Raw genomic sequence first — 57671 nt, forward strand, 5'->3', positions numbered from 1 at the left:
GTCAGAAGGAACTGTTACCTGGACTTCCGGAGCGGCTATTGCACCTGGAACAGAAGTAATCATAAAAGGTTTGACTGCCTCAACGTACAATCCCGTTACCGCTGTATCTACTCCTAATGGTTCTATGGCCTTGACTGAAGGTACAATGGTAAACGGATTAAGTTTATCAACTGTAGGGGATCAAATTATTGCTTTTCAAGGTGCAGCTTCTCCAACCGGAGCAGTTACTTTTATAAGCGGACTGCATTATTACAACTGTCCTGAAGGTACTACACAAAATGCTTGGGATGCAGCCGCATGTGCTAACGGATCTAATGGCTCAAAACTCCCTACAGGTCTTGCAGGCGGTACAAGTGCATTTTTTACGGGCCCTGGTGGTTCAGGAAGCCCTGAAGTTGGAAAATTTAATGGAAGCGGAAATCTTAGCACTGCTGCCAATATTAGAACAGCTGTAATGAATCCTGCAAACTGGACTACATCAGCGACTCCTCTTACAATGCCTTCTGGTGCTCCATTTCTAGGTTCACCGCCAATTGTAACAACTACTGCTGCGTTAAACATTAAATCTGTTTCTGCTACATTTGGAGGTAATGTAACTGACACAGGTGGTGATGCCAACGTAGAAAGAGGAATAGTCTGGGCTACTACACCAAACCCAACTACAGCAAATACAAAAGTTCAAATTGGAACCGGTGCCGGGCCTTTCAGCGGACTTGTAACAGGGCTTACTCCGGCATCAACTATTTATTATAAAGCTTATGCTAAAAATAATACAGGCACCACTTATGGAGCTGAATTAAATATTACTACTGGAGCTGCATTAACCGCTCCGGCAACAATCGCTAGTACAAATGTAAGTTGTAACGGTGGAAATACTGGTACAGCTACAATTGCTGTAAGCGGTGGTACACTTCCTTATAATTATTCTTGGTCTCCATCTGGAGGAACAAATGCAACCGCAGTTAATCTTACGGTTGGTGTGTATACTGTAACCGTTACTGATGGTGAAGGAACACAAATAACCAGATCTGCCACTATAACACAGCCACCTATTTTAAATGCAGTACCTGCTACTACAAATGTAGCCTGTAATGGGGGGGCTAATGGTGTAGCTGCAATATCAGCATCCGGAGGAGCTGGAGGTTATACCTATTTATGGAACACCGGCGCTACAACAGCTGCCATAACAGGACTTGTAGCCGGGACATATAGTGTAACTGTTACAGATGCAAATTCTTGCACCAAAATTGTAAATAATATTTCAATAACACAGCCACCTGCTTTAGGCGGAACATCTTCTACAACACCAGTTTCGTGTTTTGGAGGAGCTAATGGTACTGCTACGGTAACTCCGTCAGGAGGAACTGGAAGTTATACCTATGCATGGTCACCTTCTGGAGGAACTGCTGCAACAGCAACAGGACTTACTGCTGGAACTTACAGTGTTACCATTACCGATGCTAACTCTTGTGTCAAAACTATAAATAACATAGTAGTAGGCAGTCCAACTGCTGCTTTAACAGCAACACCAGCTGCACAAACAAATAATTTATGTAATGGTGGTACATCAGGATCTGCAACTGTTGCAGTTACAGGAGGAACCGGAACTTACACCTATTTATGGAGTCCTTCTGGAGGAACTGCTGCAACAGCAACAGGACTTACTGCTGGAACTTACAGCGTGACTATTACAGATTCAAATGCTTGTACCTTTGTTCTAAGCGGTATTACGGTTAGCCAGCCGCCAGCCGCACTTAATGGTACAATTGCTATAACAAACGTAGCATGTAACGGAGGAACTAATGGTGCTGCTTCTGTAACTCCATCAGGAGGAACCGGAACATATAGTTATTTATGGAATACTGGTGCTACAACAGCTACAATAACAGGTCTAACGGCTGGTGTTTATAGTGTGACTATTACTGATAGTAATTCATGCGCTAAAATCATAAATAATATCAACGTAACACAGCCGCCTGTGTTAAATGCGGTACCTGCTTTCACAAACGTATCATGTAATGGAGGGGCTAATGGTGTTGCTTCTGTAACTGCATCAGGAGGAGCTGGAGGATATAGTTATTTATGGAATACTGGCGCTACAACAGCTACAATAACAGGCCTGACAGCTGGTACTTACAGCGTGACTGTTACAGATGCAAATTCTTGCACCAAAATTGTAAATAATATTCAAGTAACACAGCCGCCTGTATTAAATGCAATACCTGCCGTTACAAACGTTTCATGCAATGGAGGGTCAAATGGTGTTGCTACTGTAACTGCATCAGGAGGAGCCGGAGGTTATACATACTTATGGAATACCGGTGCTACAACAGCTACTATAACAGGTCGTCCAGCAGGTACTTACAGCGTTACTGTTACTGATGCAAATTCTTGCACCAAAATTTTAAATAATATTACAATAACACAGCCTCCTGTTTTAGATGGAACAACATCTACAACACCGGTTTCATGTTTTGGAGGATCTAATGGTACTGCTTCTGTAACTGCATCAGGAGGAGCTGGAACTTACACCTATGCATGGTCACCTTCTGGAGGAACTGCTGCAACAGCAACAGGACTTTCAGCTGGAACATATACTGTTACGGTTAAAGATGCTAATTTATGTCAGACTACACAAAGTTTTACTATTACGCAGCCAACAGTATTAAATGCCACAGCAGCTGCCCAAACAAATATTGCATGTAATGGCGCTGCAACCGGATCTGCTACTGTTTCAGCTACAGGAGGAACCGGAAGTTATACCTATTCCTGGGCACCTTCTGGAGGAACTGGGGCAACTGCAGCAGGATTAACTGCTGGAACTTACACGGTAACAGTTACAGATGCTAACTTATGTTCTGATACTCAAAGTTTCACCATAACGCAGCCTTCCGTTTTATCTGCAACTACAGCATCAACTGGTGTTAGTTGCTTTAACGGAGCAAATGGTAGCGCAAGCGTAAGCGTATCCGGAGGAACTCCACTTTATACTTATTCATGGGCACCTTCTGGAGGAACAGCATCTTTTGCTACGGGACTTTCTGCAGGAAATTATACTTGTACAATTACAGATGCTAATGGATGTACACTGGTTAAAAATATAACAATTGCAACTCCTGCTGCATTATCCGGAACAATTTCAAAAACTGATGTTTCTTGTAATGGAGGTACTAATGGTTCTGCAACCGTAACCGCTTCAGGAGGAACTGGATCATATAGTTATTCTTGGGCACCTACCGGAGGAACCGCAGCAACAGCATCTGGATTAGCTGCCGGAACATATACAGTTACAATTACAGACGCTAATACATGTTCTACTACTGCTAGTGTAACAATAAGCCAGCCAAATGCTTTATCGGCTGTTACATCACAAACTAATGTTCTTTGTAATGGAAGTGCAACGGGTACAGCAACAGTAACAGCTTCCGGAGGAACACCAAACTATACCTACTTATGGTCTCCTTCTGGAGGAACAGCTGCTACAGCTAGTGGTCTTACTGTTGGAAACTACAGCTGTTTAATTACAGATAATAACGGATGTACCATAACTAAAACTTTTACTATTACACAGCCACCGGTTTTATCTGCTACAACAAGCCAGATCAATGCGACTTGCGTAAGTCCTGGTCAGGCAGGGGTAACTGCTAGCGGCGGTACTACTCCATATACTTACTTATGGTCAAATGGTGCTACAACCGCAATTGCAACGGGTTTAACTGCAGGAAATTATAGCGCAGTAATTACAGATGCTAACGGATGTACTATAACTAAAAACTTCTTTATTACCACCACCAATACTTTAGTTGCGACTACCTCTCAAACTAATGTTTTATGTAATGGATCAAATACAGGATCTGCATCTGTAATTCCTAGCGGCGGTCCAGGTCCATTTACTTATGTATGGGCTCCTTTCGGAGGAAGTGGTGATACAGCAAATAATTTAACTGCTGGAAATTATTCAGTAACTATTACATCAGCTAACGGATGTTCTATTGTAAAAAACTTTACAATAACAGAACCTACTCCGATAAATATTACACCATCGCAAACTAATTTATTATGCAATGGTGCCGTAACCGGAACTGCAAGTGTTGTCGTAACTGGAGGAACTGGAGCTTATACATACTCTTGGTCACCTTCTGGTGGAACTGCAGCAACTGCAACAGGATTAGCTGCCGGAACATATACTGTTACAGTAAAAGATGCTACCTTATGTACTAAAACGCAAAGTTTTACTATTACACAACCAGCAGCACTTACAACAGCTACCTCTCAAACAAATGTTTCTTGTAATGGAGGAACAAACGGATCTGCAACAGTAAATGTAACTGGCGGAACTGGAACTTACACGTATTCATGGGCTCCATCTGGAGGAACTGCTGCTACTGCAACAGGACTAGCCGCAGGAACCTATACAGTAACAATTAGAGATGCAAACTTATGTACAACTACTGCTGCTGTTACCATTACAGAACCAGCAGTTCTTGCTGCAACAACAATTAAAACTGATGTTTCTTGTAATGGTGCAAATGACGGAACGGCAACAGTAACTCCAACTGGAGGAACTGGAAGCTATACTTATTCTTGGTCACCTTCTGGTGGAACTGCAGCAACTGCAACAGGATTAAGTCCAAATACATATACAGTTACCATTACAGATGCAAACTCATGTACTCTGACACAAACTGTAATTATAGGAACAACTCCAGATGTAACTGCACCAGTACCAACTGTCGCTGTTCTTCCTGAAATTTCAAACTATTGTTCAGTTCAGGCATCAGAAATTGCAATTCCAACTGCAACAGATAATTGTGCAGGAACTTTAAATGCAACAACAACAGATCCTTTAACTTATAACACTGTAGGTACTTATACCATTACATGGAAATATGATGACGGAAACGGAAATACAATTACACAGCCGCAAACGGTAAAAGTACTTGCATCGCCTCTTAACGCAGTAACTTTTGCAAGTGCTCAGGCTACTTATGATGGAAATGCTCATCCTTTACAGGTTGCAAACCTTCCAGCCGGAGCAAGTGTAACGTATTCTGCAAACAACGCATCAGTTAATGCCGGAACTTATACCGTAACTGCTACAATAACACCGGCAGCTATTTCGCCTAACTGTTCCCCAATAGTTCTTACAGCGAATTTGGTTATTAATAAAGCACCACAGCAAATTACATTCAATGCGCTTCCGGTTAAAACATTAGGAGCAAATAACACATTTAATTTAACTGCAACAGCAAGTTCTGGTCTGCCAGTTGATTATATCTTTACTTATGTTTCAACTTTAGCTCCTGCTAATGTTTCTCCAACTGGTGTTGTAAATATGCTAAGATCTGGTGAAGTTAACATTACGGCTCGTCAAGCTGGAAATGCAAATTATCTTCCTGCGGTAAATGTTTCACAATTATTAGTGATTCTAAACAACAACATCGATGTTAAGCAAATTACTTTAGGAACAAAAGTGTTTGAAAATCCAGGAAAAACAATCAACTATGTAATGTCATGTTCTGAAAATAACCCAACGGTTTCTTTTGTAAACGAATCAAATGCAGTTATTACTCCATCTGCTAACTTTACAATACAAACTCCTAAACCAGGAATTTACAATCAAAATGTAACAGTTACATCTGAAGATGGAAGTCTGTCAGCGGTATATGCTATTACAGTTGAAAAACCTTTCGGTTTCTTCGATATCGTTCGTCAAAAGTTTAATAACGTTCTTATTGTAAACAACAATCCGCTAACAAACGGCGGTTATGAATTTACATCGTACCAATGGTTCAAAAACGGACAATTAGTAGGAACAGGACAATACTACTCTGCTGGTGAAAGTGTAAATTCAACTTTAGATCCTGCTGCTGATTACAGTGTGAAAATGACGACCAAAGATGGTAAAGTATTACAAACCTGCTCAGGTAAAATTACGCTTAGCAACTCATTTCAGGCTAAACTTTATCCTAACCCAATTCAAACAGGAAAAACAATCACTGTAGAAGCTGATTATCCTCAGGAAGAGTTAGATCAAATGCAAATTAGTCTTTACTCTGTTACGGGTCAATTAATTAAAACTGTTCAATCTTCTTCAGTACTAACTGAAATACAATTACCGCAATCAACTGAAAGTAATATCCTTATGGTTGTTCTTGAAAGTCCAAACGTAAAAAAATCTTTCAAAGTAATTGTAAAATAGATAAACCTGCCGGCACTATGCAAATAGTGCCGGTATAATAAAATTTAAGATGAAAAAATATATAACATCACTCGCAGTCATAACGGCTTTTTTTGCAGCTTTTAATGGTTATGGCCAGGATAAAAAACACGAATTTTCTATTTCACTGGGCGGTCCGTTTTCCTTTATAAAATCAACTGGCGGTGAATATGTTCCTGGAAATGGAGTTAACGCCGGCCTTCGCTATTCTTATTATCTAAACGATGGATTAAGCTTAGGAATTGGCGTAGAATACCAGACCTACAATTCCGATTCAAAATTTGGTTATCTGGCAGGACAATACAACGCTGTCGATGCTGAAAACGAAGCTTTTCAGTTTCGGTACAAAGTCACTAATTTAAGAGAAGAACAAAACCTGGGCTACATTAATATTCCAATTAATATTCAGTTCGAAACTCACGGCACATCAAAACTTTATGTTGCTGCCGGAGCTAAAATAGGTTTTGCATCAAGCGGAACTTATCAGTCAAGTATGTCAAACAGCACAACAAGCGGTTACTATCCACAATACAATGTAGAATTATTCAGTCCTGCATTTGCCGGCTTTGCTAATGTTGACAATCTAAAAGCGCCTGAGCGTGATTTAGATACCAAAGTATCGTATTCAGCCACTTTTGAGACTGGTTTAAAACAAGTTATCGGAAACAGAAACTCCATTTATATTGGAGCATATATCGACTACGGCTTAAATAACATTCAAAAGAAAAACGAAAACAGCAATCTGGTTCAATACAGCCCTGAAGTACCTGTTCAATTAAGATACAACAGTGTATTCGATACCGGAATTGCATCAAACATGAGATTGGTTTCTTATGGTTTAAAACTAAGATTCGCGATTCGCTGATTTTATAAAATTCTTGTCCGGAAAAAGCTATTCAATTAATTTTGAGTAGCTTTTTTTTATACAAAATTTTAAAAAATAAAATATTCCTTAAGTTATGCCGTGTTTGTGTCTGCTTATTACTCCAGCCGCTTCTACATCTCCCAAATAAGATATAGTTTCATTTTAAAATCTATAAAGTTCTCAAAACCTAACATTTATCATATTTATATTTTAGTTGATTTCTTTACTTTGAACACTAAAATTTGAGTTTTTTTATAGTAGTAACTGCTGACAAAATGCATATTGATACTGACTTACTTTATACTTGGGGCGCTGTTGCCAAAAAGGTTCCCAAACATACTGTCATCTTTTACGAAAATGATCCTCCTCTTTCCTATTACCAAATTCTTGAAGGCACTGTAAAAATGAGCTACACTAATGAAGATGGTAAAGATCTTACTATTGGAGTTTTTAAAGAAGGAAACAGTTTTGGCGAACCGCCTTTATTTATTGAACAGCCCTACCCTGCCTCTGCAGTTGCACAAACAGATTGTATTTTATTAAAGCTCTCAAAAACGAATTTTTTTTCTTTTCTGGAAGAAAATCCCGAAATGCAGACAGGATTATTAAAATTATTTGCAAACAAAATCTATAATAAAATTGTATTTTCTAAAAACATAATTAATCATAAACCTGAACATCGCATTCAATACTTTTTAGATAATTTAAAAAGACAGCACAATTTCAAGCCTTCTCAAAAAATGAAAATTCCCTATACCAGACAAGAAATTGCAGATTTCACAGGTTTACGTGTTGAAACCGTTATCAGGACAGTTTCGCAAATGAATAAAAACAAAAAAATTGAAATTATCGATCATAAATTATTCTATTAGAAGATTCTTTAATATAGTGGTTATGATTCTAATCATACTTCTTCAAAAAAGTATTTTCTTTCTTTGTACGGAAGGTTAAAAAATTAATTAGGCTTAACAGCATTCAAAATTAAAACGGGAACTTTACGAGTTCCCGTTTATTATGTAATAACTTTATTCATCATTGCTTTCGAAATATTCTTTGCCCGAATTTTAACTTCATTTGCTTTTTCACCTTCAAATAAGTCATCGACTGTTTTTTTCCACAATTTGGTCCAATGCAAAAAATGAGTTTCAGTTAAAGTACTCTTCTCATTCAGTAATCGATGTTTCATCATCGGGTTTCCATCAAAATTTCCGGTATGAAAAAGAATATTATCCCAAAAATCATACATAATTGGAAGATGTTTTTCCCAATTTACAATGGCAACATCGGTAAATAAATAACCAATAGAGCCATCTGTTTTAATTTTATTATAAAAAGCATCAACCAATATTTTAATATCCTCCTTATTTCTAATATCTGTTCTCATCTGCCGGTTTTAATTTCTCTATTTCAAATAATAGAAAACTTTACATCAAAATTCTAAAACCTGCAGTTTATAAACTATGATTATAATCATAAAAAACAGAAAAATTAAGAAACTTTCCCTTCTATTAACCGCCATAACCAAACGGTAAGAAAATAAAAATAAAACGATATGACTGGAATCATAATTTGAGAAAATTGATGATGATAAATTTACCCTATCGAAATTATGCTTAACAGTATTAGAATATTGTTTCTGATACAAAACCACTAAACTTTATCTGCACTAAAATATGCTGGAAACGGCATATTTTATGCAGAAATAATAAAATTAAAAATGGACAAAAATTCTCTGATAAAGGAAATAATACGATTAAAGCAAGAAAAAAATGCGGTTATTCTGGCTCATTATTATCAAGATGAGGAAATTCAGGATATTGCAGATTTTATTGGAGACAGTCTTGAATTATCAAAAAAGGCGCAGCAAACCAATGCTTCTATTATTCTTTTTGCCGGAGTCCATTTTATGGCAGAAACAGCCAAAATACTAAATCCGGATAAAAAGGTAATAATACCTGATTTTAATGCAGGATGTTCTCTTGCAGACGGATGTGATCCTGCCGATTTTAAAATTTTTAAAGCAAAACACCCCGGGCATATTGTGGTAACTTACATAAACTGCTCTGCTGAAATAAAAGCAATGAGCGATTTGGTTTGTACCTCATCAAATGCAAAAAAAATAATTGCTTCTATACCTGCAGATAAGGAAATTATATTTGCACCGGATAAAAATTTAGGACATTATTTACAAAAAGAAACAAAGCGTAAACTAGTGCTTTGGGATGGATCATGTGTGGTTCACGAAGCCTTTTCGCTAGAAAAACTAATTGACCTTTACAAGAAAAATCCAACTGCCAAAATTGCGGCACATCCGGAATCTGAGAGCCATATTTTAAAAATTGCCCATTACATTGGTTCAACCTCCGGAATTATCAACTTTATTAAAACGGATCCTGCCGCTGTTTTCATAGTGGCTACAGAAGCTGGTATTTTGCATGAACTCTCAAAAGCGGCACCTGAAAAAACGCTGATTCCCGCTCCTTCTACCGAAGATAATACTTGTGCCTGCAGTGAATGCGCATTTATGAAAATCAATACACTCGAAAAATTATATTGGTGTCTTAAATATGAAAGTCCCGAAATTATAGTAGATGAACAGCTGAGAATTAAAGCCTTAAAACCTATAAAAAGAATGCTTGAACTGTCTTAAAATTGAACCTCAAAACCCTTATAAAATGCTCAAAACTGATATACTCATAATAGGTTCCGGTATTTCCGGATTATTTTTTGCCATGAAAACTGCCAAAAAACGTCCGGATTTATCTATTGTAATTATGACCAAGAAAACTGCACCAAACACTAATACACAACTCGCACAAGGTGGTATTGCAGTTGTTACAAATCATATAAAGGATAGTTTTGAGCAGCATATAAAAGACACTTTAAAATCAGGCGGCGGACACTGCGACCAGGCTATTGTAAAAATGGTTATTGAGCAGGCACCGGAAAGGCTCGAAGAACTTCTGAAGATTGGAACCTCTTTTGATAAAAACCAGGAAGGACAATGGGATTTAGGTCTTGAAGGAGGTCATTCACAGCATCGTATTCTGCATCATAAAGACAGTTCAGGCCTTGAAATAGAAAAGAAGCTTTTGAAAATAATCGAACAATTACCCAATATTCAATTATTCGAAAATTATCAGGTTATCGATCTCAATACAGAAACCAAACAAGAGCAGACAACTTCCTGCGGTGCCTTTTTTTATGATAAAAACACGGACCAGATAAAATATATCAGGACTCGTTGTATAGTGCTGAGTACAGGCGGATGCGGCCAATTGTTCGAAAATACAACCAATCCGGAAATTGCAACCGGAGACGGAATTGCAATGGCGGCGCGTGCAGGAGCCGAAATCGAAGATATGCAGTATATTCAATTTCATCCTACAGCCTTATTTAGAGGAGAAAAAAATCCTTTGTTTTTAATTTCAGAAGCGGTTCGCGGATTTGGAGCTCATATTGTTAATGAAGAAGGAAAAAGATTTTTGTTTAAATACGATTCGCGGGGCGAGTTAGCAACAAGAGATATTGTTTCGCACGCTATTTATCGGGAAATGCATGAAAGCAGAAAAAAACATGTTTATCTAGACTGCAGGCATTTAGATCCTTCGGCTTTTTATCAAAAGTTTCCCTCTATTGCAAAACACTGCAATGAAATAGAATTGTTTCCGGAAAAAGATTTAATCCCCATAGTACCTGCGGCTCATTATCAATGCGGCGGTATTAAGGTAGACAGAAACGGTCTCACTACAGTTAAAAATTTATATGCTATTGGTGAGTGCGCCAGAACCGGATTACACGGGAAAAATCGTCTGGCTTCTAACTCTTTACTCGAAGCTTTGGTATTTGCTCATCAGGCTTCAGAAAACATTAACAGCACAATAGATTCATTTGAGTTTTCATCAAAAATACTTGTTCCCAAATTCACGGGTACAGAAAATAAAAAAGACCATGTAACATTTTTAGTCTTAAAAAAAGAAATACAGGCACTCCTGACCAATTTCTACCTGAGTGAAGAACGCGATACTGATTTTGCTTTTCAAAAAATAAAATTGATAAAAAATGCTGCCGAAACACTTGCGGCTAAACAGCAAATTACAATTCCGTTTATAGAATTTTCTAATATGCTTACCGTGGCCCTAATAATTATTAAACACTGCAAAAAAAGAAAAACACCTTTTATAATGTCTTTAAATTAAAACATGATAATCAAAGCTAATGACTATGGAAATAACAAGTAAATCTACAATTGGGGAAATTGTTGCCAATGATTTTAGAACAGCTGCTGTTTTTTCGAAATACAGCATAGATTTTTGCTGCAAAGGACATCGCACAATAGCAGAAGTCTGCAAAAAAAGAGATATCACAGAAAATATCCTTATGCAACAGCTTCAAATTGCAAAGGAGAGCCCGGCAAACCAGTCTTTTGATTATAAATCATGGCCGGTGGATTTATTGACAGATTATATTGAAAAAACACATCACAGATATGTAGAAGAAAAAACACCGGTTTTACTTCAGTTTTTAAATAAAGTATGCCGTGTTCATGGCGAGATACATCCTGAACTGCATGAAATTAATACCATCTTTAATGCATCAGCATCTGATCTTGCTGCTCATATGAAAAAAGAAGAAACGGAACTTTTTCCTTTCATTCGAGAAATGAAAAAGGCAAAAGACAAAGGTTTATCATTTCAAACACCTGTTTTCGGAAGTATTGAAAATCAAGTTCTTTTAATGAAAGAAGATCATTTGGGAGAAGGACAGCGCTTTAAAAAAATTGCTGCGCTAACCAATGATTATACTCCTCCTGCAGGAGCCTGCAACACATACAAAGTTACTTTTTCGATGCTGCAGGAATTTGAAAGCAACTTGTATAAACACATTCATATGGAAAACAATATTTTATTCCCAAAAGCAATTAAACTAGAAAAAAACTTTAAGAGAGTTTTTTAAATACAAATAAAACATGGAAAAATATGTAATCAAAAGAAACGGAGATTACAGACCCTTTGAGTCTTTTAAAATTAAGGACGCAATTGAAAAAGCTTTTCAAAGCGTTAGTCAGCCCGTCGACAAAAAAATCTTTAAACTTGTTAGTACTGCATTAGAATCTAAGTATTCATGGTCAGTAGAAGAAATACAGGATATTATTGAAAGAACTTTGTTTGAGAATGGTTATTTCTTAACCATGCGCTCGTTTATAATTTATCGTCATACGCGTAAACTGCAGAGAGAACACATAAATGGTCTTAATGATGATACAACCTATGTAAACAGCACGCAAACAATAGAAGAATACATCAATCAGTCTGACTGGCGAATCAATGCAAATGCTAATACTTCGTACTCAAATGCCGGATTGGTTAATAATACCTCGGGCAAAATAATTGCAAATTACTGGCTCGATAAAATTTATAACAAAGAAGAAGGTTTTGCCCATCGAAACGGGGATATTCATATTCACGATCTGGACTGCTTAACGGGATACTGTGCCGGGTGGAGTCTGCGTGTGCTGTTAAACGAAGGCTTTAATGGTGTTCGGGGCCGTGTAGAAAGTAAAGCTCCTTCTCATTTTAGAGAAGCACTAGGGCAAATGGCAAATTTCCTGGGAATTCTTCAAAGCGAATGGGCAGGTGCTCAGGCATTCAGTTCTTTTGATACTTATCTCGCTCCTTATGTTTTTAAGGATCAGCTTTCTTACGATCAGATTTTAAAAGCTGTTCGAAGTTTTGTGTATAACTTAAATGTTCCTGCACGCTGGGGACAATCACCTTTTACCAATATAACGCTAGACTGGATTGTTCCGGATGATCTTAAAGAACAAATACCAACCAGAAACAATGACCATTTGTTTCTTAATGTAGAAAATAAAGAATTAGCCGCTAAAGCAAAAGAAAGAGGAATTGAAAAATTAACAAACTTAAAATATGCTGATTTTCAGCAGGAAATGAACCTCATTAACAAGGCTTATTATACCGTAATGACCGAAGGCGATGCAAACGGACAGCCTTTTACCTTCCCTATTCCAACTGTAAATATTACAGAAGATTTTGACTGGGAAGGAGAAAATGTCGATTTGTTATTTGAAAACACGGCTAAAATAGGATCCTCGTATTTTCAAAACTTCATTGGAAGCCAGTATCTTCTTGATGAAAAAGGAAATAAAATTGAGAATCCGGATGCTTATAAACCAAACGCCGTTCGAAGTATGTGCTGCAGGTTACAGCTTGATCTTCGTGAATTATTAAAACGAGGAAATGGGCTTTTTGGAAGCGCAGAAATGACGGGGAGCATTGGCGTTGTAACTATTAATATGGCCAGATTAGGATTCTTGCATAAAGGAAATATTATAGATTTATTTAAACATCTCGATGAACTTCTTTTAATTGCGAAATCAACTTTAGAGAAGAAAAGAATTTTTATACAGGAAATGTACGACCGCGGACTTTATCCGTATACCAAACGCTATCTGGATCATTTTAGAAACCATTTTTCGACTATAGGCGTAAACGGAATGAATGAAATGATACTTAATTTTACGAATGGAAAACAAGACATTACGGCCAATTCAGGGATTCATTTTGCATCGGAAATTCTAGATCACATCCGATTAAGAATGAAAGAATTTCAGGAAGAAACCGGAAATCTATATAATCTTGAAGCCACCCCTGCAGAAGGAACAACTTATCGTTTTGCAAAAGAAGATAAAAAACGTTTTCCTGAAATTCTTCAGGCAGGCTGTGACCAAAACATCTATTATACCAATAGTTCTCAAATACCTGTTGACCATACCGAGGATCCTTTTGAAGCTCTGCTGCTGCAGGATGAATTACAATGCAAATATACAGGAGGCACAGTGCTTCACCTTTATATGAGAGAAAAAATAAGCAGCCCTAAAGCCTGTAAAAACTTTGTAAAAAAAGTATTAACCAGCTTTAAACTGCCTTATATTACCGTAACTCCGGTTTTCAGCGTCTGCCCTATTCACGGTTATCTTAATGGAGAACATGAATATTGTCCGAAATGCGATGAAATTTTATTAAATGAAAACAATAAAAAAATGATGATATATGAAAACACAAACACATGAAATCCTAAAGAAACAGGAATCGAAAAGAAGTAAATGCTTAGTGTATACAAGAGTAATGGGTTATCACAGACCAGTAGAAAGTTTTAATATTGGAAAAAAAGGCGAACACCAGCAGCGAAATCATTTTAAAGAAATCAGGATCGAATAAAGCAGTTTACAGCATCACTCCATTTACTTTATTAGATTATCCCGATAAAACAGCCTGCATAATTTGGTTTGCAGGCTGTAATATGCGGTGTTTATATTGTTATAATCCGGATATTGTTTTAGGAAAAGGAAAAATTGATTTTGAAACGGTTCTTACTTTTCTAAAATCCAGAAAAGGATTATTGGATGGTGTAGTTTTAAGCGGAGGCGAATGCAGCATCCATAAAAATATCCTTGATTTTATAAAACAAATAAAACTCTTGGGATTTAATGTAAAAATAGACACAAACGGTTCCAGTCCCCGGGTGCTGAAAAAAATGATACATGAGAAACTGATTGACTATGCTGCTTTAGATTTTAAAAGTCTCCCGGCGGCTTTTAAAACTATTACGCAATCTAACCTATTTGCTGAATTTGAAGAAAGTCTTACACTTTTAATGAATTCCTCCATTCCATTTGAAGTTCGGACTACGCTTCATTCAGCACTTATAAACAGATCAGAATTAGCAGCAATGAGAAATTATCTCGAAGCTCAAAACTATGAAGGAAATTATTATATACAACATTTCGTAAATAATGTGCCAACCATAGGTAATTTAGAATATTCAGAAAAATCATTAAGATTTGAAAATTTTTCGACCTCAAAAATAAATGTTATTTTTAGGGAACAATTATAATCTCTATTTGAGATCATCGCAATTAAAAAGTTGGTATTATGGCACTTCATCACTTCATTTTGATAGTTCATCTAATTGCGGCAACAATTTGGGTGGGTGGTCATTTAACACTCTGCATCATTTTTCTTCCCGAAGCTTTAAGAAAAAAAGATCCTTCCATTATTCTAAAATTTGAGAGACAGTTCGAACCGCTTGGCATGTCGGCACTGCTTACACTTGCTGTATCCGGAATTTGGATGGCTTATGATTTTGGAATTACGCTTGGCACTTGGTTTAGCTTTTCCGGCGGTTTTGAAAAAGTCGTTTCTATTAAGTTACTGCTGCTCTTTTTAACCATTATTTGCGCCCTGATTGCTCAATTTCGAATTATTCCAAATCTCAATCAATATAACCTTAACAAAATGGCTGTATTAATTATCACAGTTACCTTAATTGGAGTTACGATGCTTATTTTAGGGTCAACTTTTAGATATGGAGGGCTGTAGGCAAAAAAAAACCGTAAAATCTTTACGGTTTATAAGTCATACTATCTGTTCTTTTTTTGCTGTCCCGGCGCATAAGCTTTTGCACTTTTACTTCCTGACATTTTTTTTGCCTGCCCAGGAGGAATTTTTCCTGATCGCGAAGACGATGAAGAGGAACTGTGGACACTGCATCCTGTAATACTCAAAATAAGTACAACGCAGGTTAGAGTTTTAATAAATTTAGTCAATTTCATATTTTAGTTATTTTTGAGTCAAAAATACGTGTTTAAAAAGAACTGCAGGCATTTTTACTCACATAAAAAAAACCTGCAGTAAAAAACACTGCAGGTTTACTATCTTAAGTTCTAAAACTTACTTTTTAACCGTATCAGTTTTAATAGTTCTAACTGTATCGGTTGCTGTCGTATCGATATCCGGACCAACAGTATCAATTATTGCTTCGGTCGAATCAGTGTAAGTTTGAGAGTCAGTAGTGTTCGTATCGTTCTTCTTACACGAAAATGCCAGTCCCGTTAACAGAATCAGCATTGCAATTTTGGTTTTTAATAGCGTTTTCATAATTATATTTTTTTCTGTTTGTATTAATATTAATATTTCAAATTTAAACTACTGGTTATCAATATCATTACATAATTATAAGTATCATTTATAAAAATCAAAGAAATTACTCAAAAACCTGATTAACAATGCAAAAACTATAAATTCAAAAGTTAATTATGTAAGCCGCTTCGATATCGTTTTATGAAATTTGTACAAACATTTTTCAAAATGAAAACTTTTCTTCGCAATAACGGTTTGAGTATCTGCTTTCTGGTACTTTTTTTCGGATCCTTAATAGGCCAGATTTTCTTAGGTTTTGAGGAACATAATAAAGAGCTTGTAGACGAAGGAGGAAAAATCATAACTCTTAGTTCTTATCTTGTATCCGGACATTTTATTGAATCTACTTTTGAAAACTGGGAAAGCGAATTTCTTCAGATGGGGCTCTTTGTTGTACTCACCATTTTCTTAAAACAGAAAGGATCTTCAGAATCAAAAAAACTGAATGAAAAAGAAGAAGTCGACCGGGAGCCCGATCCTAATCGAAAAAACGCTCCTCTTGCCGTTAAAAAAGGAGGTTTTATTCTCGCTTTGTACAAACATTCACTTACAATTGCATTGCTGCTGTTATTTTTGATTTCACTGGTAATGCATTTCTACGGAAGTTTAAAAGACGAAAATGAAAAACTGCTTTTAGAAGGAAAACCACTAGAAACGATTTCATCCTATTTAGTAAATTCAAGATTTTGGTTTGAATCTTTTCAAAATTGGCAGAGTGAATTTTTATCGGTTTTTGCTATTGTAATATTGTCGGTTTATCTCCGCCAAATCGGTTCATCACAATCCAAACCGGTAGATGCACCACATTTTCAAACCGGTGATTAATGATTAGAAAGCATCAAATTAATAATTAAAAAAGATTTTATTCCTCATACATCTCCATCCATAATCTAGTTTCTTCCAGATCGAGTTCTTTTTCTATTTTACGGAAAATTTCTTCATTCACAGAACCTTTTTTGTGCATACTTTCGAGTTTAGCACGTTCTACATTTAAAAGATCTATTTGAATTTTGGTAAAATCATTAAAAATTTCATTCCCTAATAACTTTCCGTTTCCAAAAAAATTAGCCGGAAGTTCTGTTTTTTGTAAACGATTAAACTTTACTTCATATTTACTTTTAATGTTATGCAGTAATTCATCATCCAGTAATGAAAAGTTATCTTCGATATGCGTTATGGTTTCTGAAACGATTTTATTTCGAACATCATACTCTTCAGCTAAAATAGAATAACGTTCGATTTTCAGTTTTTTAATTATCCACGGAAGTGTAAGCCCCTGAATAACTAAAGTAGAAAGTATAACGCAAAAAACCAGATAAATGATAAGATTTCTAAGCGGAAATTCTTCGGTTTTATTAAGCATAAGCGGTAATGCCAAAGCTGCGGCCATAGAAACTACACCCCGCATACCCGACCAGCCAAAGATGATCATATTGCGATAATCAAATTCTTCTTTTAAGCGAATGTTTTTACTGATTATTCTTGGCAGTACTGCAGCAGGAATAACCCATAGAAAACGCACTGCAATTACCACAATACTAATTACAGCTCCCCAGATAAACAAAGATGTTCCGGAATAATTGCTGATTCCTTCTATGATTTGTCTCAGTTGCAATCCGATTAAAATAAAGATCAAACCATTTAAAATATTCGTTAAAACACTCCAGATTGTTCCGGTCATAATACGGCTTTCATGAGTAAAAATAGTTCCTGATCGTGCTGATAAATACAATCCGGTTGCTACAACAGCCAAAACTCCTGAGCCTTCAAAATGTTCTGCCAATAAATAAGATGAAAATGGAGTCAGTAATGTCAGCGTTACTTCTATAATATCATCACACACGAATCTTTTATGAATATAGCTCATGACAAAACCTACTCCCAAACCAATCGCGATCCCTAATGTCGACATTAAAACAAAGTTTAATCCGGCCTGCCATAAAATAAAATTTCCGGCTGTAATGGCTGTTAAAGCATATTTATAAGCCACAAGACCACTGGCATCATTAACGAGACTCTCGCCTTCCAGAATGGCGATTAATCTTGGGTGCAGCCCCAGACCTTTTGTTATGGAAGTTGCCGAAACCGCATCTGGTGGAGAAACAATAGCACCCAGCAGAAAGGCTAACGGCCAGGAAATATCATCTATAAGCATATGTGCTGCAATTGCAACCGCGGTTGTGGTAAAGAAAACCAAACCAACTGCCGCCAAAGTAATAGGCCTGATAGTCTGCTTGAAATCAGACCAGCTGGTGTACCAGGCCGCATGGTATAAAAGAGGGGGTAAAAAAACAATAAATACTACTTCAGGACTCAGCGCAATAACCGGGAGACCAGGGACAACGCTAATAATTACACCGCAGAGAACTAAAACTATTGGAATTGGAAAATTATATCTTTTGCTTACTAAACTAAGAAAAGCTACGCCAAAAAGTAACATTATAATTACTGTAATATTCTCCATTTACTGCCGGTATTTATTTAATTGGGATGATAATTTGTGAGTGCTAAATTAAGATATTATGATAATTAAATGAGAATATCACTAAAAAAAGAATACTCGATTTATTGACTTATATCAAACTTTTTCATCCTGGACAAGTTTAGATTTGTTTCAAATTTATTTATAAAAACAGCAAAATGATAAGTACAGAATTAAGTCCGTTAATGCAGTTTGGAGTTACAAGCCAGGAGCGTGTTGAAAATGCCTTAGAACAGCTAAAAAACGGAAAAGGAATAATAGTAACCGATGACGAAGACCGCGAAAATGAAGGGGATCTTATTTTTTCTGCGCAGTCTATGAATGTTGCCGATATGGCCTTAATGATTCGGGAATGCAGCGGTATTGTCTGTCTTTGTCTTTCTAACGAAAAAGCAGATCAGCTTGATCTTCCCTATATGGTAAAAGAAAATACAAGCAGTTTTCAAACTCCTTTTACTATTACCATTGAAGCCAAAAAAGGCGTAACCACCGGAGTTTCTGCCGCTGACAGAATAGCTACGATTAAAACCGCCATTGCACAAAATGCAAAACCCGAAGATTTAGCCAGACCCGGACATATTTTTCCGCTTCGTTCCCGAGACAACGGCGTTCTCGAAAGAAACGGCCACACTGAAGGAAGTGTCGATTTAATGAAATTAGCAGGTTTACAACCCGAAGCTGTTCTCTGCGAATTGATGAACGAAGACGGAAGTATGGCTAAACTGGACAAAATCATTAGCTTTGCACAACAGCATGATTTAGTAGTTTTATCTATCGAAGATATTGTCTGCTACCGTAAATTCGTGCGAGATTATAACTAAAGAATGATATACGAACAGCTTGGTAATTACATCAAAAAAAGTATTGAAGTTTCTGATGAAGATTTAAAAACAATTCTCTCCTACTTTAAGCCTTTAAAGAAAAACAAAAACGATATTTTACTGTCGCAGGGTGAAACCAGCCAGCAGACTTTTTTTGTTGGAAAAGGATGTGTACGAATCTTTTTTATCAATGAAGAAGGAAAAGATGCAACTCGTTATATTGCTTTTGAAAATCAGTTTGCCACAGCTTTAGTCAGTTTTATTACTAAAATGCCTTCTGTAGAAAATATTCAGGTAATCGAAAAATCTGAATTGCTGGCCATTACACATGAAGACTTTAAACATTTGATGCGACTAATCCCGCAATGGCGTGAATTTTACAGCAATTATTTGGAAAAAGCGTATGTAAACAATGCCAATAGGCTGATGTCGTTTACCACTATGGATGCTCTGGAAAGATACAATCAGCTTTTGAAAATTAATCCAACGATTGTAAAACGGCTGCCAAATAAAATTGTGGCGTCGTACATTAATATTTCTCAGGAAACGTTGAGCAGGTTAAAATCTAAAGTTTGATTTTTTAAGACCAAGAAATAGCTATCGGGATTATGTGTGTAGAAACTAGTTTCTTTTTTTGTTTTCTTTTCATTTCGCTAAAAACTATATTTCTATGTGTTTAATTTTCACGCAGATTTAGCAGATTTTTTCTCATCTTTTAAATCCTGTGAAGATTTTTTACTGCTTATTGTAATGTAAACTTAAGAATACTAAAAAAACCGAATCTAAATTTAGATTCGGCCTTTTTATTTTTTATGATTCGCAGCTGCTGCAAGTAACTAAACTTGTTACCAATTCTTTAGAAACACTTTGGCTTCTTTGGTAATACAAGCTTTTTACGCCCAATTGCCAGGCTTCGATCATTAAACGGTTTACCTCCTTAATTGGCAGTTCTGCCGGAATATTAAGGTTCAGACTTTGTCCCTGATCTACAAATTTCTGGCGGATCGCTGCCTGCTGTACAATTTCAAGCTGACTGATTTCTTTAAAGGTTTTAAAAACATCTTTTTCAGTCTGCGAAAGCTGCGACATGTGCTGTACACTTCCTCCGTTCAGCATAATTTCTCTCCAGACTTCTTCGTTATCAAGACCTTTTTTTTCTAATAATGCTTTTAGGTATTTATTTTTACGCATAAAATTACCTTTACTTAAACCCGCTTTATAGTAATTACTGCTAAAAGGCTCGATTCCCGGAGAAGTTTGTCCTAAAATTGCCGACGATGAAGTTGTTGGAGCAATTGCCATTGTTGTGGTATTGCGTTTTCCGTATCCTTTCAGCAATTCTGGTTCGCCATAAATTCTGGCCAGTTCCTGAGTTGCTTTATCAGCTTTATCACTTATATGTTTGAAAATTTCTGTTGTTTTCATTTTAGCTTCCATTCCTTCAAACGGAATCATATTTTTCTGCAGATAAGAATGCCATCCTAAAACACCTAAACCTAATGCACGGTGTCTTTTAGCAAATTTATTGGCTGCCGAAAGATAATAGTTGCCTTCTGTTTTTTCGATGAATTCCTGCAATACAGCATCCAGGAAAAAGATCGCTAATTTAACTGCTTCTGTATCTTTCCATTCTTCATAAAGCTCCAAATTCATTGATGATAAACAGCAAATAAACGATTCGTCCTGACTCGACGGAAGCATAATTTCACTGCACAAATTACTTGCATTAATACGCAGGTTTTTATCTTTATAAACTTGCGGTTTGCTTTTATTCACATTATCGCTGAAGAAAATATAAGGAAGTCCTTTCTGCTGACGGCTTTCTAAAACTTTGGCCCAAATTTGTCTTTTGTCGGCATCTCCGTCAATCATTTCCTGCATCCAATAATCTGGAACACAAATTCCGGTAAATAAATTCTGAATTGGATTACCAATGCTTTTAATTTTAAGGAATTCCTCAATATCCGGATGGTCAATATCCAAATAAGCGGCAAATGCACCGCGACGCACACCACCCTGCGAAATCGTATCCATAGCCGTATCAAATAGTTTCATAAAACTTACGGCTCCGCTGCTTTTTCCGTTATCGGTTACGGCACTTCCGCGCTCACGTAATTCCCCAAAATAGCCAGATGTTCCACCGCCTATTTTAGTCTGCATAATTACTTCGCCCAATTTATGTGTAATTCCTTCAATTTTATCCGGAACGTGTACGTTGAAACAAGAAATTGGCAAACCTCTTTCGGTTCCCATATTGGCCCAAACCGGCGAACTGATACTCATCCAGCCGCGTTCGATCATTTCTACAAAAGATTCTTTTAATTCCGGTTTGTATAATCTTTTTGCTGCAGCGGTACATATTCTGTCAATTGCCCCTTCTACAGTTTCACCTTTTAAAAGATAACCGCGATTTAAAATTTGTTCACTTTCAGAGTTCTTCCACCACATTTTGGTCCCTGTTTCATTTTGCGGAAGACTATTTACTTCATTTGTATCTATTGTATTCATATTATTGTCTTTTAGAAAAGGTCGTTTGCTGTGATGCTTTTATCATGTTTTGTATATTCTACAGGACGTTTTGCAAAGAAATCGTCTAAACTGTTAGCAAAAACTTCTTCTTCAAACCAGGCCAGTGCTTTATAATCTTCGACTTTTACATCAAATATGGTTGGAATATTAATTTGTTTCAGGCTCTCGTCAATTCTAAATTTCATAAAGTTCACTAAATCACCTTTTTTAATACTTTCAATTTCACCTTCTTCAAATATCCAGTCTAATATGTCTGATTCCACTTCGATAGAACTCTTAACCGTTTCTCTAACAAGCGTTAATGTTTCTTCATCAAAATAATCCGGGAATTCTTCTCTGATTTTATTGATGATGTAAATACCGCCGTTAGCGTGAATCTGTTCGTCGATTGATGTCCAGGCAATAATGTTGCTCACATTTTTCATGTAACCTTTAAATCGGGTAAACGAAAGCAAAATGGCAAACTGGCTGAAAAGTGACACATTCTCGATTAGAATACTAAATAAAATAAGCGAAACCATATATTTACGGTTATCCTGAGAACGCGTATCTTTTAAAACCTCCGAAAGATATTCGACACGTTTACGGATCACCGGAACGTCAAGAAGTTTTTCAAATTCATCATTATAGCCCAACACTTCAAGAAGACGTGAATAGGCCTCAGAGTGCCTGAATTCGCACTCTGCAAAAGTACTTCCCAACCCATTAAACTCAGGTTTCGGAAAGTGTTCGTAGATATTTCCCCAAAAGCTTTTTACAGCTACCTCTATTTGTGCAATTGCTAGTAAACTATTCTTAACTGCTGTTTTTTCAGCCAAAGTTAAATGAGCATGAAAATCCTGAGTATCAGCAGTGAAATCGACTTCTGTATGAACCCAATACGCTTTATTTATCGCTTCTGTAAATTGTAAAACCTCCGGGTATTCAAAAGGTTTATAATTGACTCTCTTATCAAATATAGACATATATATAGTATTTAATGGTGACTAATTTAGAATAGAAAAGAAACAGGATTTGGGGTTGGGAACTGCGTTTTTCTATATTTACAAAATTAACCCACGAATCTTCTTTTGACTAGAGTTTGATGTTAAAAATCCGAGCAATTATCAACAGTGAAAAGTGAGATCGAAAACCATCAAAAAAACATTTTATCAACAGGCTCATAATTTTTCGTACTTGCCCAATTATCAGTTATTTATACTAAATCTAAATAGAGTTGTCAACAAAAAAAATGAAAATATTGCTCCGAATAAAAAAACAGTTATCAACAGACAAGTTTTAAATTTTGCTGTTTTTTGCCAAAATTTGGGTTAATTTCAAAGATCATTTTCGTCTCAAAAACCTTTTTTCTCTCGTAAGAAAATATGAATCCGAATTTCCAAAATGTTTTAGCTCATAAAAACCTAAAAAGCTAATTTTTAACATTTTAAATCATTATACAAGATAAAACATTAAACACTTACTAAACCAAAATTCAAAATGAAAATCTTACAATTTCAGGAAATCGTTATAGTAAACAGATAGATAATTGTAAACCAGTATATAGATTAAAAAATCATTAGAATTAAACTTTTACAGACAATATAAGTTGATATAAAAATATAAATCTTTACATTTGCCATTATTTTGATTTATTCTAAATAGACTTTAAATATATCTATACTATTTGAATAGCAAACTCCAATAAACAACATAGTAAAATATGAAAAAGAATCTTTTTATTTCTTTAGCATTAGCCGCTACTCTATTTGTAAGCGCACAGCAAAAAAATACGCTTTTAGAACAATCTTTTTGGAAAACTTCTCCTGATGTTGCTCTTGTTAAAGCAGAAATAGCAAAAGGAAACAATCCGGCCGAAGCCAATGCAAATGCCTTTGATGTTACTACACTGGCAATTAATAATGATGCACCAGCTGCAACTATCAAATTCTTAATAGACCAGCCTGGAAATTCAATTACAAAATTAACACACGATAATCGTATCTATTTACACTGGGCTGCTTACAGAGGCAATACTGAATTAGTAGAATATCTAATTTCAAAAGGCTCTGACGTAAATTTTGAAGACAGCCATGGTACTACTCCCGTTGATTTTGCAGCAGCAAACGGACAATCAAACCCAGCTTTGTATGATGCTTTTTTTAAAGCCGGAATTGATCCGAAGAAAAAATATGCAAACGGTGCGAACTTACTTCTTTTAGCTATTGCTTCTGATAAAGATTTAAAAGCGGCCGATTATTTTGCCACAAAAGGAATGTCACTTAAAGATGTAGATAACGACGGAAATACTGCTTTTACATACGCTGCACGATCTGGAAATATTGCACTTTTAAAGAAACTTTTAGAAAAAGGAATAAAACCAACTGACGGCGCACTTTTTACTGCTGCACAGGGAAGCCGCAGAGAAACCAATACTATAGAAACATATAAATATTTGGTTGAAGAAGTAAAACTAAAACCAAATGCACAAAACAAAGCTGGACAAAATGTATTGCACTTTTTAGCAGGAAAACCAAATCAGGCTGAAATTGTGAAGTATTTTTTAAGTAAAGGTGCTGATGCAAACAAAGCTGATAAAGATGGAAACACGCCTTTAATGATTGCAGCTTCGGCAAGAGATAATGCAGTTTTGGAGATTTTACTTCCATTATCTAAAAATATCAATGCCCAAAATACAAAGGGAGAATCAGCTTTAACAAATGCTGTGAGATCTGGCACTCCTCAGGCTGTAAGCTTGCTTTTAAGTAAAGGTGCTGATGTAAACGTAAAAGATAAAGACGGAAATAACCTGGGAGTGTATCTGGTACAATCTTATCGTCCTGCCGGAAGAGAGAAAGAAGCTGTTGATCCTTTTGATGCCAAAGCAAAATTACTTCAGGAGAAAGGTTTAAATTTAGCCGCTCCACAAAAAGACGGAAACACATTGTATCACTTGGCGATTACAAAAAATGACGTTTCGCTTCTTAAAAAAATCACTGATTTAAAAGTTGATATAAATGCAAAAAACAAAGACGGTTTAACAGCTTTGCACAGAGCAGCAATGACTGCTAAAGATGATTCAATCTTAAAATACCTGATCGATGCAGGCGCTAAAAAAGAGGTTAAAACTGAATTTGACGAAAGTGCTTATGCCTTAGCAAAAGAAAATGAACTGCTTACAAAAAATAATATATCGGTTGAATTTTTAAAATAAAAATTTAAAAATCAAAAATTTAAAATTTAAAATTCCAATTAAAAAATATATGAAATCTATATTTAAAATTGCACTTACCAGTGCTCTTATCTGTCTTGTTTCCTTTCAGTCAAATGCACAATCGAGCAAATACAAATGTATGCTGCAAATGAATAATTATATGGGAGAAGGTGCTTACATCGTAGTTTCGCTTATAAACCCAACAGGCGCATACGAAAAAACGCTTTATGTAATGGGCGATGATAAAAAATGGTACAAATCATTAAAGGAATGGAACAAATTTCAGACTCAAAAAACAGAAGATATCAGCGCTAAAACAGGAGCTTCTGTTACAGGAGGCGACCGCAGCGTAACAACCATAGAAATTGAAAATTCTAAAATAAACAAAGGTTATAAATTACGTTTCGAATCTGCAGTTGAGGATCAAAAATATTACGTGAGCGATCTTGAAATTCCGCTTACAACTGAAGGTCTTGCTGATAAAACAGATGGAAAAGGTTACATTAAATATGTAAGACTGAATAAAATATAATCTTATATTAACCTACATAAGCATGAATTATTTTTCTGCTTAAACTTAAAATCCGAGCTTTGTCAAAGTTGTAAAAACCTTGACAAAGCTTTAAATATTTTATTACATTACTAGAATACACTCCATGACTCTTTCTTTCTGGCGTTACGCGCACCTGGCTCTGGCCTTATTTTCTTCGATATTTTTGCTTTTAGCTTCGGTAACCGGAACCATTCTGGCGGTCGACGCAGTACAGGAAAAAACACTTCCGTACAAAGCATCCAATTTTGATATAATAACGCTGGGAGAAACACTGCCAATATTAAAAAAAGAGTACTCTGAAATTACAGAATTAAGCGTTGATTATAATCAGTTTGTTACGCTTCAGGGCGTTGATAAAGACGGAAATGATGTCAATGCGTATATTGATCCCAAAACGGGGAAAACCTTAGGAACTCCAGCTAAAAAAAGCGAATTTATTAAATGGGTTACGGGTTTTCACCGCTCGTTGTTTCTTCATGAAACCGGACGATTTTTTGTAGGCGTAATTTCTTTTTGTTTATTACTGATTTCTATTTCAGGATTTGTGCTTGTTTTAAAAAGACAAAGAGGCATTCGTAATTTCTTTTCAAAAGTAATCAAAGAATATTTTGCCCAATATTATCATGTCGTTTTCGGAAGATTAGCACTGATTCCTATTTTTATTATTGCGCTGACCGGAACTTATTTGTCTCTCGAGCGATTCAACTTTTTTATGGGTGAAGAAAAAACAAAACCTGTAAAAACCGAACTTTCGGCGGAAGCCAAAAAAACTTCGATCTTTAAAACCACTCTTCTTTCTGACGTAAAAAAAATCGAATTTCCCTTTACCGATGATCCCGAAGAATATTACATCATAGAACTTAAAGACCGTGAAGTTGAAGTAAACCAGGTTGACGGCACTTTACTTTCAGAAAAACGTTCGCCGTTTACCGTTCAATTATCCGCTTTAAGCCTTGACCTTCATACCGGAAGAATTAATGCAATCTGGGCGGTAATTGCAGCCATTGCATGCCTGAATATTCTTTTCTTTATTTATTCCGGTTTTGCGATTACTTTAAAACGAAGATCAAGCCGAATTAAAAATAAATTCAAAGCAAACGAAAGTAATTATATTCTATTGGTTGGTTCTGAAAACGGAAGCAGTTTTAGATTTGCCAATTCAATTCAGAAACAATTGATCGGTCATGGTAAAAAAGCTTTTATAACCGAATTAAATAGTTTTTCAGTTTATCCGAAAGCAGAGCATATAATTGTATTTTCTTCTACACATGGTCTGGGCGACCCGCCATCTAATGCAAAAAAATTCAAAGCACTTTTACAAAAACAAAATCAGGGACATAAAATTAAATTCTCAGTCGTGGGTTTTGGTTCTCAATCATATCCTGATTTCTGTCAGTTTGCCATAGAAATCGACGCGCTTTTAGCTTCTCAAAACTGGGCAGAACGCTTTTTAGATTTACAAACAGTAAACGATAAATCGGCAGTTGAATTTGTAGAATGGGTTAAATTATGGAGTACAAAAACTGAAATCCCGTTAGTCTCTACTCCATCTTTATACAATCATGTTCCGAAAGGATTACAGAAATTGATGGTTTTAGACAAAACTCCAATTTCTGAAACTGAGCATACTTTTATATTGACTTTGCGAGCTAACAGCAGAACAAAATTTGCCTCTGGTGATTTATTGGCCATTTATCCTGCCAATGATTCCCGAGAGCGCCTCTACTCTATTGGAAATCATTCCGGAAATGTACAATTAGTTGTAAAACTGCATCCAAACGGATTAGGTTCCGAATTTTTAAATAACCTGGAAGTTGGAAATACGATCAAAGCCAGAATTATTAATAACAAAGCTTTTCATTTTCCTGCTAAAGCGCCTAAAATTGCTTTTATTTCAAACGGAACCGGAATTGCTCCTTTCCTTGGAATGATTGAACAAAATAAAACCAAAAAAGAAATTCAACTTTACAGCGGTTTTAGAATGGAAACTCCAACACTTTTAGCCTACAAAAAGTTTGCAAAAGTAATGATTCAAAAAGAGCATTTAGATCATTTTCACGTAGCCTTATCGCGGGAAGGACAGCAAATTTATGTGATGGATTTGATAAAAAGAGATACTGCATTTTTTGTTGATTTATTGAAACAAGGCGGTGTAATCATGATATGCGGTTCGCTTGCCATGCAAAAAGATGTTGAAATTATTCTGAATGAATTGTGCCTGGCAAATGGAACTAAAAGCCTTTCAGAATACAAAGAAAATGGTCAATTATTAACAGATTGCTATTAGATAATTGTTGATGGTTGATGGTTAATTGTTGGTTGTTGGTTGTTAATGTTTGATTTTGGAATTTAGATATTTGATTTTTAGATTAAGTAAATCCCAGAGGGATTAAATATTTATAGACAATTAAATTCGTTCAAAAGCAAAAGCCCATCGGGGCGACATATGTTTAAATTTATGCATAAATTATTTTCATATAAATTTTTATTTCTATTTGTAATAACATGCAGCTTTTCGAGCAATGCACAAGTATTACGAAAAAGGACTACATTGTTGATGGGAGGTCGTTTTGACATCAGTATTGTGGCCAAAGACTCTTTAACTGCCGAACAAAATATAAACGAAATAATTACCGAAATTACCCGAATTGAAAATCTAATTTCCGACTGGAAACCGGATTCTCAAGTTTCTCAGGTCAATCAAAATGCGGGAATAAAACCCATTAAAGTCGATCGCGAAGTTTTTGAACTGACTCAAAGAGCCATTAAATTATCGGAAATAACAAACGGCGGATTTGATGTAAGTTTCGCTGCAATGGACCGAATCTGGAAATTTGATGGATCGATGACTGAAATGCCTTCGGCGGAAGCCATAAAAAAATCGGTTGAGAAAGTTGGATATAAAAATATAATTCTCGACAGCGTTCAATCGACTATTTTCTTGAAATTAAGCGGTATGAAAATTGGTTTTGGCGCTTTGGGTGAAGGCTATGCCACCGATAAATGCCGAACAATGATGATCGCAAAGGGCGTTCAGGCCGGAATCATAAACGGTTCAGGAGATATGAGTACCTGGGGAAAACAAACCAACGGACAAGACTGGAAAATCGGGATCACGAATCCGTTTAAGCCTGAAAAAGTTTTGGCTGTAGTTCCCTTAAATTCTGGTGCTGTCACTACTTCCGGCAGTTATGAAAAATTTGTTGTTTTTAACGGAAAACGATATTCTCATATTATAAATCCCGCAACCGGATATCCCGCAGCAGGTTTGTGCAGTGTAACTGTTTTTGGCCCAAATGCCGAAACCGCAAATGGATTGAGTACTTCGATGATGGTTTTGGGGAAAGCCGAAGGTTTGCTTTTACTTCAAAAATTCCCAGATTACAGCTGCGTAGTGATTACAGATAACGGAAAAGTGATTAAGTCTAAGAATTTTTCTTATAAGCTGTGAATTGTGAGATGTGAATTGTGAGATGTGAGTTTGGGTTTTGGGTTTTGGGTTTTGGGTTTTGGGTTGCGAACTAACTCGAGATCATAATTACATAGCCTTTAATTTCGATCACAGGAAACGTGTTTTTTAGAAATGTAGTTAATAGTCTCTAGCTTTATCTGGAGTTTTTAAATATCCAAAACAAAAGGCTTTAGCAAAAATTTGCTAATTTTCTAAAATAAACTTTTAATCTCGGAAGGCCAAAAACTTCAATTAACTTATATCACTTATATGGTTAAAAAAATCCCAACATTAAAATTTCTAATGTAAATTTAATAATCTTCTAATTGCTTTATTTAGATCAAATTTAAATAATACCATAAGTTTGCTGTCACAATAATAGGTAAACTTACTATGAGATTTTTTTACTTTCTCCTTTTCATATTCACAATTTCCGGATGGTCTCAAACCGGAGAAAAAACAGACCCGAAAATTCTTAATGAAGTCCTGATTCAAAAAAAGTCGGTCAAAAAAGAAATCATAGAAAAAGGCTTTTCTGTAAATGTGATAGAAACTCAGGAAGCTGCAAAAAGAAATATTCAAACTAATGATTTATTAAGCCAGTCGGTTGGGGTTCGCGTGAGACAAAACGGCGGATTAGGCTCAAGCGTAAATTACAATTTAAACGGAATGACCGGAAATTCAATCCGAATTTTCATAGACGGAATCCCGATTTCAACTTATGGTTCTTCTTTTAGTTTAAACAGCATTCCACCCGCATTAATTGAAAGAATCGAAGTTTACAAAGGCGTAATTCCCGCTCATTTAGCAGATGATGCTTTAGGCGGTGCTATTAATGTAATTTTAAAAAAAGGTGCTAAAAACACTTTAAATGCATCAGCATCTTACGGATCGTTCAATACATTTCAATCTAATTTTAACACCACTTACCGAGATAAAAATGGTTTCACTATAAAGGGTTCCGGGTTTTATAATTACTCTGACAACGATTATGAAATTTGGGGAAAATTTGCCTATAATATTTTACCAAACGGACAAAAAACATTCATAAAAGCAAAACGCTTTGAGGATGCTTACCGCTCTTACGGAGGCAGAATTGAGGCCGGTTTTACAGATGTAAACTGGGCAGATACTTTCTTAATTGGTTTTAATGCCTCTGATGATTATAACGAAATTCAGCATGGCCAGGCAATGTCAAGACCTTACAAAGGAAGGTTTACAGAGTCTGATGCGAAAGTAATCAGCATAAACTACAGCAAAAAAGACTTCATTGTAAAAGGATTAGAGTTTACAGTAAATTCTGTTTTCAGCCAAAGAAACGAAGTGCTTAATGATACGGTTAAATACAATTATAACTGGTTTGGTGAAAAAGCCCTTGGACTCCATGGAGAACCAATTTTATCAAGCACAGGTGCACAGCAGGGACCTGCAACAATTCTGCATCTAAACAATAAAATATTCAGCACAAGAGGAGGCTTAAATTACACACTGAATGAGAATCATAAATTTGTGTTCAGCAGTATGCTTTATTCTTTTGACAGAGATGATTATGACGAAAAGAAATCACAGCTGGAACGAAACTTTCAGCAAAAACGTGATCTGCAAAAAAATATTCTGTCACTTGCATATGAACTTGAAGCTTTTAATTCGAGATTAAGAACCAATTTATTTGGAAAACGATATAATCAAAAAACAGAACAAAGAACACCATTATTGACCACTGCAGGCGGACAGACAACCATTGAGGAAAAATTAGAAAAAAACAATACTACATTTTACGGTTACGGACTGGCGGCATCTTACTTTATTATTCCAAAACTGATGTTTACTTTATCTGCAGAAAAAGCCATAAGACTTCCATCAGAAAACGAAATATTTGGTAATCCCGGTGAAAACCAAACACCAAATGCTTCCCTAAAGCCGGAACAGAGTAACAATCTAAACGTAGGCTTACGATTTGGTCCTTATAAGATCAATGATCATAAATTTAGTTTTAATGGATCTGGTTTTTGGAGAAATTCTAAAGATAAAATTATACGCGAATTTAGTAATCGTGTCAACGAAGCTTTACAGACCTCTCCATCTGTAAATTTAGGTACAGCACAATCAGTTGGTTACGAAGCTTCCGCAGAATACTCACACAATAACCGATTATTCATATCCATGAATATGTCGAAGTTTAATTCCCTTTTCAAAACTAAATATGATGACAAAGGACAAATACTTGATAATTATAATAAACAATTACCAAATGAACCTTTCTTCACTGTAAATGGAAATGCACAATATAATTTTAAAGATGTGATACAGAAAAACTCAGAGTTGAATCTTTATTACAATGTGGGTTATGTAGGTTCATTTTATACCACCTGGCTGGAACTTGAAAATGACAAAACTCCTACTCAATTTCCGCAAGACCTTGGCGTAACTTATACTTTTCCAAATAAAAGAATCACAGCGAGTTTTGATGCCAAAAATATTACTAATGTGCAGGTTTACGACAATTTTGCTGTTCAAAAACCCGGAAGAGGTTTCTACTTTAAAATAAACTATACAATCAATAAATTTTAAGTAACTAATTAATTTTTTAATGCTATCAATATGAAAAAAAGTACATTTAAACTACTTGCATGTGGATTGGTTTTAACCACATTTGCGCTTACAACAAGCTGCAGCAGTGATGATAATAAAAATGAAGAACAAGTTCTGCCTCCGGTTGCAGAAAGCCGATGGATAACGGTTGCCGGAGCTTTAATGCAGACTACCCCCGGAGACGGAAACGGTGGTACTAGAGTATATTCTGTTACTAAGGAAGATGCAAAAAATCCAAACATTTCTATTAATGTTTATGATAACGGAGAACCTGTACAATCGACAAGAACAGCACGTTTGCAATCATCTGTCGATGGAAGCACACTTTTTAACATTACCTATACCGGCGCTAATGGCGGCGAATTCATGACGTATAAAGTTAATGGAGGAAAAAATTTCGCACAATCAGGAACTACGGTAAATATTTCGCAGTATGCGGGAACATCTCCAAGATGGGTAAAACTTTTTGATGGTGATAAAACCGGTGTAGCTGTAAACGTAACAGCTCCTGTAATTGTTACAGAAGCAGACGGTACAACATATAAGCACACAAGAGGTTCTGCAACTGTTTTAAGCCTTGATTTACAAAAGTTTTTAATTTCTGATTACAGACAATACGAAATCCCGTTATCTCCTGCAGAAGAAGCTCTAGGACACCACATTTTCCGTTTAGATGCCCCAACTTTAAACAAAGCCGGAAACAAACTAATCATCGGAACCTGGATGCGTAAAACGAATCCTGCTACTGGAGCTAATGAAAGTGATTTCGAACGTTTAGGATCAAAATCTGTTGTGGTTGATTACCCATCTTTACAAAATCCTAAAGTAATTACTTCTACCGTTGGTTTTGGAGATACCAGCGGATACAGAAGCTTTAACAGTTTTGTGGCTAACGATGGAAACATCTACCAGGCAACACAAAGAGATTCTAAAAAAGGTTCTTACATCTTAAAAATCGGTCAAAATAATGAATATGACAACTCTTATGTTTTCAGTTTAGATGCCGCTCTTGGAGTTAAAGGTTCTTATATTGATGCATGGAGATATGTTGGAAACGGAATTGCTTACGCTGTTTACACCTACGAAGGTACAAACCAAGGTTACGTAGCAAGACTTGATCTTAATGCTAAAACGGCAAAATTAGTGGATGGTATTGCTTATGATGCCGACTTAGATTTTGGTCAATACCAAGGTTTTGTAGTAGACGGAAACGAAATATATATTGCCGTTACACCTGTTGGTAAAGATGGAAATATTTACATTATAGATGCTGTTACCGGTACAGTTACAAAAGGTGCTAAACTGGTTAACAAAGCAGGAAACCACTACATTGGTGTTTTCTAGAAACGTGAAATTCGAGTTATAGCGAAATTCTTGATTTTTTTTTAATGGTGACATTCCGCTTCAAAACTGAAGCGGAATGTTTTTTTTTTTTTTTAGAATAAAATCTTACGTATCACAAGTTACATTGTCCCAATCTTGGTCCATATAATTGATAAGCCAATTTAAAGCGTATTGTCTCTCATAAACAATTCCGGGATTAATGCTTTCCATTTGTCTTCCGTTAATTCTTTCATCTACGCACGCCCAGTTGTATCTGTAATACAAATCATTTGCATCTAAAATTTCACTTTTTGATCGCGTAGAAACTATGGAGTTAATAAAATCAAAAGGATCTTTGTCCTTTCCTACTGGATAATCATCAGAATTTATGTTTTCTAAATTGCAGAATTCATTCGGAAAATCAAGATTATCAACCTTATTTAAGGCCCACATTAAAGTCCAGATGCCTTCACATTTCCAGCTTTCATAAGCCTTTTTATCATCTGTTGGATCGGCCAGAAACTCTTTTTCACCTTCTGTCGTAACATCCCACAATTTATAATTTTGAAGATAATCAACCGCTTCTTCCGAAGAAATACTATTAAACGCAACTAAATTGGTTACAGCCAAAACACTTACTCTTTCTGCAATTTCTTTTGGTGTTCGAATTGTAGTTTCATTTTCAGATTCAATACAAGGCAGATGCTTGTTTATTTTGATATTTTCTTTTTCAAGAGTTTTTTCGCTGTTCTCTTTTCTTAGTTTTTGATCTTCGTCTAACTCATTTTGATCGTTATCAAAATAAACCGAATTTATACTCACTCCTAAATCATCGATTTCGCAGTTTCCATCAGCATCAATTATCAAATTTAAATCCTTATCTAAAAAATGCTGAGAGTCAGATTTACTAATAATTGTTTTTGGTTCTAAAAATAAAACTGCATCAAACTCTTTCGCAATATCTTCAACAATTGCTTTTAATTCCTTGATCTCCCCTTTTTCCTGATTGATTGAAAACTCAGAATTCAGCGTTAGTATTTTATGAAGGAATAAATTTTTAACCTTTTCGTTTACAGTTGGCAATGAGTTCACAAAGCCATATAATCCTTTCAAATTAGTTGTTAGTTCAGAATCGTCTGTTTCAGGGATTTTATAAGACGGAACCGCCCTTTCTCTGTAGGATATCCTTAACTTTTTTGAAGGATTTAAAATCCCTCCCTTAATTTCAAATTCTAGAAATTCATTATCACCTGAGAAACTTCCTTTAGGAACATGCGAAAGAAATATTTCCTTTATTCTTTCAAGTCCTAAATGATGTGAATAAATGGTACAAATCATTTTATGGCTTTTAAATTATTTAGGCTAAAATAAGTTTAATTTTACAAAAGATCCAAGAGTAATTTTATAAACCTTAAACCATTTTCTATAAAAAAAGCTCCAGAGGAGCTTAATATTTATAGAAAAAATGAGATATTAATCAAAAGCCCCAGCGAGGCGGCATATTAATTAACCTCTATCTGAATCGACGAAACCGGAATTCCATTTCCTGTCGTCGCTTTTAACTGAGTATTTTCTTTCTTACCGTTTGATTGAATAATCGCAATACATTTTCCGTTAAACAACTTACAGGAATTCGCTTTAAACGAATCGAGATTAGCCTGATAGCCGTTATCAACACCAACTAATTTTCCACCGCCAGTCACTTCAAAATTGATTAAATCCATGGCATTTGGAAGAAGATTTCCATCTTTATCAACAATTGAAACCGTTACATAAACCAAATCGTAAGTATCATTTTTAATTGTTGATTTATCTGCTTTTAGATCTATTTTAGAAGCTTCTCCCGCTGTGTGAATTTCTTTTTCTAAAACTACTTTTCCGTTCTTTCTTGAAACAGCTTTTAATGTTCCCGGTTCAAATTTTACTTTCCATGAAATATGCAAGTCATCATTTTGTTTTGCTTTTGTTCCGAGAGATTTTCCGTTTAAGAATAATTCCACTTCATCGGCATTGTTGTAATATGCCCAAACTTCTACTTCCTGATCTTTTTTCCAGTTCCAATGCGGAAAAATATGCAGCATTGTTTTGTTCGACCATTCACTTTGGTACATATAATACACATCTTTTGGAAGTCCGGCCAAATCCACAATTCCGAAATAAGAACTTCTTGCAGGATACGGATACGGATCTGGTTCGCCGATATAATCAAAACCGGTCCAGATAAAAGTTCCCGCCATGAAATCCAGCTTTTTAATCGTTTTCCAGTTTTCTTCGTGCGTTGCACCCCAGTACGATTTCACCTGATCGTAAGCCGAAACCGTCCAGTCTGCGTTACCGTCAAACGAAGCACCGTGTTTGGTTGGCCACGCTTTAATTCCGTCTGGAAAATCATAATGTCCGCGCGTTTCTAAAGCCGAAACACTTTCTGAAGCTAATATTTTCTGCCCTTTAAAACGAGTTGGAAAATCTTTATAATCTTCGTGTTTGTAATTGAACCCTAAAAGATCCAAAGCACCCGACTGATAAATAAAATTCTTCTCAATAACATTTTCCGTCAAAGCCGAAGTTACTGGACGAGTCGTATCTAACGATTTCACGATTTTAGCCAATTCTCTGGTAATCGCAATTCCTGTCGAATCAAATTGTTCTCTAATTTCGTTACCAATACTCCACATCATAACCGATGGGTGATTGCGGTCTCTTTTAATAAAATCTTCTAAATCCTGTTTGTGCCACGCATCCCAATCTTTATGGTAGTCGTTGGTTACTTTTTTCTTCTTCCAAACATCAAAAGCTTCATCCTGAACGATGAACCCCATTTCGTCACACAATTGCATCATTTCCAAAGAATGAGGGTTATGTGACATTCTGATAGCGTTTGCACCCATTTCTTTCATCAAAGTCAGTTTTCTTCTCACCGCATGAATATTTTCAACAGCTCCCAAAGCGCCGTTATCATGATGCAGGCAGACTCCTAAAATCTTCGTTGGTTTTCCGTTTAAAGAAAATCCTTTCTCCGAATCAAAACTAAAGAAACGGAAACCTAGCGGCGTTTCGTAATTGTCAACTAATTTCGATTTTTCGTATATTTTAGTGATCACTTTATACAAATACGGGTTTTCAGTATCCCACAATTTTGGCTGATTTAAAACCAAATCGTGAATCTTTTTCTCTGAAGTTTTCGCCGATATTTTTTCTGTTGAAGTGAAATTAGCAACCTCTTTATTATCCCCATTTAAAACTGAAGTAACAAGTTTAAATTCTTTCGAAGTTTCATTGTCATTATCAATTGTAACTTCTAAATGAATTTTAGATTTTGCTGCAGAAACTTCTGGCGTTGTTACAAAAGTTCCCCACTTCCCTACGTGCAATTTTTCAGTTGCAACCAAGCGCACATTTCTATAAATTCCAGATCCTGTGTACCACCTTGAATTCGGCTGTGCATCGTTATCGACTTTTACCGCGATTACATTCTCTTTTCCAAAGTTGACATATTTTGATAAATCATAACCAAAAGAAATATACCCGTTTGGACGAATTCCCAATGATTTGCCATTTATGAAAACTTCGCAGCTCTTAAAAACACCATCAAATTCTATTGAAACTGTTTTGTTTTTCCAGTTAGCAGGAATAGAAAAAACTTTGCGGTACCAGCCTTTTCCAGCAGGTAAAAAACCTTGTGCTTGTTTGGTTTTAGCATCTTTATCAAAAGCACCTTCAATACTCCAGTCATGAGGCAGTTGAAGCATTCTCCAATCAGCAGTACTGAAACCAGCTTGTGGAGCCGATGGATAATCTCCTAATTTGAAGTTCCAGTTTTTATTGAAATCTTCGACAATTCTGGCTTGTTTTTGCGCAAAAATGGAAACTGAAAACAATAACGCAATTGTAATTTTTTTTAAAATCATATTCTTTAGTTTTCTCTCGCAAAGTCGCAGAGACGCAAAGAAAGTTAAACCATATAAGTAATATAAGATAATTTAAGTTTGTCTTCATTGAACTTATATTACTTATATGGTTAAGAAAAACCTTTGCGCTTTTGCGACTTTGCGAGATTAATTTTTTATTTTATTGAAATTCGAAATTATCCAGCATCAATCCCTTCAAATCATCGCCTTCTAATGTAATTTTATACGTTCCCGCATTAATATAACCACCGGAAGTTGTATTTAAAATCTTCCATTTTTCTGGTGCTGTAAAAAATTCAATGGTATCGTTTCGCATTAAAATTCCGTATGCATCTTCCATTTTAAATTTGACTTTTAAAGGCGTTTCATTTCTGTTCATGAATTTAAAACGCATCAAATAAATTCCCGCAACACCAGGTTTTACTTCAAACTGAATGCTGTTTGCTGTTTTTTTGGTAAACTCAATATAATCGGCTTTTTTGAAATTTCCCTTTTCAATTCCGGTTCCTGTGGTTTTCGCATTTTCAGCTTCAATGATTACAACAGGTCTTGAGTCGTCTTTTTCTCCCATATCGTAAACCGGAACAACCGCAATTGTACTTATCGACTCAGCATTATCAAAAAGAATTTTTTCTCCTTTTTTTACTTTTTTGTTGAAGATGGCAAACGAAACTCCATTGCTGTTTTTTGCTTTTTCCTCTATTTTTTTATAATCAGAAAACGAAGCTGATTCTTTGATTTTACTATCAACTAAAACATAAATATTCGAATCTTCTTTGGCAGTAAACGAACCTTTATTTTTAGAAGTAACTGAAAATTGTAAATAATCAGCACCAAATAATTCAGAAGGCAATTCGGTAAAAACAACATCAGAATCTGAAAATTGTTTTGAATTGATATCCATCCACGAAGCTATTTTGTTGGTTTTATCATAAGAATCTAGAACCAGATTCTGAATATTTTTTGGAGATGCATCAGCAGGTCTCAGTTTTCGATCTTTAGTCCCGATGGCAATTGCAGAAATAATAGCCTGCCCTGCTTTTACATTCGGAAACGAAATCACAATTTTTCCGTCTTTGCTTTTTACTGTAAAAGTTTTTTTCAGCGCCTGATCGTGTCCCGCTTCTGCCCAAATATCAAAATCTTTTAAAACGACATTTTCGTTGATGGCAACATCAAATAAACGCCAGCCTTTGCAGTCCATTCCGCCTCCCGTTCCGTACCACGGTTCTGTAAAATATAGTTCTACTAAATATTCTCCATTGGCAACAGGAAATTCGTAACGCAATTTGTCAACGCCATATCTAAAACTCTGAAATAATTCGGGATCTTTTGTACCGTTTATTGGATCAAAAGTCGTTCTCTGACTCGCAAAGAAATCTGGAAGTTTTTCAAAATTATCTGTCCATGATGAAGAACCCCAAGTATATTTTCCGCTTTTGTGCGTATCTGTAAACCAAGTGTTTCCTGAACTATCTGTAAATTCAGATCCACCGCAATTTACTCTGTAAATATAATTATATCCTTTTGTATCTTTTACTAAATCTGTTTTTTCAGGAGTTAAATCGGCTAAATTTGGCGCTTTCGGCAGTGTATTCAAAACGACATAATCTTTGGCAACCGCCACTCCGTTTACATATCCAACAGCATACAAAACATTGTATTGAATATTGACATTATTAAACTGAAAATGTTTTCCGATTCCTGGATTTTTTAATTTTCCTAAAGAAGATTTATTGACGTCATTAAACAATTCTACTTCGTCACAATTTGAATAAATATCGATTCCGTTTTTGATTCCGGGTTTATCCCAACGGCTTGGCCAAGTGTGCGAAACAATATACACCATCGGATTGGTTTTGTTCGAAACATAATTGGCGCGGTACATATAAAAGGCGTCCAAAGGTTCGCCCCAAATAGTAAAAAGTCCTTTGTAATTTACCGGACCGACTTTGTCAATATCTCGAAATCCTTCTCCGTTTTGTACTCTCCCTGGATTTTCGTGCGAAGCAAAAAGCCAGTTGAACTGCCCCGCAATTTTATCTTTAACCGATTCGGCTTCGCGGACTTTAATTTCCATTAATTGAGAAAAACGGTTTTCGCTCAAAGTTCCTTTTTGGTCAAACTCACCTTCGGCATGTAAATCAGCTGAACGCCAAGCGCCGTATTCGCCATTTAACAACTGCGTGCTCATTTCCAAATGATATTTTAACGGATCTCCGCCATACGTTCCTGACCAGTTTTGAACGACATTCCAATCTGTTCCTTCTCCTCCGTTGCAAGTCGTCACGATTCGTTGAGAAGCTGATAACGGATCCATTTCACGAATAATCTGAGTACATTCTTCGGCAAATTCCTTTGGAATGGTACTTTCATTCTGCAAACCCCACATCACTACAGACGGACTGTTTCTACGTTCCTTAATCCATTCGCGTAATAAGGTCTTGAAATTTTCTTTAAACTCCGGTGTGTCGTACCAAATATGTGCCGAAAACTGACTCCAAAATAAAATCCCGTTTTCGTCTAATTCTTTTTGGTACAATAAATTATGAGGCTGATGCGCTTCTCTAAAAGCGTTAAATCCGCCCGCGTTAATTTGTTCGATTCTGGAATGAATCATTTCGTCTGAAAACGAATGACTGTTTCCAATTAAATGTTCGTATTCGCAGGTTCCGTTGATGAATAAGGGTTCGTCATTGATAAAAAAACGATTGTCTTTTCCGTCACGGCTAACCGGCCAGCTCACCCAGCGGATTCCGTAAGGCGTTGTTAACTGATCAATTATTTTTCCGTTTTCATAAACTGAAGTCACTAATTTATACAAATACGGATTTGACGGCGACCATAATTTCGGATTTACAATCTCTGGAAGTGTCTGTGCTATTTCTTTTGTTTCTTCTGAATTAATTTTGTTGGCGTTTTTTGTAATGGCAACTTTCTTTCCTGAAGCATCAAAAAGGATGTTTTCGATCGTTAAATTTCGGTTTGAAGTGCCGTAATTTCTGATCTCTGTTGTAGTATGAAGAATCGCTTTTTGTTTGGAAACCGATTTATCATTCCAGATATGAACGCCAAAAGGTTCTATCCGAACGTCGTTTGTTACAACTAAAGAAACTGGTCTGAAAATCCCCATTGGCTGAGAACCTTCAGAGAATCCCCATTCTCCGGAACAGCCTCCGCAAACCCACGGAAGATCTGCAATAAAAGAGGGATGTGCTGCTTTAACCAAAATCTGGTTTTCTTTATCGAAAGAAACGGCTTTTGTTATGTTTAATGTGAAAGTGGTTCTGCCTCCTTTGTGTTCGCCCACTTTTTTGCCGTTTACCCAAACGGTCGCATACGAACTTACGCCTTCAAAATATAGAAAAAGCTGTTTTGAAACGTCTTTTTTATCGAGTTTTAAAGTTTTTTTATACCAGGCGGTACCGTGTAAATTACCGTGTTTTGTTCTTCTGAAACCATAATACTGATCCCAGTTGTGAGGCACATTTACATGCTGCCATGAAGTTTGCGTTTTTGGGTTCTCTACAAAAGATTTTTCGTCTTGAGGATTATCCAAAATAATGGTTTCCCAAGATGAGTTCAGCGAAACTTCTTTACGAAATTTCGCTGCGCTCTTTGTGCTTTGACTCCAAACAAAGCATAAACTTGAAAAAAAACAAAAAATAAAAAAAAATATTCTGTTCATATTTTTAAACCATATAAGTGATATAAGGTAATTTAGATCCCTCTCCCGAAGCCTCGGGATCGGGATGACAAGATTGTGTTTACTTTGCGTATAAACCTGACGGATTTTAAAAACCCATCAGGTTTAACTTTACATTTATTCGCGTGAGGGATTGAGGCGGTATCTCCCGATTTAGAAAAACAAGGCTTTTTAGCCGTAGTTTTTGTTAATCGGGAATATAGCCGAAAGCCCGACCCGGAGGGACACGCCCAAATTATTAATAAAACAACCAGTCAATAGCCGCTTTTTCTCCTGCATCGATATACCCAACATCGCGCGGTGTGATGGTTTGATCTGCGTCTATAAAGCCTAAAATCAATACTTTTCCTTTTCCTAAATCTAATTTATTTTCGCCCGGCTGGAAAGTATACGTATGAATGTTTACTCTCGGAAGCTCTTTTAAATTCATGGCACTTGCCAAAATTACTTCGGCCTGACCGTGCGCATTTCCTGCTGCATCTGTTTCCAAACTTGGCGGTAACAAAAATCTCTTTTGATCTGAATTGAAATAACCAACCACTAATTTAACCGCTTTTGTGTTTCTAAACTTCAAATGTGTCCCTTTTTCATTCTGGTCATTTTCTACAAACGAAAATCCTCTTAAGTTTTGAAGTTCAGGAGCGATTTTCGTTAATTCAGAAATATCGGTTCCGTAAACTTTTGTTCCTGTTTTTACTAAATAAGTTCCCGGTTTTTCGTCGATGAAAGTAACTTCTGCCGTTTTCCAAGGTTTTCCTTCTTTGGTTTCAATTTTTCCGTCTTTTGAAGCTTTTAATTTCTCCAGATTTCTTTTGAAATTCGCCAATTCACGTTCGTAATGCGGCAATAATTCAGCCCACGTTTTGTTATTTCCGTCATCGCCTCCAATTGGAATTCGGCGTTGAGCCGTCTGCATACTGTTGGCATAGTAATACGTATCTTTTGTCAGTTTTACCAGTAATTCGTAATACTCGATACTTTTCTCTAAATGAGGCATAGCTTTGTCTAAATCGCTGATATCGTTTGAATAACTGTATCTTAAAACCAATAAGGCTGCTTTTACTTTTTCTGAAAAGAAATCGGCGAACGCTTTATAGGCATGCATATCGTTTTTAAGACGGGCAAATTCTTCTTTGTCTTTGGTTACGCTAGCTTCGGCTTTGTCGATGGCTTCAACTGCTAATCTTCCGTGTTCTGTGATTTCAGCAATAATCTGTGTTGGAAGTTCGCCCGAATGCGGTTCTTTATTCCATTCTTTTTTAGCATATTCCAAAAGCAATTCTCCCGCAGGACCACAAGATTCGTGGAATCCCGGATAAACACGCCATTTCGACGGATTTACCAATTGGCTTTCAAACATTCCTAATAATAAGGTTTGACGGTTTCCTTCGGTGATTCCGAAACGTCTTAATGTTTTTGGAGCAATTTCTCCTGTTTCTTCGTATGCTTTTAAGATGTTATTTGCAGCTTCCTGACTAGTTCCAAATTTAGCAGCTAAATCATTATCCCAGAATTTCACCTCTTCATTTCGGTCTCTTTTGCTGTCCCAAGCATATCTTGCCCACGCTTTGTACCAGATCCAGTCACGATCCATTTCTAGTAAACGCTCGCCTGTTTTAGTTTTATCGGCAGAGTACGGCCAATCCCAATACGATGCCTGTGGATACAAGTGTAATGCATTAGCACCGTGAACGCTGTGCATGGCTTTAACCGTTTTTTGAATAAAGTCCGGCGAACCGTATCTGAAAGGTTCTAAGTTGGCCAAGATATGCACGTTTTCAATATGGATTGATTTTAAAGCGCTCAATTGTTTATGCGTTTCACCCCAAGGTCCTCCCGGCGTATAAGTCGTCAAAGATTCTCCTGTATATTTACTTTCTGTGTACAGGTTTTTGTATAACGGAAGCGATTTTTCCATAACCAAAGGCCCGTCCGTATCATGCGAACGCAAAATAATTGGCGGTTCGTCTGTTCTTCCCAATGCTTTTAATCCATCCTGAACGCCTGGAATAATCGTTTTGGTAAACCATTCTACGTCATCATCAATGGTGTTGATGGCTTCTCCTAAACAAACTAACAATCCCACATTTGGATATTTTTCGATAAAAGCGGCAATAGATTTTCTGGTATAATCTGAAAGTAATGGCGTAATTGGACGCGAACGATCTTGTGTTTTAATGTTGTAATGTTCTGCAAAAGGCTTAGAAACAATAATATTATAAAACATCTGAATTACCCATATTCCTCTTTTATTGGCTTCTACCGTTAAGAATTTATAGATTTCTTCGTTCTTTTTGAAATCTTCGTCGCTTACTTCTACAGCAAACGGATATTCTTTTAGTTTTACTAAAGAGGCAAATGGGTGTCCGTTCCATAAATACAAAGAGTTCATGCGGTTTTCAACCAGCATATCCAGATACTTTATCCATAAAGCTTTATCGTAAAACCAAGGAAAAGTTTCTGGTGTATAAGGATATTCGTAAACGTCACGCCCCGGAAGATAAACCGGTTTCTGCATTCCGATACAGGCTCCTCTTAGAACCATTTCCGGACTGTCATCCAAATTAATTTCTGACGGAAGTTTTCCTGAACTTTTAATACGGTCTGCTAATTCTAAAGCACCATACAAAGCTCCAGAAGCATCTGTTCCTTCAATGTAAATGATATTTTTTTGTGTGCGAATTTGAAAACCTTCTTTTTTAGTCAGTTTACTATCGTCGATTTTCGCGCTTTTGGCATTTTGTTTCCAGAAATCGGTTCCTTTTTCCCCAATAACAATTACCTGATCTTTTGATTTTGTAATTTTATTAGAAGAAGTGATTTTTAAACCTTTTGAAGTAAGAGTTTCTGATAGTTTTTCGGCTCCAAATTTTGCTCTTGGCGAATTGGTATCACTAACAATTGTGACATTCTGCGCTGTCGCAAAAGTGACGAAGCAACCTAAAAAAAGTAAGCTTAAATATTTCATTACATTATAATTTTATACTGGAAAATTTCCCGATTTAATCTGCTCAATCTGCTAAATCTGCGAGAGTTTATTTTTCACGCAGATTTAGCAGATCAAGCAGATTTATTTTGCTTTTTTGCCACAGATTAAAGGATTAAAAAGATTTTTTTCAATCTGGGGAAATCTTTTAATCTGTGGGCTAAATATTATTTAATTCTGAAAAATCTTTTTCAAATACGCCACATTCGCACCGTAATTGACTTTTACATTATGTACCTGCGTTACGTCGCGTGAACGCTCTACAATCAGCCAGCCGCTCCATTTCATTTCATCAAGCGTTTTTTTGATTGCAGGCATATTGATTGCGGTGTCATTTTCCAGCCAGACTTTATCAGTATTTGAAGCGTGAATTTGTGCTAAATATTTCTTTCCTAAAATCTTTAATTCAGATACGATATCTCTTCCGTTATCAACCGCATTGGCAAAATTAAAAGAGCTTTTAATATATTTTGAATCGATCTCTTCTAAAAGTTTTTTCTCTTCTGTCGCGCTCAATGAAGTTTCAATCGCAATAACGCCGCCAATTTTCCCGACTTGTTTTCCTGCCCACTGCAATCTCTTGATCACTTCTGGACGTAATTCTGGATTCTTAACCAAATCGGTTTGAGTTCCTAACGGAAGATAGGCCACCTTAACTTTCATGTTTTTCATGGCTTGAATACAATCTGTAATCATTGGCGTGATTTCTCTTGTGGCAAAAGACTGTGCATAAAATCCAGACATAGCAATAGAACTGATTCCAACGCCGGTTTCTTTCGATTTATCTAAGAATTTTTGTCTCTCAACTGGATCTCCTAATTTGCTGTCAAAAGTTGGTCGATTTCCTAAACCTCCCATGTCCAGTTCGATTCCGTCTGCTTTTATTTCAGCCGCCAAACCAAAAGCGCCTAGTTTTTGTCTTTTTAAAATCATCCAGTCGCAAACTGCTACTTTATATTTTTGCTTTTTATTGGAAGACTGAGCTGTTGCACAACTGTTGAATGTTGTTGATACTGCAACGAACATAGCAATTAATAAATGTTTATTATATATCATGTGTATATTTTTTTTGCCGCGAATTACACGAATTCACACTAATTTTTTAATCTTAATTCGTGGAAATTTGTGCAATTCGTGGCGAAATATTTTACTCTTCTTCAGCCTTAACAGCCGTTACTACTTTTCCTTCTTCGCCAGGCCAGATTCCGTTTTTGATTGGAAGTGCTTTTAACTTAGTTGGATCGATTTTTACGTATTTCAGTTTTTCTCGTCTCCAAGTGTATACAATATGCACCATTCCATCAGTACTCTGAATCATTGATGGATACGAATACTGGCTGATTTTTGAATCTTCTAAAACCAAAGCCGCTTTCCAGTTAATTCCGTCATCCGAAATCGAAACATTTAAAGGCGTTCTTGGACCTTTAGCTTCTTTTCCGGGAGGTAAAACGTGATTATAAACTAATAAATGTTTGCCGTTTTTAAGGGTTACGGCATCTGTTCCTGAGTTGTTATTTGGAAGTCCGATTAATTCTACATCCGACCAGGTTTTTCCATTGTCTTTTGAGAAAGTGCTGAAAATAGCACGATTTCTGGTTCTTCCGATGGCCTGAATGCTTCCGCCTTTATGAAATAAAATACTTGGCTGAATCGCATTTATTTTTTGTTTTCCTCTTGAAAGCGTATCGCCCATTATCCAGGTTTTTCCAAAATCAGGAGTTGATTCCATACGAAGTCTCCAGCCATCACCTTCGATACTTGACGGACATAATAATGTTCCGTTGCTTAATAAAACCGGTTTGTTTTTGATTGGCCCTAAGAAACCATCAGGCATTTTTTGTGCGTCAGACCAGGTTTTTCCGCCGTCAGATGAAGTTCTGATTACACCCCACCATTCTGATGGTTTTGGTCCAATTTTGTAGAAAAGCATTAAATCACCACCCGGAATTTGATACAAAACCGGATTCCATGTTGGTAATCTCGGGCCTTCTTTCATTACGCCGTCGGCAACTTTAACACCTTCACCCCATTTATCACTTCCTTTAGGTTTAATGCTTACATAAATACAAACATCAGGATGTCTTTCGTGCGTTCCTCCAAACCAAGATGAAACTAAATCTCCATTTGTCGCTTCGACAATTGTAACTGCATGGCAAGACGGATAAGGTGCTTTGTCGTATATAAATTCATCTACTAAAATACCTTCTTTCCATGTTTTTTTCTCTAAAGCAGATTTACAACTTCCTAAAAGGAACAGTCCAAACAAGACAAATGTCAATTTTATGATCTTCATTCTTAATTTTATTATGAATTAAAATTTTTCATTATAAATACGTACCTAACATTTTTTTAGGCAAAAATATTTATTAAGTGTAAAAATAACACTAAAAAATTAAAAATCTATCCTGTACTGTCCCGAATTGTCTAAAATTAACGCTTTACGGCGATAGCGTAAGATCCGGATGACAAATTCAGAACTAAATTGTTGTTTTCAATTTTATAAGAAGATGAAGATTGACTGCTTAATTTTTGATTATCTATGGTGACATCAGAAGCGCTGGAAACCGGCAGATACACTAAGGCAGAACTGTTTGCCGGAATTGTAATTTTCCAGTCCAGTTTATTTTTAGTCTTTTTCCAATCACTTTTAATTAAACCGTAAATCGATTCGTAAGAAGCATTTACATAAGTCAATCCGGCATTAAAATCTGGTTTCATAATAATTTGTTTGAAACCCGGAGTTTCAGGATTGCTTTTGATTCCGGCCATATTTTCGTAATACCAAATCAATAAATCGCCCAAAAGCATTACGTGATTTTGCGAATTCATAGCTGGATCTGCAGTATTTCCGTTCCAAAGTTCCCAAATGGTCGTTGCACCGTTTTCAACCATATAACCCCAGCTTGGATAGGTTTTGTTTGATGCTAATTTGAAAGCCAAATCCCCGCGTCCGAAATTGGTTAACGTTCGCATTAAAAACTGCGTTCCGATAACTCCTGTGCTTACATGACCATTTTTAGTGACTTCAACCTCGTGCACCAGATTTTCAAATACTTTTTGCTGTAATTCTTCTGGAACCATTCCGAAAGTCAACGGCAAAAGATTGGCTGTTACAGTATTGTTAGCGTAATTGTTTTTTGATGCATTAAAATATTTCGAATTAAATGCTTTTTTGATTCTTGAAGCCAGATCCTCATAATGTGCAATATCTTTTTCAGCATTGGCAATTACCGCAAACTTTTTCATCGTATTTAAAAGCTGATAGAAAAAGGCGCTTGAGATCAATTCTCCATCTGTTAAGCGAGCAGGATCTTTAGAACGAATTAACTCTAATGATTCTGGCGGAACACACCAATCACCGTATTTATCTTTAGTCATGATGTCATCAACCAAATAATTTTCTTCCATATAATCCATCCATTTTTTCATAGACGGATATTGTTTTTCAATTACCTTTTTATCTCCAAACTGTTGATACAGCATATCAGCAACCGTAATATAGGTTCCCGGCCAAGTTACATTATCACCGTAATAACGCCAGAAAGCTGGTGCAACATCTGGAATTCCGCCATCAATAGTCTGTGCGTTTTTAATATCGTCGAGCCATTTTGCATACAAAGTCTGATTATCGAATAAAAAACTTTCTCCGTAAGCACCTGTTGTTCTGTCTCCCAACCAAGGCTGACGCTCGTTTCGTTGCGGACAATCGATTGGCATTCCTTTATAATTTCCGCTGATTCCCCACCACGCATTCTTAAAAATCTGATTCATTATCGGGTTTGAAGAATCAAAAGTTCCTGTTGTAGCGATATCATCATAAACGACTTTTCCAACAAAATTCTCTATACTTGGTTTGGTTTTAAAACCTGAAATTTCAACAAATCTAAAACCATGAAAAATAAAACGAGGTTCCCAGACTTCTTCTCCTTCACCTTTTAAAGTATAGATGTCGGTGGTTTTAGCATCGCGAAGATTGGCAATATATAACGAACCATCCGGCTGTAAAGATTCTGCAAACTTCATCGTGATTTTCTCCCCCGCATTTCCTTTCACTTTCAATTGCAGCCAGCCTACCATGTTCTGTCCCATATCTAAGATATAAGTTCCTTTTGGTGTCTGTTTGATTGAAATAGGTTTTACTTCGCGTTTAATTTTCATATTCGCCGACATCTGTCCTTCATAAAATCCGCCTGGTTCCTGAACATATTCTGCCGAAAGCCATTTTTTATCATCAAAATTAATGATGTTCCAGCCTTTCATTTCTTTACGGGCATCGTATTCTTCTCCGTCGTATTCGTTGTTTGATAAAATTGGTCCGTCAGTTGTAATTTTCCAGGTATCGTCTGTGCGAATAACGTCTTTACTTCCATCGGTATATTCTACAAACAACTGTAAAGCCATTTTCGGATACCCAAAAGTTTTGATTTTATAAGGTTTATAATCCTGACGCATCGTAAAAAAACGTCCGTTTCCTAAAATCGTCCCTAATGCATTTTTACCTTCCTTCAAGTGCGAAGTAACATCAAAAACATTGTATTTCACATTCTTCGTGTAATCCGTAGGAACGGGAGCCAAAACCTGATCGCCAATTTTATTTCCGTTAATGTACAGCTCGTACAAACCCATTCCCATGATATAAACTTTGGCATTTTTAACTTTCTTTTTTAAGTCAATTTCTTTTCTTAAATATCTGGCTGATAATCGAGAATACTGCGAAATGCTATCGCCTGGAGAAGTTTTTTCATACCCAATCCAACGCGTCGATTTCCAGTCGGCATAAGTCAAAATCCCGATGCTGAAATGAGCCGGTTCTACTGATTTTACTTCCCCTTTATTGGTGAAAATAATTACTTTCCAGTAAACGTCTTGTCTGTCTCTTAGCTTTTTTCCATTGTAAATTACGTTTACAGATTCATCACTTTGTACTTTTCCGCTATCCCATAAATCAGTGTTTTCAGCGTTTAGTTTCTCTAACGTTGAAGCAGCTAAAATTTGAAAATGGGTTTGTTTGACATCATTTACGTTTGCTTTTATTTTCCAGCTCAATCTTGGCTGTAAAACATCAATTCCTTCCGGATTGGTCAGCATTTCGCATTTTAAATCCACAACACTGATATTATTTTGGGCTTTCGCCGAAAGTGTAAAAAGTGAGATTATTATGGTTAGATGTAAAAAAAACTTTTTCATGATTTTATTTTAAACTGCTATTTTTTATGTTCCGAAGACTGGTATATTTAGTAATCAAGCTAATTGAAACTGTCACATTTTATAGAGAATAGACATTACCATATCTCCCTCTGATTTTATCCATTAAACTTAAATCTTTAACTTGAATATTCCTTCCCGTTAGCATCTTGTGCGCGTTCCAGCGAATTTTCCAATTGGTATCTTTTGTTTTCTCTCTTAGTTTTGAAATAACCGACTGTTTAATTCCTAAACCATCAAAATCCAGCCAATATTCTAATAACGACAACGAATTAAATCGAATTTGCAATTTTTGATTATCAAGCTCTTTAACCAAAATTTCTCTAACCTTTTCTGCATCTAAAGAATTCGTTTCATCAACTGTAATATTCTCTAAAAGAGGATAAAGCTTCTCCATTTTATTTTGATTGATGGCGATTTCAAAAACCCTGATAAATTCTTTGGTTAAAAAATCATTCCAAAAACTATAATTTTCGCATTCAGACAAAGAATAATAGATTAGACTAATTTTATCTGTTTCTGAAAAAAGCTTTTCTTCACAGAAACTTTTTAATTCTTCAACATTGTTTCTGCATATTTTTTCTGTAGCTGCTTCTACTTTTTCTGATGCATCAAAATCCAGATTCGAATATTCTTCATAACCCATTATAGAATCAAATACCATATTGTTTTTTTATTTAATTGGAAACCAACTTCTCCAATCTCTCAGAAAAAGCAATTTCTTTTCCGTTTTTAAAGATCCTGAAACCTTTTCCTTTTTTATATTTTTCTCCAGTTTTATCCCAAAGAATCGTAATAATATTGCCGTGATACAAAACATTATCCATACAAAACCAATCCCATTTTTCCTGCGGAATCAATGGATTCACTTCTATCTTTTCATCTGCTCTCGGACGCAAACCAACCAATCCTGTAATCATCAAATCGTTAAAAGTCGAGTGATTGTAATAACGGCTTCTTTCTCTGTCTCCCATTAGCCAATAACCTGTTGTTTCGTCTAAATACTCGCCAAGATAAGGCTTCCCTCTGTAATATTGTGACTGAACGTACAAATCCATTTGTTTGAAATAATCCGTTTTAGCCACAAAATTCTGATCATAATTATTCAAAACATTCGCTAAAGCCGTCAAAGTCTGCGAACTTGCAAATGGCCAAATGGCTCCGTCCCACTCGCAGGTTCCGGTTCCGTGAGTTCTAAAACGCGGACTTCTTCTTTCTGCGGTTGTCAAACCAAACGGCGCCGAAAATCCTTTTTCGTCCTTAATTTGTTCCCATGCTTTTTCAAAACCTTTTCCTTTTTCTGGAAGATTAAAATACCACGGAATAAATCCAATCGCTTCTCTAACCTGCGCTAATGTATCTTTTTCTGTTAAAGTTTCAAAAAAATCGCTTTTAGCATTCCACAATTTGGTTTCTACTAATTGCTGTAAAACATCCGCTTTCGCTTTAAATTTTGTTTCCGCTTCCTTATCGCCTTTCATGGCTGCCATTTTAGAAATCGCCACAGCGTTACCATACATATAACTGTTAATCGTTGGTCTTGCATTTTGCACTTTACGCCCGCCGCTTAAAGATTCTTCCATTCCATCTTTTACATCGTGCTGCCAAAACAAACCATCCTTGCGCTGACGGTCTTTTTCCCAAACGGCATAATCTGTAACCATGTCTGGATACAGATTCAATAAGAATTTTTCGTCCTTATTTACCAAATAACGATTGTACAAAGCATCGGCTGTCCAACTACTGAATTTATACAATTTGTTCATCGGTTTTCCATCATTTCCCCGGTACCAAATTTTCACATCCTGCTCAATATACTGCGGATCATGCACCCATCGAAATTCATTAATGTGATGCCCCAAAGCACAGCTGATCATGTTGTATTTATCTGCATACGAACGATCTACCAAAAACTCGGTAATCGCAAATCCCTGTGGTGTTTTTTTAATATGCTTTCTCGCACTCCACCAACGGAAATAGTAAATCTCCTCAAAATTCTGCTGCGGACATTCAAACAACGGAATATTCTTTTCCATCCACGCCCACGCACTGTCATTCGGAATCGCAAATTTCAAATTTTCATCTTCCATCGTGTTGAAATAATCAACATAATGTTTGAAGTTTTTTTCTTTTAAAATAACCGCTTTCCCTTTTTGAGAATGCCCTGCACCCGATTTACAGCTTGTATTTAAAGCTATTAAAACTGAAAGCGCTATTATTTTGTATTTAAGATTTGTCAACATTAAATCAATCTTTAAAAGAGTTAAACCATATAAGTGCTATAAGTTCAGTTAAGTTTTACTTTATATTTTCTTCTATCACTTATATGGTTTTTAAATATATTTAATTCCCCGTAAAAGTATACGTCTGCCCTGCTTTCATATTTACATCGTAAATAGTATAATTTGGCAGTTTTACTTTTCCTAATTTCGCCTGATCAGAAATAATCGGTTTCTTTACTTCAACATCATAAAAAAGCGGACTTGGATTTTTGCCTTTTGCTTTTTTAAGCGAATTTCCTTTTAAAGTATTTTCTACTTTCAATCTACAGTTTCCTCCAATTTTGGAGTAGATTTTCAACTCCGAAACCTTATTGTTTTTCCAAGTCATATCAATTACAAATCCGCCTCTGGCCACCAGACCTTTTATGCTTCCTTCTTTCCAAACGCTTGGTAAAGCCGGTAATAAATGTATTGCATCTTCCTGACTCTGCATTAACATTTCTGCAAAACCGGCTGTGCATCCAAAGTTACCATCAATTTGAAACGGCTGATGTGCATCTAACATATTCGGATACGTTCCGCCACCTTTTCTTTGGTCGGCTGTTACCAAATGCAATTGATCCTGAATTAATTTATAAGCGTGATTTCCGTCTAAAAGTCTCGCCCATAAATTTACTTTCCATCCCATCGACCAGCCTGTCGATTCGTCTGTTCTGTAAATCAAAGATTGCTTGGCTGCTTCAAACAATTCAGGCGTTTTAATTGCCGAAATCTGATTACTCGGATACAATCCGTATAAATGCGAAACGTGTCGGTGATTGTCTTTTGGATTATCCCAATCATCCTGCCATTCTTGTAACTGACTGTGTTTTCCAACCTTCATTGGAGGCATTTTAGCCAAAGCATCACTTACTTTTTTCACATAAGCTGGATCCGGAGAAACCAAAGCCGAAGCTTCAATAACATGCGTAAACAAATCAAAAATCAGCTGATTGTCCATTGTAGTTCCAGAAGCAATTGTTGCTTTTCCTGTTCCACCCGCGTGTGTGTTTTCAGGTGAACTTGAAGGAACAACTACCAAATATTTTGTATTCGGATCGCTCACCATAAAATCAAGGAAGAAATCTGCCGCGCCTTTCATAATTGGATAAATTTCTGCCAAATATTTTTTATCACCTGTGTATAAATATCTTTCCCATAAATCCTGACAAACCCATGCACCGCCTGTCGGCCACATTCCTGATGCAGCAGAATCTACCGGAGCCGTTACACGCCAGATATCGGTATTGTGGTGCAAAACCCAACCGCTGGCATTGTACATCATTTTCGCAGTTTCTGCGCCCGTAACACTTAATTCTTTTGCCATTTGTACAAAAGGCTCGTGCATTTCCTGAAGATTGGTTACCTGTGCAGGCCAATAATTCATTTCGGCATTGATGTTTGTCGTGTATTTACTATCCCAGGGCGGCGTCACCATATCATTCCAAATTCCCTGCAAATTCGCTGGCTGACCACCTGGCTGTGAACTCGAAATTAAAAGATAACGTCCAAACTGAAAATACAAAGCTGCCAATTGCGGATCAAATTGTTTCGAGAAGTCGCGAATTCTTTCGTTTGTTGGTTGCTTCACTAAATCATTCGAACCTAAATTTAAAGAAACTCTGTTGAAGAATTTTTGGTAAAAATCAACGTGGGCTTTCTTTATCGTTTCAAAATCTTTTGCTTCGGCTTTAGCCAAATAGTCTTTGCTTTTGGCGATTTCGTCACCCGATATATCCTGATAGTTTTTAAAATTAGTTGCAATCGAAATATATAAGGTTACTTCATCGGCTTTGTTAATGCTTAAGATTCCGTTACTAGCGTTAACTTCGCCGCCTTTATTTTTAGCAGTTAAACGCCCCTGAAATTTTACTTTTCCTTTTACACCTTCAAAATTAGTTCCTAAACCCGAAAGTATAATTTGGTTTCCTTCTGTCGAAGCCACTGTTTTATCAATCGGACTGTTCATGAAAACATTGCAGGTAATCTGTCCCGGCTGACTCGCCGAAAGTTTCACCACAATAACCTGATCTGAAAATGCGGTTAGAATTTCTCTTGTAAATTCGACACCATTTACCTTGTATTTTACTTTTGCGGTTGCGTTGCTGATATCTAAATCACGGTAATAATCGGTATATTTTTGATGTCCTGCAAAGGAAATATAAACGCTTCCAAAAGTTTGGTACGGCATTCCGTCATTGGTTTGCGACATGATATCTCTTGTTGCCAAATCCTGTGCTTCATCAAATTTTCCGTCAAAAATAAGCTGTCTTACTTTTGGCAAAGCTTCAATTGATTTGGAATGTGCATTGCTGTTTGGAGAACCCGCCCAAATGGTTTCTTCATTCAATTGCAAACGCTCCACCGCCGGATCACCAAAAACCATCGCCCCCAAACGTCCGTTTCCTAATGGCAACGCTTCGTTCCAGATTGTAGCCGGTTTATCGTACCATAATTTGAGATCGCTTTGAGCTGTTGCTGTAAGCGAAAAAATTCCGAGACAGATTGCTGTAATTTTACTTTTTAATTTCATAGTATATTTTTTTTCGCCACGAATTCACGAATTAACTCTAATCATTCTTTGCGTTTAATTTCTCAAATTTATTTTTCCAATAATTAAAAATTACTCTCGCAGATTATGGAGATTAATAATTCGTGAATTCGTGGCTATTTTTTAACCTCGTAAACTTTCAGATTTTTTTCTCCAAACATTTCATATAATTTGTTGATGTCTTTCAAAGCATTTTTAGGCAGATTTTCGCCTTTATCTCCAAAAACAAACAGTTTTTCTTTTGGCTCAATCACACAAGTCGATTCGTCGATTTCGCCTTTATCATTCTTCACTATATTCAAATCTAAATTTAAATATTTCGCCATAAACGGATACAAAGCCATACGTTTTGAAACTCCAAAATCATGTCCTTCTTTTGCAAAATGAGCATTTTCGACTAAATCTTTCTTTCCGTACAATTCATACGTTCTCTGGATAAAAGGAAATTCCAGTTCCGGAACTGCCAAGGTCCAGTCTTTTCCATCTGAAACAATTAATTGTGGTTTTGGCGCCATCATTGCTGAGATTTCCGCATTATTTGTTCCGTTGCCGCATAAGTGAACGCCGCGACCGCTTTCGCACGGACAACCGCCTGAGAAATGAGATGAAACCATCACAACTGGAGCAGAAACTTTTACCCTGTCATCAATCGCTGCTAAAAACATCGTATGCGAACCTCCACCAGAGCCACCTGTAACACCAACTCTTGACATATCAGCATTTTTTACGGTTGCCAAATAATCCAGAAAACGTATTCCGGTTAAGACCTGAACTGTCGATGCAATACTATTTCTATGCGTTTCTTCCGGAAATTGAAGCAGTGATTCTCCCCATGCAAATAAATCATAAGCCACAACAATTGCGCCCATTTTAGCCATAATCGCACACCGGTACTGCTCGTCTTTTCTATATCTTCCGTCGCCGAAATGTCCGTCAGGAGTTAAAATAACTGCTGCTTTTTTATTTAACGGATACGGTTTGTAAATCGAACCAGTCGCGTAAACGCCCGGCAAGATTTCCAAAGCGATATTTTCTACGCTGTAATCTTTATAAATTCTCTTTGGAGTTAAAAGTGGTTTAGATTTTGGCATTGGGGGAGCCTTTTCTAATCCAAATGAGGTTATCATACAAGCTTTTAACTCCGTTTTACGTTTTTCCCATTGTTCTTTTGTCGAATAAAGGCTTTCTAAGTAGAACAAACGTTCTTTTCCTTTATCAACTGAAACTTTATGGTTTTCATATTTACGAATAATGTAGGTTCCATCCGGCTGTTTGAAATACATCAATTCAAACGGAGCCAGAATGTTAGTTAACGAAACAGCCAGATTTCCGGGTTCAATTCTCCAGTCGGCATAATCGAGTTCTTTCCCTTTTAGTAAACCTCGGTCGTCGTTAATCGTGACATTAAAAACGGTTTCAATTTTCTTTAAAGTTTCTGAAACTGGTTTTCTAAAATTAGTATCAGAAGTGCTTTGGGCATTGGCAAATGTCAAAGCAAAAATGGAAACTAAGAAGATGTATTTTATTCTTTTCATTTTGATATTGTTGTAATTGGCACACGGATGACACGGATTCGCTATCGCGAAAACGCTGATTTAAGCGGATTTTTTTTTATTTTCTTTCAAAATAATCCGTTTTTATCCGCGTCTTTACGAAGTAAATCCGTGTCATCCGTGTTCTATATTTTGCATTCGATTATATATTTTCCTGAACCTAATTCTAAATTTGGTTTCGTTCCATCAAAACCTGCCCTAACTTTCTTATTATCAATCTTTATTTCCGAACTTTTAGAAACGGGCAATTCTATTGTTGCCGTTGTATTCACCGGAATTTCAACATTCAGAATAAATTTGCCGTCTTTCTTTTCCCAAGACGAAACAATTTTTCCGTAAACCGATTGATAGTCCGCTTTCGCGAAAGTCATATCGCCCACTACTTCCGGCTGAATAAAGAAATGTTTGAAGCCCGGTTTTTCTGGATCAGCCATAATTCCGGCTAAGCTTTGATAAAACCATTCTTCAATCTGCCCAAGCATAAAATGATTCCACGAATTTCCTTTTCTCGGATCCCATTGTTCCGTTAAAGTCGTTAAACCAAATTTAATCTGAAAACCATAACCCGGCGCATCGTAATGATTATGCATTTTGAACATCGTTTCGTTCTCGCCATTTCTTGCCAAAGTTTGGAATAAATAACGATTTCCAACATCTCCAGTTGTTAAACGATCGCCTTTTTCTTTGATATCAGCTAGTAAATTCTGCATTACAGCATCCTTGTATTGCGGTTCTACGATATTCATAAAAATCGGAACTGCATTGCTAAACTGACTGTTTGTACCGTATTGCTTCGTTTCTGGATTGAAAAATTTTGCATTGAAAGCCGTTTTAATCTCAGAAGCCAAGGTTTCGTATTTCTCGATATCTTCCGTTTTTCCCAACATTTTAGCCGCTTTCGCCACTAAATAAGCGCCATAATAATAATGCGAAGTAGCCGAAAGCGCAATCGGACTGTTTTTTGAATAGCCTGCTGCGTGCGCTCCGTAATCATACCAGTCTCCTAATCCGTGCGATACAATATGATTTTCAGCTTTTGTGCCTAAATAGTCTACATATTTTTTCATTACAGGAAAATATTTTTCCAATAAAGAAGCATCACCGTAATATTCATAATACATCCAGGGCAGAATCACGCCTGTTACACCCCATTCCGGCGAATCGGTAAAGTCACCTCCAAAAATTACATATTCAGGAACGATGGTCGGAATTAATCCGTTATCGCGTTGTGAATCAGAAATATTCTGCATCGTTGCAGGAATGAAAGTCTGCAAGTTATAATTGAACATTAAACCCGGACCATTCAAATGAATTTCTTCCAACCAGCCTAATTTTTCACGCTGCGGACAATCGGTAAAAACACTTTGGAAATTACTTTTTATCGAATTATTAATCAGCTCGTGTGTTTTATTGAAGATTTCATTCGAACAGGCAAAACTTCCTGCTTCTCCCGCCGAATTGTAAATGAAATTCGATTTCAATTCTACTAAAGTTGGAAGTTCCTTATTCTTATCTTCTTTATAATTAATGTTTTCAATCTGAACATATTGATAGCCGTAGAAACTGAATTTTGGTGTCCATTCTTCGACGTCTTTTCCCTTTAAAGTATAATCATAATAGTATGGTTTTCCGGATCTTCCCTGAGCAATTGTTCCTTCTTCATTTAGACCTTCAGCTACCCAAACACGAATCGTCTGTCCTTTTTTTCCTTTTACTTTGATAGTTGGAAATCCCGAAAGATTCTGCCCCATATCAAAAACATAGAAATTCGGTTTTAACTCTTTTACGGTTTTTACTTCGTATTGCTTCTGAATTTTAACCGGCGGTGCAGTCTGCGGTCTTAAAACTCCTTTTGGCGCTTCCTGAATTACAACTTTTTTCCAGTCAGCATCTTTGAAACCTTTCCTGTTCCAGCCTTTTTGTTCTAAATTGGCGTTATAATCTTCTCCCCCAAAAATACTGTTATAAGTAATCGGACTTTTACTGTATTTCCAGGTTTCATCCGATTTTATAATTTCTTCTGAACCGTCTTTATAACTAATTTTCATTTTGAAGAATAAAGTAGGCGGACCAAAACTCACGAAGAATTTGGTATATCTTTCTGCCAACGTATTGTACATTCCGTTTCCTAACAAAACACCAATTGCGTTATCACCTTTTTGAAATTCTTTTGCGCTCAATTCATAAACATTGTAATTAACCGTTTTATCATAATCTGTCCATAAAGGTGCAAATTGGCTGTTTCCAACTTTTTTACCATTGATAGTCAATTCATAATGTCCTAAACCTGAAATATAAACAACCGCTTCCTTGATTTCTTTTTTTACTTCAAAAGGTTTACGAAGCATGATACTTCTGCGCGACAGCGAATCTGAAGCGTTGATAAACGAGTTCTTTTTTTCTCTGTTGAAAGTGGCTGTGTGATAATTTCGACCTTCCGGCAGATGACTGTCGGCTTTGGTAATCGCCC

The 57671-nt window shown here is 36.3% G+C and carries 37 protein-coding genes (2 of these 37 running past the window's edge); 19 read left to right on the forward strand and 18 right to left on the reverse strand.

Features of this window, described 5'->3' with window-relative positions; all coding sequences use genetic code 11:
• The 3 genes from BKM63_RS19625 to BKM63_RS19635 all read left to right on the forward strand — a co-directional run.
• Positions 1 to 6202: the 3' portion of a T9SS type A sorting domain-containing protein gene (locus BKM63_RS19625; protein WP_071638276.1), read on the forward strand. The gene continues 260 nt to the left of window position 1, outside the view; only the last 6202 of its 6462 coding nucleotides appear in the window; the start codon falls outside the window, past its left edge; it ends in the stop codon at positions 6200 to 6202.
• Positions 6203 to 6251: 49 nt separating this feature from the next.
• The gene (locus BKM63_RS19630) at positions 6252 to 7085 is read left to right on the forward strand and encodes an outer membrane beta-barrel protein (RefSeq protein ID WP_071638277.1); all 834 of its coding nucleotides are present in this window, start codon (positions 6252 to 6254) and stop codon (positions 7083 to 7085) included.
• Positions 7086 to 7327: 242 nt separating this feature from the next.
• Positions 7328 to 7957, forward strand: a complete 630-nt coding sequence (locus BKM63_RS19635; RefSeq protein WP_242661192.1) for a Crp/Fnr family transcriptional regulator — start codon at positions 7328 to 7330, stop codon at positions 7955 to 7957.
• A 140-nt stretch (positions 7958 to 8097) separates the two neighbouring features.
• Here BKM63_RS19635 and BKM63_RS19640 read toward each other — a convergent pair whose 3' ends face one another.
• Entirely contained in the window at positions 8098 to 8469 is a 372-nt protein-coding gene (locus BKM63_RS19640; RefSeq protein WP_071638279.1) for a group III truncated hemoglobin, read from the reverse strand.
• A gap of 333 nt (positions 8470 to 8802) precedes the next feature.
• Here BKM63_RS19640 and nadA point away from each other — a divergent pair, with 333 nt between their 5' ends.
• The 7 genes from nadA to BKM63_RS19675 are packed head-to-tail and all read left to right on the forward strand — an operon-like array spanning position 8803 to position 15487.
• Entirely contained in the window at positions 8803 to 9735 is a 933-nt protein-coding gene (nadA, locus tag BKM63_RS19645) for a quinolinate synthase NadA (protein WP_071638280.1), read from the forward strand.
• 25 nt (positions 9736 to 9760) lie between these two features.
• On the forward strand, positions 9761 to 11284 hold the full coding sequence (nadB, locus tag BKM63_RS19650) for an L-aspartate oxidase (RefSeq protein ID WP_071638281.1): 1524 nt from the start codon (positions 9761 to 9763) through the stop codon (positions 11282 to 11284).
• Between the two features lie 25 nt (positions 11285 to 11309).
• Positions 11310 to 12041 (forward strand): iron-sulfur cluster repair di-iron protein, encoded by a 732-nt coding sequence (gene ric / locus BKM63_RS19655; protein WP_071638282.1) that lies wholly within the window; start codon positions 11310 to 11312, stop codon positions 12039 to 12041.
• Between the two features lie 13 nt (positions 12042 to 12054).
• Positions 12055 to 14178, forward strand: a complete 2124-nt coding sequence (locus BKM63_RS19660; RefSeq protein ID WP_071638283.1) for a ribonucleoside triphosphate reductase — start codon at positions 12055 to 12057, stop codon at positions 14176 to 14178.
• Entirely contained in the window at positions 14159 to 14326 is a 168-nt protein-coding gene (gene nrdD / locus BKM63_RS24080) for an anaerobic ribonucleoside-triphosphate reductase (protein WP_071638284.1), read from the forward strand. Before BKM63_RS19660 ends, nrdD begins: the two co-directional genes overlap by 20 nt.
• The gene (locus BKM63_RS19670; protein WP_242661193.1) at positions 14268 to 15002 is read left to right on the forward strand and encodes an anaerobic ribonucleoside-triphosphate reductase activating protein; all 735 of its coding nucleotides are present in this window, start codon (positions 14268 to 14270) and stop codon (positions 15000 to 15002) included. The genes nrdD and BKM63_RS19670 overlap by 59 nt, the downstream gene beginning before the upstream one ends.
• A 38-nt stretch (positions 15003 to 15040) precedes the next feature.
• Complete coding sequence (locus BKM63_RS19675) at positions 15041 to 15487, forward strand: CopD family protein (protein WP_071638285.1); 447 nt, start codon at positions 15041 to 15043, stop codon at positions 15485 to 15487.
• A gap of 41 nt (positions 15488 to 15528) precedes the next feature.
• Here the strand turns inward: BKM63_RS19675 and BKM63_RS19680 are convergent, their stop codons facing one another.
• On the reverse strand, positions 15529 to 15720 hold the full coding sequence (locus tag BKM63_RS19680; protein WP_071638286.1) for a hypothetical protein: 192 nt from the start codon (positions 15718 to 15720) through the stop codon (positions 15529 to 15531).
• A gap of 118 nt (positions 15721 to 15838) precedes the next feature.
• Positions 15839 to 16045, reverse strand: coding sequence for a hypothetical protein (locus BKM63_RS19685; protein ID WP_071638287.1), 207 nt, complete (start codon positions 16043 to 16045; stop codon positions 15839 to 15841).
• A 210-nt stretch (positions 16046 to 16255) separates the two neighbouring features.
• On the opposite strand from BKM63_RS19685, the gene BKM63_RS19690 reads away from it, so the two are divergent.
• The gene (locus tag BKM63_RS19690) at positions 16256 to 16912 is read left to right on the forward strand and encodes a DUF6766 family protein (protein ID WP_071638288.1); all 657 of its coding nucleotides are present in this window, start codon (positions 16256 to 16258) and stop codon (positions 16910 to 16912) included.
• 37 nt (positions 16913 to 16949) lie between these two features.
• On the opposite strand, the gene BKM63_RS19695 is transcribed toward BKM63_RS19690, so the two are convergent.
• Positions 16950 to 18551, reverse strand: a complete 1602-nt coding sequence (locus BKM63_RS19695; protein WP_071638289.1) for a Na+/H+ antiporter — start codon at positions 18549 to 18551, stop codon at positions 16950 to 16952.
• A gap of 176 nt (positions 18552 to 18727) precedes the next feature.
• On the opposite strand from BKM63_RS19695, the gene ribB reads away from it, so the two are divergent.
• Positions 18728 to 19390 carry a 3,4-dihydroxy-2-butanone-4-phosphate synthase gene (gene ribB / locus BKM63_RS19700; RefSeq protein WP_071638290.1) on the forward strand — a complete coding sequence of 221 codons (663 nt, stop codon included), beginning with the start codon at positions 18728 to 18730 and terminating at the stop codon, positions 19388 to 19390.
• Positions 19391 to 19393: 3 nt separating this feature from the next.
• The gene (locus BKM63_RS19705; protein ID WP_207539283.1) at positions 19394 to 19966 is read left to right on the forward strand and encodes a Crp/Fnr family transcriptional regulator; all 573 of its coding nucleotides are present in this window, start codon (positions 19394 to 19396) and stop codon (positions 19964 to 19966) included.
• 234 nt (positions 19967 to 20200) lie between these two features.
• Here BKM63_RS19705 and BKM63_RS19710 read toward each other — a convergent pair whose 3' ends face one another.
• Together BKM63_RS19710 and BKM63_RS19715 are read right to left on the reverse strand one after the other, a co-directional pair.
• Entirely contained in the window at positions 20201 to 21898 is a 1698-nt protein-coding gene (locus BKM63_RS19710; RefSeq protein WP_071638291.1) for a ribonucleoside-diphosphate reductase subunit alpha, read from the reverse strand.
• Between the two features lie 11 nt (positions 21899 to 21909).
• Complete coding sequence (locus tag BKM63_RS19715; RefSeq protein WP_071638292.1) at positions 21910 to 22884, reverse strand: ribonucleotide-diphosphate reductase subunit beta; 975 nt, start codon at positions 22882 to 22884, stop codon at positions 21910 to 21912.
• Between the two features lie 737 nt (positions 22885 to 23621).
• On the opposite strand from BKM63_RS19715, the gene BKM63_RS19725 reads away from it, so the two are divergent.
• The 6 genes from BKM63_RS19725 to BKM63_RS19750 all read left to right on the forward strand — a co-directional run bounded on the left by BKM63_RS19725 (position 23622) and on the right by BKM63_RS19750 (position 33052).
• Entirely contained in the window at positions 23622 to 25112 is a 1491-nt protein-coding gene (locus tag BKM63_RS19725) for an ankyrin repeat domain-containing protein (protein WP_071638294.1), read from the forward strand.
• Positions 25113 to 25161: 49 nt separating this feature from the next.
• A complete protein-coding gene (locus BKM63_RS19730; RefSeq protein WP_071638295.1) occupies positions 25162 to 25644 on the forward strand; it encodes a DUF2271 domain-containing protein in 483 nt (160 codons plus the stop codon).
• A gap of 124 nt (positions 25645 to 25768) precedes the next feature.
• Positions 25769 to 27952 (forward strand): PepSY domain-containing protein, encoded by a 2184-nt coding sequence (locus BKM63_RS19735; RefSeq protein ID WP_071638296.1) that lies wholly within the window; start codon positions 25769 to 25771, stop codon positions 27950 to 27952.
• A 171-nt stretch (positions 27953 to 28123) separates the two neighbouring features.
• Positions 28124 to 29116, forward strand: a complete 993-nt coding sequence (locus BKM63_RS19740) for an FAD:protein FMN transferase (protein ID WP_071638297.1) — start codon at positions 28124 to 28126, stop codon at positions 29114 to 29116.
• 393 nt (positions 29117 to 29509) lie between these two features.
• Positions 29510 to 31687, forward strand: a complete 2178-nt coding sequence (locus tag BKM63_RS19745) for a TonB-dependent receptor (protein ID WP_242661194.1) — start codon at positions 29510 to 29512, stop codon at positions 31685 to 31687.
• A gap of 30 nt (positions 31688 to 31717) precedes the next feature.
• Positions 31718 to 33052, forward strand: coding sequence for a hypothetical protein (locus BKM63_RS19750; protein ID WP_071638298.1), 1335 nt, complete (start codon positions 31718 to 31720; stop codon positions 33050 to 33052).
• Between the two features lie 105 nt (positions 33053 to 33157).
• On the opposite strand, the gene BKM63_RS19755 is transcribed toward BKM63_RS19750, so the two are convergent.
• The 12 genes from BKM63_RS19755 to BKM63_RS19810 all read right to left on the reverse strand — a co-directional run.
• Positions 33158 to 34369, reverse strand: a complete 1212-nt coding sequence (locus BKM63_RS19755) for a DUF4272 domain-containing protein (protein ID WP_071638299.1) — start codon at positions 34367 to 34369, stop codon at positions 33158 to 33160.
• A 164-nt stretch (positions 34370 to 34533) separates the two neighbouring features.
• Positions 34534 to 36939: a glycoside hydrolase family 2 TIM barrel-domain containing protein gene (locus BKM63_RS19760; RefSeq protein WP_071638300.1), complete on the reverse strand. Its 2406-nt coding sequence runs from the start codon at positions 36937 to 36939 to the stop codon at positions 34534 to 34536.
• A gap of 160 nt (positions 36940 to 37099) precedes the next feature.
• Positions 37100 to 40627 carry a malectin domain-containing carbohydrate-binding protein gene (locus BKM63_RS19765; RefSeq protein WP_071638301.1) on the reverse strand — a complete coding sequence of 1176 codons (3528 nt, stop codon included), beginning with the start codon at positions 40625 to 40627 and terminating at the stop codon, positions 37100 to 37102.
• Between the two features lie 256 nt (positions 40628 to 40883).
• Positions 40884 to 43613 carry an alpha-d-galacturonidase gene (locus BKM63_RS19770; protein WP_071638302.1) on the reverse strand — a complete coding sequence of 910 codons (2730 nt, stop codon included), beginning with the start codon at positions 43611 to 43613 and terminating at the stop codon, positions 40884 to 40886.
• A gap of 189 nt (positions 43614 to 43802) precedes the next feature.
• Positions 43803 to 44687 carry a sugar phosphate isomerase/epimerase family protein gene (locus BKM63_RS19775; RefSeq protein ID WP_071638303.1) on the reverse strand — a complete coding sequence of 295 codons (885 nt, stop codon included), beginning with the start codon at positions 44685 to 44687 and terminating at the stop codon, positions 43803 to 43805.
• Between the two features lie 91 nt (positions 44688 to 44778).
• Entirely contained in the window at positions 44779 to 45924 is a 1146-nt protein-coding gene (locus tag BKM63_RS19780) for a sialidase family protein (RefSeq protein ID WP_071638304.1), read from the reverse strand.
• 137 nt (positions 45925 to 46061) lie between these two features.
• Positions 46062 to 48818 (reverse strand): glycoside hydrolase family 78 protein, encoded by a 2757-nt coding sequence (locus BKM63_RS19785; protein ID WP_071638305.1) that lies wholly within the window; start codon positions 48816 to 48818, stop codon positions 46062 to 46064.
• Positions 48819 to 48897: 79 nt separating this feature from the next.
• Positions 48898 to 49500 (reverse strand): hypothetical protein, encoded by a 603-nt coding sequence (locus BKM63_RS19790; RefSeq protein ID WP_123907097.1) that lies wholly within the window; start codon positions 49498 to 49500, stop codon positions 48898 to 48900.
• Between the two features lie 13 nt (positions 49501 to 49513).
• Entirely contained in the window at positions 49514 to 51079 is a 1566-nt protein-coding gene (locus BKM63_RS19795) for an MGH1-like glycoside hydrolase domain-containing protein (RefSeq protein WP_071638307.1), read from the reverse strand.
• 100 nt (positions 51080 to 51179) lie between these two features.
• Entirely contained in the window at positions 51180 to 53630 is a 2451-nt protein-coding gene (locus tag BKM63_RS19800) for a glycoside hydrolase family 95 protein (protein WP_071638308.1), read from the reverse strand.
• A 134-nt stretch (positions 53631 to 53764) separates the two neighbouring features.
• Entirely contained in the window at positions 53765 to 55183 is a 1419-nt protein-coding gene (locus BKM63_RS19805) for an acetylxylan esterase (protein WP_071638309.1), read from the reverse strand.
• A 143-nt stretch (positions 55184 to 55326) separates the two neighbouring features.
• On the reverse strand, positions 55327 to 57671 hold the 3' portion of the coding sequence (locus tag BKM63_RS19810) for a glycoside hydrolase family 78 protein (RefSeq protein ID WP_071638310.1). The gene runs 430 nt beyond the window's last position; the window shows 2345 of its 2775 coding nt (coding positions 431–2775); the start codon falls outside the window, past its right edge; it ends in the stop codon at positions 55327 to 55329.

It is taken from the genome of Flavobacterium johnsoniae, from assembly GCF_001879205.1.
GTDB lineage: Bacteria > Bacteroidota > Bacteroidia > Flavobacteriales > Flavobacteriaceae > Flavobacterium > Flavobacterium johnsoniae_A.

Bases quoted from the DNA above. Each gene is read 5' to 3' on its own strand.
- BKM63_RS19630 (WP_071638277.1), top strand. From the start codon at position 6,252: ATGAAAAAATATATAACATCACTCGCAGTCATAACGGCTTTTTTTGCA.
- BKM63_RS19640 (WP_071638279.1), bottom strand. From the start codon at position 8,469: ATGAGAACAGATATTAGAAATAAGGAGGATATTAAAATATTGGTTGAT.
- nadA (WP_071638280.1), top strand. From the start codon at position 8,803: ATGGACAAAAATTCTCTGATAAAGGAAATAATACGATTAAAGCAAGAA.
- nadB (WP_071638281.1), top strand. From the start codon at position 9,761: ATGCTCAAAACTGATATACTCATAATAGGTTCCGGTATTTCCGGATTA.
- ric (WP_071638282.1), top strand. From the start codon at position 11,310: ATGGAAATAACAAGTAAATCTACAATTGGGGAAATTGTTGCCAATGAT.
- BKM63_RS19660 (WP_071638283.1), top strand. From the start codon at position 12,055: ATGGAAAAATATGTAATCAAAAGAAACGGAGATTACAGACCCTTTGAG.
- nrdD (WP_071638284.1), top strand. From the start codon at position 14,159: ATGAAAACACAAACACATGAAATCCTAAAGAAACAGGAATCGAAAAGA.
- BKM63_RS19675 (WP_071638285.1), top strand. From the start codon at position 15,041: ATGGCACTTCATCACTTCATTTTGATAGTTCATCTAATTGCGGCAACA.
- BKM63_RS19680 (WP_071638286.1), bottom strand. From the start codon at position 15,720: ATGAAATTGACTAAATTTATTAAAACTCTAACCTGCGTTGTACTTATT.
- BKM63_RS19685 (WP_071638287.1), bottom strand. From the start codon at position 16,045: ATGAAAACGCTATTAAAAACCAAAATTGCAATGCTGATTCTGTTAACG.
- BKM63_RS19690 (WP_071638288.1), top strand. From the start codon at position 16,256: ATGAAAACTTTTCTTCGCAATAACGGTTTGAGTATCTGCTTTCTGGTA.
- BKM63_RS19695 (WP_071638289.1), bottom strand. From the start codon at position 18,551: ATGGAGAATATTACAGTAATTATAATGTTACTTTTTGGCGTAGCTTTT.
- ribB (WP_071638290.1), top strand. From the start codon at position 18,728: ATGATAAGTACAGAATTAAGTCCGTTAATGCAGTTTGGAGTTACAAGC.
- BKM63_RS19705 (WP_207539283.1), top strand. From the start codon at position 19,394: ATGATATACGAACAGCTTGGTAATTACATCAAAAAAAGTATTGAAGTT.
- BKM63_RS19710 (WP_071638291.1), bottom strand. From the start codon at position 21,898: ATGAATACAATAGATACAAATGAAGTAAATAGTCTTCCGCAAAATGAA.
- BKM63_RS19715 (WP_071638292.1), bottom strand. From the start codon at position 22,884: ATGTCTATATTTGATAAGAGAGTCAATTATAAACCTTTTGAATACCCG.
- BKM63_RS19725 (WP_071638294.1), top strand. From the start codon at position 23,622: ATGAAAAAGAATCTTTTTATTTCTTTAGCATTAGCCGCTACTCTATTT.
- BKM63_RS19730 (WP_071638295.1), top strand. From the start codon at position 25,162: ATGAAATCTATATTTAAAATTGCACTTACCAGTGCTCTTATCTGTCTT.
- BKM63_RS19735 (WP_071638296.1), top strand. From the start codon at position 25,769: ATGACTCTTTCTTTCTGGCGTTACGCGCACCTGGCTCTGGCCTTATTT.
- BKM63_RS19740 (WP_071638297.1), top strand. From the start codon at position 28,124: ATGCATAAATTATTTTCATATAAATTTTTATTTCTATTTGTAATAACA.
- BKM63_RS19745 (WP_242661194.1), top strand. From the start codon at position 29,510: ATGAGATTTTTTTACTTTCTCCTTTTCATATTCACAATTTCCGGATGG.
- BKM63_RS19750 (WP_071638298.1), top strand. From the start codon at position 31,718: ATGAAAAAAAGTACATTTAAACTACTTGCATGTGGATTGGTTTTAACC.
- BKM63_RS19755 (WP_071638299.1), bottom strand. From the start codon at position 34,369: ATGATTTGTACCATTTATTCACATCATTTAGGACTTGAAAGAATAAAG.
- BKM63_RS19760 (WP_071638300.1), bottom strand. From the start codon at position 36,939: ATGATTTTAAAAAAAATTACAATTGCGTTATTGTTTTCAGTTTCCATT.
- BKM63_RS19765 (WP_071638301.1), bottom strand. From the start codon at position 40,627: ATGAACAGAATATTTTTTTTTATTTTTTGTTTTTTTTCAAGTTTATGC.
- BKM63_RS19770 (WP_071638302.1), bottom strand. From the start codon at position 43,613: ATGAAATATTTAAGCTTACTTTTTTTAGGTTGCTTCGTCACTTTTGCG.
- BKM63_RS19775 (WP_071638303.1), bottom strand. From the start codon at position 44,687: ATGATATATAATAAACATTTATTAATTGCTATGTTCGTTGCAGTATCA.
- BKM63_RS19780 (WP_071638304.1), bottom strand. From the start codon at position 45,924: ATGAAGATCATAAAATTGACATTTGTCTTGTTTGGACTGTTCCTTTTA.
- BKM63_RS19785 (WP_071638305.1), bottom strand. From the start codon at position 48,818: ATGAAAAAGTTTTTTTTACATCTAACCATAATAATCTCACTTTTTACA.
- BKM63_RS19790 (WP_123907097.1), bottom strand. From the start codon at position 49,500: ATGGTATTTGATTCTATAATGGGTTATGAAGAATATTCGAATCTGGAT.
- BKM63_RS19795 (WP_071638307.1), bottom strand. From the start codon at position 51,079: ATGTTGACAAATCTTAAATACAAAATAATAGCGCTTTCAGTTTTAATA.
- BKM63_RS19800 (WP_071638308.1), bottom strand. From the start codon at position 53,630: ATGAAATTAAAAAGTAAAATTACAGCAATCTGTCTCGGAATTTTTTCG.
- BKM63_RS19805 (WP_071638309.1), bottom strand. From the start codon at position 55,183: ATGAAAAGAATAAAATACATCTTCTTAGTTTCCATTTTTGCTTTGACA.